Genomic DNA, 57,543 nt, shown 5'->3' on the forward strand with positions numbered 1-57,543 from the left:
TTGAAGTGAATATTTTTCAGGGGCTACACCTCCTTAAATGTGGGTATTTTTAGTACAAAAATAATTTTAGCAGGTGTAGCCCTTTTTTTATATTCTAATTTAACCTACTTTTTACATTGGCCAGGGTCCAACTATTATTATACAAAAAATGAAACAGATAAGTCAAATTAATACAATAATAATTTTGATAAAATATATAAGTGCAAAGGGGTGATTTGCTTGTTATATATTGAATCCGGAAAATTAAAAGGTAGAAAAGTTGAACTAGTTCCAAATGCAAATACAAGATATACACCGGGAAAAGTAAGGTTGGCACTTGTAAGCATGCTTAATTTAAGAGAAAAGACAGTTCTTGAACTTTGTGCAGGTAGTGGAGTGGTGGGATTTGAATTTTTGAGTAATGGAGCAAGCAATGTATTTTTTGTGGATGTTTCAGTAAAATCTATAAAGACAATTGAAAAAAATGCAAAAAATTTAAATGTGAAAGATAAAATAAAAGTAATAAAAAAAGATGCAAGGATATTTTTAAAAAGTGCAAAAGAAAAATTTGATATTGTCTTTATGGATCCGCCTTTTAACCTTGGAATAGTTAATGAATTACTAAACTTTGTTGGTAATGTGCTAAAAGAAGATAGCATTCTTATTGTTGAGCATTCTAAAAAAGAAAAATTAACACCTCCTGATTATTTGGAGGTGCTATCTTCAAAAAAATATGGGGATGTATTGATCGATTTATTTAAGTTAAAAGATGTACTTTAAGTATTTCTTCATTGTTAGACTTATTGCAATTGTTCCAACAAGAAGCAATGTAGATATAGCGTTTATTGTCGGTGAAATTCCAAATCTTATCATCGAATATATTTTAAGAGGTAATGTTGTAGAACCAGGCCCTGCAACAAAGAAAGTTATAACAAAATCGTCAATCGACAAAGTAAAAGACATGAAAAATGCTGCTAGGATTCCAGGGAATGCCACAGGAATTATTACTTTATACAATGCAACACTTTTTGTTGCTCCCAAGTCGTATGCTGCTTCAACGATACTGTATTCAAAGTCTTGAAGTCTCGAATAAACAATCATCATAGCATATGAAAGAGAAAAAGTAGTGTGTGCAATAAAGATTGTAAGCAAACTTAGGCGAATCTTTAACATGACAAAAAATATAAGTAGAGAAACACCTATTATTATATCTGGAATTATTAGAGGAAGATAGGAAATAATCCAAATTGTACTTTTACCTCTAAACTTTTCCCAATAAAGCCCTATTGCAGCTAAAGTTCCAAGCGCTGTTGCTACTAAACTTGAGCTAACAGCAACTAATATAGAGTTAAAAAATGCTCTCCATACATCGTATGAATCAAAGAATAGTTCTTTATACCAGTGCAAACTAAAACCTGTCCATACTGGAGACTTAGAGTTATTAAAAGAAAATAGAATAACAATAAAGATTGGTACATAGAAAAATACAAAAGTAAAAATTGTAATTGTTTTTGATAGTGCCCCAGGTTTCATGTATGCACTTCCTTTTGAGTAGATTTTACAAATAGTAACACACCAATTAGTGTTGCAAGAGTTAGTATAGAAGAGATTGCAGAAGCTGCAGGCCAATTTTTCGCCACAGTAAGTTGCCTTACAATTTCGTTACCTATCATTTTTGAGTTTACTCCTCCAACAAGATCTGGGATAGCATAAGAACCAAGAGCAGGTATGAAAACAAATAAGGTAGCAGTTATAAGTCCACTCTTAATATTAGGAATTAAAACCTTGAAAAAAGCCTTAGTTTTGTTACATCCTAGATCAAAAGCTGCTTCCAATATTGATTTTTCAAGTCTATCTATAGAAGCAAAGAGTGGAATAATTGCATATGGCAAATAAGTATAGACTATAACTAGAATTACTGCATAAGGATTATAAAGAAACTGTATGTAGTCATTTACTAACCCTATTTTTCTTAAAAGTTGATTAATGATACCGTTATTTCCTAAAACAAATATCCATGCATAGATTCTTATTAGTGAATTTGTCCAAAATGGGATTACAACAAGTAAAAGTAATAAGTCTTTTATTTTACTATTTGCAATGTAGTATGCAACAGGTAGTGCTAGTAAAATTGTTAGTAAAGTTGCTACAAGTGAGATCCATATGCTTCGCCATAAAATTTTTAAGTAGCCTATGGAAAAAAGTGATTTATAACCTTCCAAAGAAAAGGAAAATTCTACTCCGCCATATGTGGATTTTTCCATAAAACTAAAGCTGAGTACTATTAAAACGGGAACTATGAAAAAAAGAACTAACCATATACTGTATCCAGAAACGTATTTCACAATTAGTTCACCTCAACAATAAAACTGTCATTAGGATCCCAGCTAACAAATACTTCGTCTTTCCAAGTCAAAATAGGTTCATCGAGAAGATAATTTACATGTTGTTTGTATACTCTTAAAATAAAACCATTGTCAAGTTTTACAAAATATCTTGTTTGATATCCCATGTAAATTTCTTCTTCGATAATTCCGTGAAATACATTTTTACCGGTTAAAGGCTTTTTAGAAATTTTAATCTTTTCAGGCCGCAAGGTGAGAAGTATTTGATTTTTTTTCTTTACTTCTTTATCTTTATAACAATAGAATTCTCCTATGCCAGGTGCTTCGATTTTTAGTAGTTCCTCATTTATTTCCAGAACGGTAGCTTTCATTAAATTTGTTTCCCCAATGAAGGTTGCAACAAACTTATCAGCAGGGCTTTCATAAATTTCATATGGTGTACCATATTGTACTATCTTTCCTTCGTTCATTACAGCTACATGGTCAGAAATACTTATTGCTTCAGCCTGGTCATGGGTTACATATATAAAAGTTATTCCAACTTGATCGTGCAAATTGTCAAGTTCAATTAATAACTCTTGTCTAAGTTTAGCATCAAGGGCACTTACAGGTTCGTCAAGCAAAAGAACTTTAGGTTCATTCGCAAGAGCTCTTGCAATGGCTACTCTTTGCCTTTGCCCACCTGAGAGTTGGTTAGGTTTTTTATATGCATGTTCTTCCAATCTGATTAAGTTTAGTAATTTTTCAACTTTTTCATTTATTTCATTTTCTGAGTATTTTTTTAATCTCAATGAAAAAGCAATATTTTCAAATACGTTTAAATGTGGAAAGAGTGCATAGTTTTGGAAGATTGTATTTACAGGTCTTTTATGAGGAGGTATAGAAAGAATAGAAACATCGTCAAATTTTATATCTCCTTCATCAGCGTTTTCAAGACCTGCTATTATTCTCAAAAGAGTTGTTTTACCACAACCGGAAGGACCAAGAAGGGAGAAAAATTCTCCCTTTTTGATTTCAAGGTTAACATTTTTTAATACTTGAAAATCTCCAAACCATTTATTAATCCCTTTAATTGACACATGACTTCCTATCATTCTTTTTCACCTTTTTACATAATTATTTCTTGCCATGCTTTGTTATATAATTCTATTGCATCGCCTAAATCATTTATAAATTCACAGTTTTTGAGATCTTCTAAAGTATAAATAGGTTTGCTTGTAATATATTTTCTTGCTTCTGTATTTGGTGAAGGAAGTCCTAAAAATTCTGCAATTATTGCAGCATTTTTAGGGTCAAGAATGTGATTTATAAATTTGTATGCAAGATCAACATTTTTTGCATCTTTGAGTATAACCATGTTATCGATCCATAAAGTTCCACCTTCTTTTGGAATAAAGAAATCAAAATTATCTTCTTCGCCTTCTGGAACTCTCTGGAATATATCTTCACCGTATCCATGGACTACCCAGTATTCACCGTTTACTATTCCATTTGCGTATGAGGATGCATCAAATTTTACAATATTTTTTTTCCATTTAAGTATCAATTGTTTTGCTTCTTCTATTTCTTTAGGATTGGTTGTATTAACAGAATATCCTAGATATTTTAGTGCTCCACCAAATACTTCTCTCATATCATCAAGAAGTGTCATTTTTCCTTTCAATCTTTCATCTTCAAATATAGACCATGAGTGTTCATAATCTTTTACATATTTTTTGTTAACAGCAATTCCTGTAGATCCTAGCATGTATGGTATGCTATACTCGTGGTTTGGATCATAAATTGTTTTTGAAAGTATTTCTTTGTCTAGATATTTAAAATTAGGTATTTTTGAAAGATCTAGTTTTAATAGTAAACCCTCTTTTTTCATTATTGATACGTGATCTCCCGATGGGAAAACTATATCGTATCCACCACCACCAGCTTTGATTTTTGCATACATTTCTTCATTTGAAGCAAAAGAATCGTAAACCACTTTACAATTGTATTTTTCTTCAAAGGATTTTATTACTTCTTCTGGAATGTATTCTTCCCAGTTGTATATGTAAAGTACTTTCTTTTTAGGAATAGCAATAAATGTAACAACTACAACAACGGCAATCAATATTAAGGTAATCCAGAATTTTTTCATTTTTTAAGACCTCCTTTGCGATATTTTTTCAATAAAAATGGATGGACAACTTGTCCATCCAAGAGATTATTAAATTAATTTATACATTATAAATTTTCTAATTCCTTTTTTAAGAAAGTTGGTAAGGCAAACGCAGCTTTGTGAATTTCTTCGTTGTAGTATTTTAATTCTTCACCAAAGTTCTTAACTTTTTCAGGATCAAAGTCTTTAATAGGATCAATTCCTTTTGATGCAAATGTGTAACCCCACATACCACTTGGATAAGTTGGCATAAATCCAAGATATAGTTTTGTAACAGGGAATACTTTCTTTATTCTAGAATATGCAAGTCTTAACCAGGCACCATCATACAACCAATCTTCTGATTCGGCAGAAAGTGTACCATTTTCCTTGAGGGCATCAAAACATGCTTTGTAAAAATCTTCAGTAAATAAATGTCCACCTTCACCTGCTGTTGGATCTGTTGAATCAATTATAATTACATCAAATTCATTTTTAAAATTCCTTACAAATTGAGAGCCATCTTCAAAGACAAGTTCTACCCTTGGGTCATCCAATTTTGAAGCTGTGACAGGGAGATATTTTTTTGCTGCTTCGACAACCATTTCGTCAATTTCACACATTATAACTTTTTCTACACTTTTGTGTTTCAATACTTCTCTTACGCTTCCACCGTCACCACCACCAATTACTAATACCTTTTTTGGGTTTGGGTGCATGAACATTGGAACATGAACTAGCATTTCGTGGTAGAAAAAGTCATCCTTTTCTGTAGTCATTGTAATTCCATCTAATGAAAAGACTCTACCAAAGAAGTCTGTTTCAAAAATATCTATTCTTTGATATTTACTTTGCGCACTATAAAGATGTCTATTCATTTTCATGAAAATACCACAATTTCCTGGAGTATAATATTCAAAGTACCAGAGATGTCTATTAGGTACAAAGCCATATTGCATTCCATCGATTATTTTTTCTTCGGACATGCTTACACCTCCATTTTATGTGGGGAATTTTCTGGAATTCCGATTTCGTCGTATTTTCCCCTTAAATGTTCTACAACATGTACTCTCTGAGATTTCAAAACTTCTTTTAGATATGTAAAAGCCTTCCATGGATCTACATCGTCTCCACATGTGAACAAATCTACAGCGGCGTAACCGTATTCAGGCCATGTATGGATTGTTAAATGAGATTCTGATATAACAACTACTCCACTTACTCCGTAAGGGAGGAATCTATGGAATGAGGAGTTAACTAGCGTAGCACCAGTTTCATACGCTGCGTTTTTCATTGATTGCTCGATTTTTTCAACATTATCAAGAATTTCCTTATCACAGTCATAAAATTCTGCTATGATATGTCTTCCTAAGCTCTTCATAACAATCCCTCCCCTTTTAAAGATTTTTATTCTATATCTATCCAGAGAAATTTTACACTCTTTTCATATGGGTTTCTTATTTTATGCTTTCTATCTGAACAGTAGTAAAAACAGTCGCCTTGATTTACTTTATATACTTTTCCATCTAAAATTAATTCTAACTTTCCACTTATTACGTATCCAAATTCATCGCCTTCATGTGGATCTTCTTCTTCTGTTTCAGCACCTGGTGCTAATTCAATAAGTTTCGGGTCAATTGATTTATCTTCGATATTGTCCATGAGTATATATCCTTTTATTCCGTATTCATCCAGGTACATTGGAACTCTTTCACTTGCTTTAAATACTATTTTTTCTTGTCTTTTATCTGTAGAAAAGAAAGTTTTTAAATCGCTGCCTAGAACCCTTAAAATTCTTTCTAAAGTGTCTATCGAAGGTGATACCTGATCATTTTCAAGTTGAGAAATAAAACTTCTTGAAAGATCACATCTGTCTGCTAATTCTTCTTGCGTGTACCCCCTTGCAATGCGTAAAGTCTTTATTTTCTTACCTAATTTCAATATCCCACCCCATGTGATGTCTATAATACTGAACAAAATATGTCTATGATACAGAACATATTATATAACCAAATTGCTATTTTTTGTGTGAAAAAAGGGTAACTTTAATGTAACAAATTTGATATTGATAGCGCACATATAGAAAATTGTTATTTGAAAGTAGTCATGTATAATGTATAATAAATGAATAGAATAGTGAAAGGAGGAGAAGATGGTGATATTGTTTGGTACTGGTGGGATACGTGGAATTATGAGAGAGGGAGAATTTGATGAAAAAACTGTTATGGTTGCAAGTAAGGGTGTTTCAAATTACATGAAAGATAATAATCTTAACAAAGTTATAATAGCATATGATACTCGAAACAATTCAAGAAAATTTGCAGAATTAGCGGCTCAAGTTTTTTCTGCGGATAATCACGAAGTTAAAATTTTTGATAGACCTGTACCAACACCTGTTTTATCGTTTGCAGTTAGATATCTAAAATATGACATGGGACTTGTAATTACAGCAAGTCATAATCCACCAGAATACAATGGATACAAAGTTTATACTTCAAACGGAGTTCAGGCAGTGCCAAGTGTAACTAATGTATTATCAAAGTATGTAGAAAACGCTTGGAATTTACCAATAAATTTATCAGAAAATTATGAATTTGTTGGAGATGATATTTTAAATGTTTATATTGATAAAGTAGTAGAATTAATTTCTACAGATTTGAGTGGTCTTAAGGTAGTTTATACTCCTCTTCATGGTACAGGTGCATTCCCCGTAGTTAAAGTTTTAGAAAAATTGGGGGCAGAAGTCATTAAAGTAGAGGAACAAATGGTTCCAGATGGTAATTTTCCAACGGTTACTACACCAAACCCTGAAGATGACGAGGCGTTGGTGTTGTTGTATAAGTATCAAAAACAGTACAGTGCAGATTTAGCAATAGCCACTGATCCTGATTGTGATAGAGTGGGGGTTGTTTGGAAAGGTAAAAGACTTACGGGAAATCAAGTAGGAGTTTTATTAGCAGATTATTTATTAAAAGATGCAGATGAATCATCCATGATTATAAAAACTATTGTTACCACCAATATGGTAAAGCCAATGTGTGAAGAAAAAGGAGTAAAACTATTTGAGACTCCAACAGGGTTTAAATTTATTGGAGATCTTGCAGAAAAAAGTAGTTATAAATTTTTATTTGGTTTTGAGGAAAGTTGTGGTTATCTTACAGGTGATATAGCAAGGGACAAAGATGCAGTAATAGGTTCTGCTTTAATTGCATCTGTTGCAAAACACTATGATTTAATTGAAAGATTGAATCATTTGTATGAAAAATATGGCTATTATTTTGAAAAATTGTTGAATTTTAAATTTAAAGAACTTTCAATTGCAAAAAAACTGTATAAAAAAATTAAAGAAGGGAATATCCCATATGATGCTAATATACTAGATTATTCAAAGGGATACAAAGATATTGAACCTAATGAAACTATAAAGTTAGAATTTGAAAATGCATCTATTTTTGTTAGACCATCTGGAACTGAACCAAAACTAAAAGCTTATGTTATGGTTCACTCAGATAATAGGGAATATGCTGAAAAAAGGCTTCAAGAACTTTCGGATTCCTTTTCTTCTTTCATTGAGAGTATGATCTGAATAAATCCATCAAAAAGATTACATAGCTCAGGAAAAGTACTGCAAAATATTTCCATTTCAACGTTTACAATATCCACATCTTCTCTGTAAATGGGACCAGTTATAGAGTTTAAGGTCCCATTTTTTTTAACATTTTCAATTGTTGTTTTTAGAAGACTTTCCATAACTTCAAGGAACATTTCATGTGGTAAATTCGCGTTTTTATAAAATTTTTCAGCAAGATATACAAGTGCAAGTGGAAAGTTGCTCATTAAAACAGCAGAAAGATGATAGAGAACTTTTGATTCAGAAGGGATTTCAAAATATTTTCCACCAAGCAACTTTACTATTTCTTTTGCAATTTTTGTATTTCCTTCAATTCCAAATACAATATCTTTAAAACTTGTCATTTTACCTAAAACAGGGCAATTAGGATGTATTGATGCTGGATTCCATTCTTTTGGAAATATCGTTGAGGGATGGAATCCACTAAAATGGATTACAGTGTTACCTTCGGAAACAAAATTTTTAATTAGGTCAACAGAATCTGGTAAAATTGAATCGTTTAAACCTACAAGTACTATATCTTCAAATTTAAAATTGTCATTATATGTTACTGGAATACCTTTTCCAAGTTCATCAGAAAGTTTTTTTGCTTTGTTTAAGTCCCTTGAAACTATGTACCCAATATCTACTTTATCTTTTAAATTGAATGAAATTGCAGTAGTAACTTTTCCAACTCCAACTATGTTTATTTTCATAATTTCCCCCCTAAAATAAGCTAGTTAAAAAACTTAATATTGGTGATATAAAAAGTGCTGGAAGAAAATTTCCAACTTTTGTATCCTTAATATCGAGTATTTTTAATCCTATACCGAGTACCATCACTCCACCTACTGCAACTAAATCATTTAAATATAAAGGATTGGTTAAAAAAGAAAGCTTTGAAGAGAGTAACACTATAGTACCTTGAACCAATAATACCGAAATAGCGGATAACATAACCCCGAGTCCATATATTGATGAAAGAACTATTGAAGAGATTCCATCAAGTAGTGATTTCATATAAATTAATGAGCCATCTTTGGTAAGCCCTGCGGTAATAGAACCAATAATTGTCAGTGGCCCTACTAAAAAAAGAATTGAAGATGCAACAAAACCTGTTGAAAAATCACCTTCTTTAATACTATCACCAATTTTTTTTAATTTACCTTCTATATTTATTAGTTCTCCAATTATTCCACCAATAGCCATAGAACCTAACACTATTAAAAAGTTATTGGCCTTTATTATCATATTTATAGCCATACCAATTGTACTTAGTCCAACTGCAAAAAATAGAATTTTTCTAATGTTTTCCGGAAATCCTTTTTTTAAGATCATTCCAATTAAACTTCCTATAACAATCGCTATTGCGTTTACAACGGGAGTAAGCATATTTTTCACCTCCTAAAGGTATATTACAAATGCTCCTGAAATTAGTAAAATTGTTCCAAATATTCTCACTTTAATTTTTTCTTTAAAGAAAATGTAAGAAAATACTACAGAAACTAATGCTGAAATCATGGATACAGGTTCTGCAATGCTAACATCCATGTATTTGAAAGCCATGAGCAGCGCAAAATAGGCATATGCATTACAAAAACCACCTAATAATAGATATATTATATTTTTCCTTGTATAGTCTATATGTACCTTTACATTTTTATGTGGTAAAAGGCTTACAGTAAAAAAGTATATCGTAATTATTAAATAAACTCCAAGGGAATAGCCAAGTTTGTTAAATGATGTGGTAAGAAATCCATCGACGACTCTACCTATAGCCATAAGTAGAGAAGAAATAATCATGGCGACTGCGCCTTTACTTTTTAAAATATTTTTGTATGAACTTGAGATTGATTTTTCTTTTTTTAGATATGAAACACCGTATATCATTAAAATGCTACCAGCAATTTTTTGTATGGTAATTTTTTCACTTAAAAACAAAAAGCTAATAAAAATTAAAAATATAGCATTTATGTTATAAAGTGGCGCTATAACTGAAACATCTTCATTTGATAGTGCATACATATATAAGAAAAAAGAAAAAGAATATATTGTTCCGCTTATTAAAGATACTTTTATTATATCAAAATTGAGATAATTTAAAAAAGGCAAAAACATTAAAGTTGAAAAACCAAAAAACCCCCATGCAGATATAATTGGGGAAGAATTTTTAGTTAATATTTTTCCAAAAATTCTTTCAAAACCTAGCAAAATAATTCTAATTGTTATCCACATCATACTTTTTTAAGTACTCTTCTTGTTTTTTAAACATTTCTTTTGCATTGGTTGTATCATATTCATGGTCATAGCCTGCAACATGCAATGCTGCGTGTATTAGAACTGTAAGTAATTCCTTTTCAAAGGTATTAGAAAATTTCTCGGCATTTTCTTTTATAACATCTTCACATACGAATATTTCTGCATATAAATCGTCATCACCGTATACAAAAGTTAGTACATCCGTTGGAGCACTTATATTTCTATACTGGTTGTTTAATTTTTCAATTTCATCTTTATCGATAAAGACCAAATTTACATTAACATCTTTACCTATTTCATTTTTTAGAATTTTATCCATATATTTTAAGTATCCTTCTTCAATTTGTTTGTTTGTTGTTATCATTTGCCTGCACCACCTTTTTGATTTCTTCTTTAGGGTACTCTATTCTTGCTTTTGTGATATTTACAATAACTTTTATAAATTCATCTATTATCAATTCCAATTCTTTTAGATTTAACCCGGATTCATCTAATTGCCTTTCATTGTAAATAGATGAAACAATATTTTCTACCAAGTCTTTTATTCTTTGATAATTTGAAGAATTTAAACTCTTTAATGCGGCCTCTACGCTATCAGCAAGCATTATTATTCCAGCTTCTTTGAATTGTGGTTTTGGACCAGGATATCTAAATGAATCTTCAGATACATTTTCTTCAAGTTCTTTTGCTTTATGATAAAAATATTTTTGTACTCTTGTACCGTGGTGTTGCGGTATTATAAATTCTATTGTTAAAGGAAGTCTATATTTTCTTGCTAATTCTATACCTGATTTAACATGATCTTCTAGAATAAGATGACTTAAGAAAGGACTTATGCTATCATGAGGATTTTCTTGATTGTCTGGAATATTTTCTACAAAGAAATAAGGTCTTATCATTTTACCTATGTCATGAAAATATGAAGCAACACGTGCAAAAGTTGAATTAGCACCAATCCTTTCTGCTGCTGCTTCAGCAAGGGTTGCTACCATGATACTGTGATAATATGTTCCAGGTGCTTGAAGAGACAGTCTTTTTAAAAGTGGATGATTCATGTTTGCAAGTTCTGAAAGCCCGATATTCGAGTATATTCTTGTAAAATATTCTATATATGGTAGAGTACCAAGTATTATTATAGTTGAAATGAAAGGATTTAAAACTCCGTAGGAAATGTCGTAGATATTTAAATATAACGGTTTTAGAGGAATTTGATCAAGAAGTAATACAAATGATAGCAAAGAGGTGAAAACGGCAGATTTAGCAATCTCTATTCTTCTGTTTATATTCCTTATCAAATAGTTCATTAATAATATTTGAGATATCATGTATATAGCGCTGTAAAAATCATTTATATGAAAAGCTATTAGAATACTTTGTAGGATTCCTGCAGAAAATCCGGCTATATACGAAGTTAATAGCGTTAGAAGCAAAGAAGATATTAGAAAAGGAGAAAGTGTTAAATCAAAGCGCTTGATTGAAATATAAGTTATAAATACGCCAAAAATAAAAAGGAAATAAAAAGTATTTTTGTATATTTTGTGTAGTCTAAAATAAAAGACTTCTTCAAACACTTTTTCTATTACTAAATACCAAACAATAATTAAAAAAATAAGTTCGTAAATTGCTTTTATAATATTAAAATCAAAGAAGTTTAATAAAGCAACAGTAATGAAAGAAACAATTACACCATCAAAGTTTTTTAACGGTATTTTTTTCACTCTTTTACCCCTTTTTCATAAACTTCATAAGCTTTTATTATTTTTTTTACAAGAGGATGTCTAACAACATCTGCTTCGCTAAGATAGACAAAACCAATACCTTCAATTCCTTTAAGAATTTTTTCTGCCATTACAAGCCCTGAATTTTCTCTAATATCAATCTGTGTTATGTCTCCAGTTATAATCGCCTTTGAATTAAAACCAATTCTTGTAAGAAACATTTTCATTTGTTCGTAAGTTGTATTTTGGGCTTCATCAAGTATTATAAATGCATTATTTAAGGTTCTACCTCTCATATATGCAAGAGGAGCAATTTCTATTATATTTTTTTCTCTATAAGATATAAACTTTTCTAGGGGCAACATATCCATTAATGAATCAAATAATGGCCTTAGATAAGGATCAACTTTTTCAGAAAGATCACCTGGTAAAAAACCAAGCTTTTCCCCTGCTTCGACTGCAGGGCGTGTTAATATTATTCTACTAACTTTCCCGCTTCTTAAATAATCTACAGCAAGTGCAGAGGCAAGGTACGTCTTTCCAGTTCCAGCAGGTCCAATTACAAACACTATATCATTTTTTTCTACTGCATCAATATAGGCCTTTTGTCCCTTTGTTTTTGGTTTTACCCTACCTCGAGCAATGGTTTTTGTAACAACATTTGAAAGAGCTTCTTCTTGAGTTTCCTCTTCTTTTTCAGAAACAAGGTATTCAAATTCATGCTTATCTAACAAATGACCATCACGAGTAATATTAATCATCTCTTTTATTATACTTTCTACAATTTCAATTTTCTTTTCATCATCACCTCGAATAAATATATCATTTCCTCTTAAACTAATTTCAAGTCCGAATTTCTTTTTCAAATATCTCAGTCTATTATCGTATTGCCCAAACACTTCAACGACAAATACGTCTTTTGGTATAGATATCTTTTTTAACACGTAAGCACCTCACTTTAAATTTTGCAAAAGTTGCCTTGCTTCTTCTTTTGCTTCTTCATGTGTAGCATTTAACAGTGGATGAGCATTTGAATTTATAACTATTTCATATTCTTTTTTTGCCTCTTCAATTTTTCCCATTTTTTCATATAATTTTCCAAGTTCTAGGTGTATATTTGGATAATTTGGTAATACTTCCAATGCATCAAGTAAGTATTTTTCTGCTTTTTTATAGCTTCTCAAAGGCCATGGAACGTCTCTAAATCTCATTCCCATTGCAATTAATGCAAGTCCTTTATAAAAGTTATCATCAAGAATTTCAATAGCCTTTTCGATGTAGTTGTCAAAATCATTTAACATAAAAAGACTTTGAACGATTCCTTTATACTGAGCCAATCTTCCAACTATAGCCCCTGCAACATAATATGCTCTACCATTATTTGGATCTTTTTCAATTTCTTTTTTAATAACTTCAAGTGCTTCAGTATACAATTTTTCTTTGTCTTCGGAATCTCCCCATAGTGCATATTCCATCAAAGCTTCTGCGTAAATGACATTATTTTGTTCTTTTTTCGCATCTGATATAACTTCTTTTATTAAGTTAATGTCATGAAAATTTCTTGCTTTTATAAAATTTTCTTCAAGACTATTTGAAAAAAATACACTAGATAAAAGAATCAAAAAAATAAGAGCAACTTTTTTCATAGAAACTCCCCCTATCCCCCGTTTTTAAGCAATTATACCATATTACACAAACTTTTTATTGTTTCCGTTACTAATGATGATACACTCTTGGTTTCTTTGCTATTGATAATATGTTTGACCTTCTTTAAAACTATTGTTTCAGCATGTTTTTTAATCCTTCTATTTAGGCGTTTTTTTAACTCTCCGTTTTTTGAAAAGTTATAAAAACAATCGTTTATACTCTCAACTAATTTATCCACCCCTACTCCAGAAGTTGCAATAGTTTCTATGATAGGCTTTTTAACATTGGAAAATGATAATGTATATTCCAATTGTACTTTTAGCGAATTTGCACCATCTAAATCTGCTTTATTTATAACATAAATATCACCGATTTCCATTATACCAGCCTTTAATAGTTGAATTTCATCACCATTTCCTGGAGATAAAACCAATATTACCACATCCGATGCAAATACAATGTCAATTTCGCTTTGTCCTGCCCCTACCGTTTCTATAAGTATATAATCAAAACCGAATGTATCCATCAATTTTATTACATCAAATATACTCTCATTAAGCCCGCCAAGACTATTACCACTTCCCATACTTCTAATGAAAACTCCATCGTCCAGAAAATGTTTTTTCATTCTTATTCTATCACCTAAGAATGCACCACCAGTGAAAGGACTGGAAGGATCTATTGCAATAATACCGACTGTTTTACCAGCCTCTCTTAACTTTGTAATTATAGCATCAACAAGTGAACTTTTTCCTGCACCAGGACTTCCAGTGATTCCAATAATTTTTGACCCTGAAGATGGCAATTCTTCTATAAAAGATGTATCTTCATTGTTTTCAACATACGTTATAAGTTTTGCCAATGCTTTTTGATCTTTTTGTTTTAATTTTTCAATTAATTCGTTCAATTCTATACCTCCGCAAAAAGTCCTTTTATTTTTTCTACAATTATTGAAAGGGGTGTCCCAGGACCAAAAACTTCTTTTATTCCCATTTTCTTAAGTTCTCTTGCATCATCTTCTGGAATTATTCCACCAACAAATACGGGAATATTTTCTATACCATTTTCTTTCATAAGCTCTAATACTTTTTTGCAAATACTCATATGTGCTCCAGAAAGTATTGAAAGTCCTATAACATCAACATCTTCTTGGATAGCAGCTTTGACTATTTGTTCTGGAGTCTGTCTAAGACCTGTATATATTACTTCCATACCAGCGTCTCTCAATGCTTTTGATACAACTTTAGCTCCTCTATCATGACCATCAAGTCCTGGTTTAGCAATTAGTACTCTTATCTTTTTTTCCATGTTTTCTCCCCCTATTCAAGTTCAATTAATACTTGACCGGTATCTACGTTGTCTCCTTCTTTAACCAATACATTTTTAACAGTTCCGGAAAATTCAGAGATAATTTCATTTTCCATTTTCATAGCTTCCAAAATGGCCACTTTATCGCCTGAATTAATTTTTTGCCCAACTGAAACTAAAACTTTTAATACTATTCCTGACATTGGGGCAACAACTTTTGCTCCAGAAGATGGGGTTGTTACTTCTTGTTTTGGAGCAGGTTTTTCTTCAACATTTGATTGAGGTTGTATTGGCTTTGTTTCATTTTCGACAACTGGCTCAGGATTTGGAGCGCTTTGAATCGATTGAGAGCCACCTAATTCTTCAACTTCTACTGTGTATTCTTTTCCGTTTACTCTAACCTTGAACTTTCTGACCATCCTTTTACACCTCTCCATCCAGTTTTTTTCCAGAAGGTCCATTCTCTTTTTCTGTTTTTCTTTGATACAGATATTATTCTTATATTACTCCCCATTAACGCGTATATAGCAGCCATGACAGCTGCGATTTCTTCTTCACTTTCTTCACTCTCAAGTAGAATATTTTTTTCGTTTGTTACTTCTTGAGAGTGAATTTTTTTAGGTAATTTCATAGAAGCTTTTTTTGAGAAAAATCCAAAAAGCAAGAAAACGAAATATAGAATGAAAAATATTATAAATACTGTTACAAGACCTATAAATGTAATTATAAACATTTGCATTTATTTCACCTCATAATGGTATATTTCCATGCTTTTTCTTTGGCCTTGGTTCAACTTTTGTTTTTCCGTATTCTAGAGATTGAGCAATAAATCTTCTAGTTTGTCTTGGATCTATTACTGCGTCAATATAACCTCTTGAAGCAGCTACATATGGGTTTGAAAATGCATTTTTATATTCTTCAATCTTTTGTTTTCTGGTTTCTTCAGGATTTTCAGAATTTTCAATGTCGCGTTTAAAAATAATATTTGCAGCACCTTCAGGCCCCATAACTGCAATTTCGGCTGTTGGCCAAGCTGCAACAAAGTCTGCACCAAGGTGTTTACTTCCCATTGCTATATATGCTCCACCAAAGGCTTTCCTTAATATTATTGTTATTTTTGGAACAGTTGCTTCACTATATGCATAAAGTAATTTAGCTCCGTGGCGTATTATTCCACCGTGTTCTTGTTTAGTGCCTGGAAGATATCCTGGAGTGTCTACAAATGTGACAATAGGAATATTAAATGCATCTAAGAATCTTATAAATCTTGCAGCTTTGTCTGAAGAATCAATATCAAGAACACCTGCAAATACATTTGGTTGGTTTGCAATTATACCTACTGGATAACCATTTATCCTTGCAAAACCTACTACTATGTTCTTTGCAAAATGTTTGTGAACTTCTAAGAATTCGCCATTATCTACAATTTTCTTAATAACATTTTTAACATCGTATCCTTTTTTAGAATCTGGTGAAACAATATTGAGTATTGAGTCATCAATATCTAAATCTTGTGTAGAAGATGACACGAATGGTTCTTCCATATTATTTTGTGGAATATATGAAAGTAATTTTTTTGCAATATTAATTGCATCTTCATCGCTTTGTGCTACAAAGTGTGCATTACCACTTTTTGAATTGTGAATGAAAGCTCCTCCAAGATCTTCTTTGCTTATTTCTTCACCTGTAACTGCTTTAATTACATTTGGGCCGGTGATAAACATTTGAGCAGTTTTGTCAACCATTATTACAAAATCAGTAATTGCTGGTGAATAGACTGCACCTCCAGCACATGGACCGGCAATAATTGTAATTTGAGGTATTACTCCTGAAGCAAGGGTATTTCTAAAGAATATTTCACCATAACCGTACAAGGCATCAACGCCTTCTTGTATTCTTGCGCCACCTGAATCGTTAATTCCTATAATTGGTATTCCAAGTTTCATTGCAAGATCCATTATTTTAACGATTTTTTTTGCATGCATTTCTCCTAAAGAGCCACCCATTACTGTGAAATCCTGTGAGAATGCTGCGACAGGTCTTCCATTAATTTTTCCAATTCCAACAATTACTCCATCTGCGGGTAATTCTTTTTTATCAAGTCCAAAATTAGTGTTCCTATGTTTTACAAATTTATCAATTTCTTCGAAAGTGCCTTCGTCAAATAAAAGAGCAATCCTTTCTCTTGCAGTTAATTTTCCTGCTTTATGTTGCTTTTCAATCTGTTTTTCTCCTCCACCAGATTCAATTTTTTCTTCTAATTCTTTAAGTTTTTTTATCAATTCTTCCATCATTTTTCCTCCTTTTAGTGATTTCCTTCTACTAATTCTAACAACACGCCGCCAGTTGTTTTTGGATGTAAGAACAGTACCTTAGTTCCTCCAGCACCTTTCTTTGGTTCATCTGAAAGTGGTTTAAAACCAAGATTTTTTGCAAGTTCTACAGCTTCATCAATGCCTGATACATTAATAGCTACATGGTGAATTCCTTCACCTTTTTTCTCTAAAAATGATGAAATTTCAGAATTTTCATTAAGTGGTTCAAGCAATTCGAATCTTGTTTCGCCAATTTTTACAAAGTATACTTTTAATCCTCTTTCTGGTAGTTCTTCTTCTCCGCTAACTTCAAGCCCAAGAAAATCTTTGTAAAGTTTCAATCTTTCTTTGGCATCTTTTACTGCTATGCCAATGTGATCTATTTTATTTGACTTCAAAATCATCACCTCCGCTAAAATTTTAACATTGCTAAGGTAGTTAATCAAATTTAGAAAATTACGATTAAAGCCAGCCAAGCAGCTTCATTGTCCTTTTAGTAAATGATTTAATAGCTTTTTTTTCAACATCGGTGCCACTATATAATTCTTTAAACTCTTCGGGAGTTAATTCGGTTAATTTTACATCTGTATGAGCAATTGCGCTTTCTGTATAATTTTCATTAATTAGTGACTCAATTCCAATAACGTCATTTTTTTCGAGTTTTTCTTCTAATTGACCAAATTTTACTACTACTTCGCCAGACTTTATTAAATAAACTGAATTTGCCTCTTGACCTTCCTCAAATATTTTTTCTCCTTTTTTTATCTCATTTGTTTTCATTTAACATCACCTCAACATGCTTGGCAATTTCCGAATAAGTAAGCCACATTACATTTCCTTCTTCTTTGTAAACAAGTGCTAATAAATTTAGTGCATTGTGGCATAATTCTAAATCATCTGAATAATGTAAAATTATTTTCTTACAAAGTAGTTTTGCTATATATCTATCTCCAAGTGTGGAATAAACTTTCTTTGCAGTGTCCAATATGAGATCTCCGCCAAGTTTTGAGTTTGGGAATTTTTTGAAAAAGCTTTTTATATAATTTACTTTTGTGATCATTTTTGAATCATCTATTGATTCAATTAGATTTATAGCTGCTTCTTCATCGTCGGGTAGATTATCTGAAGTAAGCGACAAAAGTGTTTCTACTTCTTCTATTACATTATCAATATTCTCCTCGTCAATTACGAAGTCTTCTAAAGAAAAATTTTCTTCAGCATTTTTGTTTTTTCTTAATTCAATTAATCTTTTTAAAATGTTTTCAAATTCATCTGATAATTCTACCTCTTCAATTTCCGATTCTTCGATAGCAGAGACATCACCAAAAAGAGGAATTTCTAGTAAATATTCAGCAAGTGCAATATAATCACCAGGGTTTAATATTACAGGGCCAGATTTTTTTAATTCCCGTACTTTTCCACTTTTTAATTTATAAAGTTTTCTTGGTACTTCATTTGTAGTGAAAATAATTCCCTGGATTTTCATTATTTCACCTCTTGACTTTTAATTTCTTTTTTCCTTTCTTTTCTGCAACTCTTCTCTCTTTTCTATTTACAAGTGTAAATTCATCGTGTTGGGTATTTATTTTTTTCAGCTCGTTTTCTGACTCTTTTTCGGCTTCATCAGTTATTTTTCTAATGTTTAGCGTATAAATTATAGTTTGTTCAAATATTTTTGCCATCATCTCATCAAACATTCTAAATGTTTCCTTTTTAAATTCCAAGATTGGATCTTTTTGGCCATACGCTCTAAGGCTTACCGCTTCTTTTACGTGTTCAACTTCTTCAAGGTACTGTCTCCAATTTTCGTCTATTACACGTAACGCTATGAACTTTCCAATTTTTGGAAAATCTTCTCCCAATTCTTCCTTTTTATTTTCAAATTTTTCTATTAAAAGATTTTTTAGATATTCTTTTAGTTCACTTCTAGTATCAGGCAGTTTATCAAGGCTAATATTTAATATTTTTAAAGATTCTTTTATTTCTTCTATATTGCAAACACCTTTTTCACAAAATTCTTCAAGTCTTCTTTCAATAAAATCATCTATTGCATCGTTGAAGTGTTCATCGATATTTCCTGAAAGTAAATATTCTCTATAACTATATATTGCACTTCTTTGTGTGTCCAAAACAGTATCCATTTGAAGTAAATTTTTTCTTATTCCAAAATTTATACTTTCAACCTTTTTTTGAACCCTTTCTATTAATTTTGTAAGCATAGGATGATATATTGGCTCACCTTTTTCAATTTTTACTAGATTCATTATTTTTTCAAGTTTTTCTCCACCAAATATTCTTATAATATCATCTTCTAAGGACAAGAAGAATATAGATTCACCTGGGTCACCTTGTCTTCCAGCTCTACCTCTAAGTTGGTTATCTATTCTTCTACTTTCATGTCTTTCAGTTCCGATTATAAGTAGCCCGCCTAACTCCTTTACACCGGGGCCTAATTTAATGTCTGTACCCCTACCGGCCATATTAGTTGCAATTGTAACTGAACCTTTTTGGCCAGCTAATGCAACGATTTGAGCTTCCTTTTCATGATGTTTTGCATTTAAAACGTTGTGAGGTATTTTTTCTTTGCTTAGCATTTTACTCAATCTTTCACTTTTTTCAATGGATGTTGTACCCACTAAAACAGGTTGTCCTTTTTCATAGCGTTTTTTAATTTCTTTTACGACTGCCTCAAATTTTTCGTCTTCTGTTCTGTAAATTAAATCGTCTTTATCTATTCTGATCATTGGTTTGTGAGTTGGAATAACAACTACTTCCATACCGTATATTTGTTTAAATTCTTCTTCCTCTGTTTTAGCAGTTCCTGTCATACCGGAAAGTTTTTCATACATTCTAAAGTAATTCTGATATGTTATAGTTGCATAAGTAACTGACTCTTCTTTGATTTTAACTCCTTCTTTTGCTTCAATAGCTTGGTGAAGTCCTCCGCTGTATCTTCTTCCTGGAAGAAGCCTACCTGTGAATTCATCTACTATTACAATCTCGCCGTTATGTATAATATAATCTACATCTTTTTTAAACAGGTAATGTGCTTTTAAAGCATTTAGTAAGAAATACATTTTATTAACGTGTTCAGGGTCATAGAGATTTTCTATATTTAAAAGTTTTTCGATATATTCAATACCTTCGTCTGTTAATATTACAGATTTTTTCTGCTCGTCTATAGTAAAATGCTTGTCTTTTACAAGCTTTTTGGCAATTTGATTGAAGCGAATATAATCTGAAGCTTTTGTTTTTGATGGACCACTTATTATTAAAGGAGTTCTTGCCTCGTCTATAAGGATGCTATCTACTTCATCCACTATCGCATAAAAATGTCCTCTTTGAACTCTATCTTCCAGGTCAATTACAAGATTATCTCTTAAGTAATCAAATCCAAACTCTGTATTTGTCCCGTATGTTATATCACATTCATATGCTTCTTTTCTGCTTATTTCTTTCAATTCAACCTGATAAGCTTCCAGTGCTTCTTTATTTTTGGTTTCATCTTCAAGAAATTCTCCATTAAAACCTTGAGGCCAAATACTCAAATTTTCATTTAACGCCTTTTTTGCAAGTTCTTCATTTTTCCAAATAACTTCATATGATTTGTTTTGTGTGTTTATGACGCCGACTCTAAGTCCCAAAGCAAGATATATAGGACCCATCCACATAGCGTCTCTTTTTGCAAGATAATCATTTACAGTTACAAGATGAACTCCTTTTCCAAGTAGTGCATTTAATACAACCGGCATAGTTGCAACTAGAGTTTTTCCTTCACCTGTTTTCATTTCTGCAACTTTCCCCTCATGGAGAACCATTGCACCTATAAGTTGTACATCAAATGGTCTTAATCCAATTACTCGTTTGGATACTTCTCTTACTATTGCAAAAACTTCTGGAAGATATTCGTCAATATTTTCAAGTGTAATATTTTCTTTAATTGTTTTCAAGAAATTAATTAATTCAGTTAATTTTTTACTTTCAAGGTTTATCTTGTTGATTTTATTTACTTTTTTCCAATATTTTTTTATAACCCTTTCATTTTTGTCGAATAATTTCACAATTCTTCCTCCTTTTTAAACTCATCGAAAAATAATTTTCCTCCTTTTTCATAAATAAAGACTGGATTTTTATAATTATTGTTTACCTGATGTTTTACTTCTCCAATTTGAACTAGAGGAGTGTTCATTGAGAGCGCAAGAATATATGAAGGCTTAATCTTAATACCTGCACGTACAATTCCACTACATTGGCCAAAAATTACAATAGAGCCATTTGCAATTATTTCAGATCCAGAATGTACGTTACCTACAATTATTAGATGGCCTGTGTGATTTAGTTTTTGACCTGATCTTATATTTTTAATTATAATTAGAGTTGTTTCTTTATCTTCTTCTCTTTTTATTGGAGTTTCTTTTTCATCATAATGTTCAGTCAATATTCCTTTAACTTTTAGATTATAACTTTCAAATTTTTCAATTATTTTAGGAATATCATTAATTTTTTCCTTAAAATTTTCAATTTTGATCATTATTTTTTCGCTATCATCAAAAAACTGTCTTATATCATGCATTTTATTGTCAATCTCTTTAAATAATGTGTCTAATTTTTCATATTTATCAATGTAAAAAACAATTCCAGATTTAAAGATTTTTAAATTAAACAAGAGAGCTCCCCCCTAACTAAAAAACTATTTCTTCGATTTCGTCAATCCATTGACCGAGATCAATTTCTTTAAATTTTTTCAGAGTCTTTTTTAAGTCGAAAAATACACTTTGGAATAACTTTTCCTTATTTCCAGAAAAAATTTCAAGAGCACATTCAAGCAATGCAGCAAAAAGATCGGCTGTCCTTACTATTTTCCCAGTATCTCCTGAAAATGGATCAGCTGCAAAATCTTCATATTTTTCTAAGTGACTAAGTGGTTTATTTTCTTTAACCCATTCATTAAACATTTGTTTTTCAACTAATGATACAAGAGAATCAAGTTCTGGGGTTTTCTTTTTTGTAGGAGTTATTACATCTCCTGTAAAAGCTTCAGGAAGGTCATGAAGAAGTGCCTTTTTTATTATCTCTTCTTTTTCATCTTTACTAAGGCCAAGTTGTACAGAGATGATATAAGCAATTGTTGTAACCACAAAAGAATGACCTGCAACTGTAGATTTTATGTTTCTGTACATTCTATTCCACCGTGTCATTGAAATCATGTTTAAAGCTATTGAAAATATTAATTTAGGTATATCTGAAACTTCAGAGAAATCCTTTAAATATGGTTGTAGCTTTTCTTCGAGTTCCTTTATTGGCTTGTTAAAATCGAAAACTTTTCCGTTGACCTTTGCTTCAAAAAGACTTGTTGAGATATCAGAAAATTTGTCGATTGGATCAAACTTTTCTGAAGTTATATTTGTTATAGAACTTTTGTCAACTATATTATACAGTTCTATGAAAGCTTTTTCTCTTACTTTTTCCCAGACATCCGGTGATAATCTTTCAATTCTTTCTTTTAATTCAAGGGAAACGTCTGAGAGTACGAGCTTAGGAAGTATCCTATTCAGTCTCCATTTTAAAGAAGGCTCAATATCTAATTTATAGTAATCTCTTAATGCAAATGATATTAGCAACGTAGTGTAGGCATTATCAGCTTCGGAAAATTTTACAATTGCTGGTTTGTTGTTCCACCTTTGAATTGTAAATAAATTACCAAGCATAAAGATGAGTTTTCCGTATCCCAAAGTTAACAACCTCCTTTATATTATCTATTCTAACACACTTTTAATTTAGTTGTAGAATTTCAAAGTCGTTATATAACAGATTAAAAAAGAGAATTTTATTAACCAGTGCATTTTTAAAATCACCTTTAAGAATTTTAATAGCTTCAGAAACTTGAATTGATGCAGTAACAAGAACTGTTGAAGGAAATACCTGTGGAGTTTTTGGAATGTCAAATCCTTCGTATATGTCTAAAAGAGATTTTGTAACTTGAGGTATTATTACCGTAACCTGCCCAGAAAATTCTTGGACAGCTCCATGTATCATTGGTATTTGTAGCTTTTGGCAGATTTTTTCTAAAACTAATCGTCCCTCAATATTGTCCATACAATCAAAAGCAATATCTACCTTTTCGTTAAAGTAGGTGGGAAGAGCTTTATCTATTGCTTTAATATTGCAATTTGGATTTATTTTTTTAAGCTTTCTCAATGCTATAATTGCTTTGTTTTCATATAGATCTTCTTGGTTATAAAGAATTTGTCTGTTTAGGTCTGGAGGATCTATTATTTTAGGATCATAAATAATTATGTTTTCAAAGCCTATTCTTACAAGATTATTAAGGACGGTAGATCCCAATCCTCCAGCACCTGCTACTAATATTTTTATATTTTTAAGATTTAGTCCGCCTATTAATTTTTTATGTCTTGAAATATCAAGCATTATCCACCACCTACCGGTAATATAATTGCTAATTCGCCATTTTCTATTTTGTTTTTTCTCAATATATTTTCACCATTATTCAGTATTACAACAGAAAGTTTTATCGGTTGTGTATCATTTATTATCAAAAAAGTTTTTTTATTTTCCTTGTCTATTTTTATTAGAACTTCTTTGTTGAGCTTTTTACTTATTTTCTTGAATAAATAATTTAAATCATTTTGGCCTTTAAAATCAACTTCTATACTACTTTTACCGAGTAAATATTTTATGCTTCCGACAAATTTTACCAACATCTTTTTCACCACCTTTTGATTATTTTATATATCTATTATATAATTTTTTTGGTGATAAATTATGATAGCAGTTTTTTCTGATATACACGGTTGTTTCTATGAATTTCAGTTGTTATTGGATTATATTAATAAAAACTTCGGAAAATTTAAAATAAGGTATATATTTTTGGGAGACTATATTGATAGAGGTCCTAGTTCAAAAGAGGTTGTTGATAAAGTTATTGAAATTAGGCCTAAAGTTTGTTTGCTGGGAAATCATGAGGATATGATGATTAGATATATAAAGACAGGTAGGTCTAGTTGGTTGTCTGAAAATAACGGAGGCTTTTACACTTTAAAATCATTTTCGAGCATAGAAAAGATTAAAGAGTACTTTTTCTTTTTTGAGAGACTCAAATTTTTACATGTTGAAACTTTATATGGAAAGGTTAGATTCTTATTTTCCCATGCAAATTTACCTTCAAATTATCCTTTAGATGAGGCAATTAGATGGAAAGGTGACTATAGTTCATTTTTACAAGAAAATCAAATTCCACTTTCTGAAAGCAATATTTGGTATAGAATAGTTGAGCCAATTGAAGGTTATGTGCTTGTTCATGGTCATACTCCGACATATGATAGCAAAATCTCTTTTTTAAAGATAAATGGTAAAATAGTGGATATAAATATAGATACTGGTTGTGTTTATGGTGGTCATTTAACTACTTTGCTTATTCCTGAAAACGAGCAGGAATTGAAAGAAACAAGTTATAATTTAATTGCTATTAATGAAAAAATTAATGAGGATAAAATATCAATTTTTGAACTGGGGGGAGATTTATGAAGATAGTTGCTATTGTAAATTTGTTGTTAGTTACATTAATTTGGGGATTAACCTTCCCCATCCAAAAGATGGTTTTAGTTGATATTTCTCCTTTTGCTTACAATGCTATAAGATTTTGGATTGCAACACTTCTTTCATTTTTTGTTTTTGGAAAAGGCAATAAATATGGTTTAATATTAGGAGTAGTACTTGGAGTATCATACGCCGCCCAGACGTGGGGACTCACACTAACAACATCTTCTAAAAGTGGTTTTATTACTGCTTTTTATATAGTATTAATTCCTATTTTTTCCTATTTTATTGAAAAAGAAAAACCAAATAAGGTACAAATATTTTCCTTTTTAATTGCTATGATAGGTGAGTATCTTCTTTCTGGAGGTGTTGATAGTATAAATTTTGGGGATATTTTAACGTTTTTTTGTGCAATTCTTTACGCGTTACATGTTGTTTTGGTTACAGAATTTTCTAAAAAAAGCCCCGAAAAAGATTTACTTACCTCTCAGTTTTTAATGGTTGCAGTATTAAATTCACTCTTTGGTTTGAATCAATCATGGAAAACAGATGTTAAAATATTTAGTGTAGCTTTATTTACGGCGATTTTTGCTACGATTTATGCGTTAATAGCACAGGCAAAGTATCAAAAAGTGGTTGGAAGCAATACTTCTGCACTGATTTTTGTAGGTGAGCCTGTATTTGCAACTATTTTTTCAATTATTTTACTTTCTGAAAGGCTTGATATGTTACAGATTTTTGGTGTAGTTTTAACTATGTTTGCTTTGATATTATCAATAATTCCTGAAAAATATTTTAGGAATTTTTATAGACACGTAGAAAAATAACTATGAAAAGGGGGTAAAGACATGTTCAATTCAAATTTTTCAACTTTGAAAGCGGCAATGGATGTTGCACTTAAAAGGCAGGAAATACACTCTCAAAATATTGCCAATGCTGAGACCCCAAATTACAAAAGAAAGTATATTGTTTTTGAAGAATTGTTAAATGAATCAAAAATGAAGTTGAGTTTGAAAACAACTTCAGGAAAACATATAGAAAGAACTCCAAAAGTTGTAAACCCTATTATTAAGACTCAAAAAAACACTTCATTAACTAACGATGGTAATAACGTAGATATTGATATTGAAATGGTAGAAATGGTAAAAAATGCACTTAGATATCAAACTTTGTCCAGGCTTATGAGCGCTAATATTGATAGATACAACACAGTTATAAGGAATATTAGGTAAGGAGGTAAAATATGAATGAATTTAATATAATGACGATTTCTGCGACAGGAATGTCAGCTCAAAGACTCAGAATAGATGTTATTTCAAATAATTTAGCAAATTCAGAAACAACAAGAACTGAAAATGGTGAGCCATATAGAAGAAAGGTACCAGTGTTCCAGGAACTTTTGAGAAATATCAATGGTAGATTGGAAAATGGTGGAGTAGTTGTGAAAAAAATTTACGAGGATAAATCTCCATTTAGAATAGTTTATGATCCAACACATCCAGATGCTGATGAAAATGGTTATGTTAAACTTCCAAATGTAAATGTTGTAAGGGAAATGGTGGATATGATTAATGCTCAAAGAGCATATGAAGCAAACGTTACTGCATTTAACACTACAAAAGCTATGATAAATAGTGCTCTCCAAATTGGGAGGTGATTTGTGTGATAGATAAGATAAACGGTGTAGGAAATTACGGAAACCTAAAACCTTCAAACGTGAAAAAACAAAATACGGATTTTACGAAAATACTTAATGATGCTCTAAAGAGCGTAAATGAACAGCAAAAAAAAGCGGAACAGATGGCAGATGATTTTGCAACTGGAAAAATTAGCAATATCCACGAAGTTATTGTAGAAGCAGAAAAAGCATCAGTTTCATTGAGACTTACAGTCGAGGTTAGAAATAAGATTGTTGATGCGTATAAGGAAATCATGAGGATGCAATTTTAAATAACTATGTGAAAAAATAAGAAGGCTCCGAATTTTCGGAGCCTTCTTTTATTATTCAACTTGTATATCAATAACTTTTTTGTCTTTTGTTTCTTTCTTTGGAAGTTCAATTGTCAGAACTCCATCGTTGAATTTTGCTTTGATTTTTTCTACGTCAACATATTCTGGAAGTCCAAATGACCTTTCGAAGTATCCTTCTACTCTTTCGATAATTTTGTAATTCTTTCCTTTGTCTTCGCGATTGAATTTCCTTTCTCCTTTGATTGTAAGAACGTTATCTTCAATTGTTATTTTAACGTCATCTTTTTTAAGACCTGGAAGTTCTGCTTCAATAACCACTTCTTTGTCGGTTTCATAAACATCTACTTTTGGGAAGTGAGTGGTATCAAATCTTGATGGTCTTACAAAGTCTTCAAATAATCTGTCAATTTCTTTTTGAAGTTCTACAAATGGGTCAAAGTAATTTCTTCTTGCTAACATACTCTCACCTCCCTTTATATTTTTTATTATTGATTTTCAGCCTGTTGATTTCCACCTTGTTGATTTTGCTTGTATATGTACTCTCCAATTTTTGTTTTTTCTCTGTCAAGTTCATCAAACAACATCTTTATTCTTGGTATGTCATTTTTGTTTATAGCATCTCTTAAATCTTTAACTAGGTTTTCGAGTTTGTCTTTTTCATCTGCTGGGATTTTGTCACCATATTCTTTTAGTGATTTTTCTATGTAGTATGCAAGGTCATCAGCTTTGTTTTTAAGTTCTACTTCTTCTTTTCTTCTCTTATCTTGTTCTTCAAATTTCTTAGCATCTTCAATGATCTTGTTGATATCATCTTCGCTTAATTGATGCCTACCGGATACAACCATCGATTGCTCTTTTCCTGTGCCAAGGTCTTTTGCCGAGACGTGAACAATTCCATCGCTATCAATATCGAATGTGACTTCAATTTGTGGGACACCTCTTGGTGCAGGTGGAATTCCTACAAGTCTAAAGCTTCCAAGTAAAATGTTATCTGCTGCAATTGGTCTTTCGCCTTGGTATACTCTTACTTCTACTTCTGTTTGACCGTCTTCTGCTGTTGTAAAGACTTTACTCTTTTTAATTGGTATAGTTGAGTTTCTTGGGATAATTGGTTCAAACAAACCACCTTTTACTTCAATACCAAGTGTTAATGGTGTGACGTCAACTAATACGATATCTTTTCCTTGTGCTCCTTCTTCCCCTGCAAGAATAGCTGCTTGAATTGCTGCACCAACTGCTACTGCTTCGTCTGGATTGACTCCTCTGTTAGGATCTTTACCAAATATTTCTTTGATGAATTTTTGAACCATTGGAACTCTTGTCATACCACCTACAAGGATTATTTCATCGATATCTTCTGGTTTTAATTTAGCATCTGAAAGTGCTTGTTCAACAGGCTTCCTTGTCATTTCAACAAGATCCCTTGTTAAGGATTCAAACATTGAACGTGTTAGTCTCATTTCAAGATGCAATGGACCTTCTGCTGTAGCTGTTATGTATGGCAAGCTTATATCAGTTTCAAGTTTGCTTGAAAGTTCAATCTTCGCTTTTTCAGCAGCATCTCTCAATCTTTGAAGAGCTTGCTTATCCTCTCTTAAATCGACACCGTGTTGTTTTTTAAATTCTTCTGCAAGCCAATCGATTATTCTTTGGTCAAAATCGTCACCACCAAGGTGGTTATTACCGGAAGTTGCAACAACTTGAATGACTCCATCTCCAATTTCAAGTATTGAAACGTCAAATGTACCTCCACCTAAGTCGTATACGAGAACTTTTTCTTCTTTTCCTTTTTTGTCAAGACCGTATGCAAGTGCTGCTGCAGTTGGTTCATTTATAATTCTTAAGACTTCAAAACCAGCGATTATACCAGCTTCTTTTGTTGCCTGTCTTTGAGCATCATTGAAATATGCAGGACATGTGATGACAGCTTTTTTAACTTCTCCACCCAAGTATTCTTCTGCGTCTCTTTTTAGCTTCTTTAGTATAAATGCACTGATTTCTTGTGGAGTATAATCTTTGTCATCGATTTTTACTTTATAATCGGTTCCCATTTTTCTTTTTATTGATTTAATAGTTCTTTCAGAATTTAATATGAGTTGCCTTTTTGCGGGTTCACCTACAAGGATTTCACCGGTTTTACTGAATGCAACTATTGATGGAGTTGTTCTTGCACCTTCAGCATTTGGTATAACTTCAACTGAAGAGTCTGGTTTCATCCAAGCAATAACACTATTTGTTGTCCCCAGGTCTATACCTACGACATATTCTTTTTTATTTGCCATATCTTTCACCTCCCGATACATATTATATGATATTAGCAGTCTTTTGTCAAGAGTGATAATATAGATAATAAAAATCAAGAATGCCTATAAATAGAGGCATTCTTGGTTGTAATTTAAAATTTACTAAAAATTATAGCAATTGTTACATAAGTTTGTTATTCATTTGACTTTTTAATCTTTACAGCGGTTCCGTAAGCAAGCATTTCTGCGGCACCACTCATTACTGAAGAACTTGAAAATCTTACATTTACCACAGCATCTGCTCCTATTTTTTCTGCTTCGTCTATCATTCTTTCTATTGCTTTGTTTCTTGCTTCTGTCATCATTTCTGTATATGCTTTAATTTCTCCACCAGCAAGGGTTTTAAATGCGGCAGCGATGTCTTTTCCTAAATGTTTTGATTGAACTATATTTCCCATTACAATTCCTAATATTTCAACAATTTCATAATCTGGTATATTTTCTGTTGTAGTTATTATCATTTTAATTCCTCCCTTCTATAAATGATACGATATCCTCGATTACATTTTTACTAACATGATTTTCAATATAATATGAATATGGAGATTTTTCACCTGGAGTAAAAATATGTGTCAGATTAGAATACATTTTAATTTTAATATTTTTCTTTTCTGAAAGTTCTTTTTTGAAAATTTCTAATTCTTTTGTAGGAACTTGATAGTCATTTTCTCCAAAAAGCATTAGTACTGGAATTTTTAATTGTTTTATATATTTTAAAGGATTGTAATTTCTAAGATCATACCAATAACTTGCTGGTGCACCAAGGAATATTTCATTTTTGCTTGCTTTGTTGTTTATTATTTTTTTAACCCCTTCTTTTGCTTTTTTTATTTCTTCTTTATTTTTTCCAGAGTAAAGTTTTTCAAGAAATTCTAATTGATCTAGTGTTATTTCTTCTATATTTCTTGCAGGAGGTGCAAGAAGAATTAACCCATATATATTTTGATTTTTGTAGGCTATGTATGGAGCAAGATATGCTCCAAGGCTGTGACCTAAAAGATATATTTTTTTATATCCTTCTTTTTTTAAAAGTTTAACGGCATTTTCTACATCATCTATTACTTCCTCTTTTACAGTTATATTGTTTGGGTCTTTTAGAAGCTCTGGATGAAAAGTCCTTTTATCATATCTTAATACAGCTATATTATTGCTTGAAAGTCCATAAGCAATATCTTTAAAAATTTTATTTGGGCCAATTGTTTCATCCATATCATTTGGACCTGATCCATGTATTAAAATTACAGCAACATCAGCTGAGTTTTTTGGAATTGTTAGTTTTCCAGGTAAATCTCCTACTTTAATATCTTTTTCAGTAAAGTTATCATTATTTACATAGTCTGGTGTTTTGTACTCAAGGTTTTGTGCAATGTTAAAAAATAAGCCGTCTATTTTTCCTTCTTTATTTACAGTTATTGAGATATTTAGTGCTCCTTTTTGAAATTTTGTTGTGTATATATAAATCACATATGGACTTTTTTCAATTGGAGTGATTTTAATAATGTTTGAAAATGGGCCATAGGTTTGTTCAATACCTTCCCATATTTCTTTTAATTTAGCGACTGGAAGATGTTTTTTCAAGATATCTGAGGAAAGCTCATAGCATTTTTCAAAATTTTTGGAAATTAAACCTTCAAAATATGATTGGGCTACTAATTGGTATTCTATAGGAAAAATAGTTATTGAAACAACAAGTAATACAAAAATAACTTTTTTCATATTTAAACCTCCTTTTCTTTAAAGATTAGATATGAAAAGTAGACAAAGATAAAACTTAGTATAGTAAGTACAATTGTATATGTGAGATCAACCTTTCCTTTTTCAAAGATTGAATATCCAAGAATATATCTATATGTATTAAAAAATTTAAGAGGTTTTAGTAGCCCTAGTGTGGTTGTTAAACCCAATAATACTGCAGAAGAAAGAATTGATTTTACTTGGTCGGTAAAGTATGTCGTGAATACAAGTACAATTGAAAACCAAAAAAATGAACCAATGAGAGAGTGAATATAAAATTTTGAAACAGTAAGAATTGATAACTCTTTTGAGATTATCAAAGAATAAATGTATGGCAAGTAAGAAAAGTAGGTAATTAAAATAAAGAGTACAAAAATACTTAATAAAGTTTTTTGAAGAAAGATAGTTTTTCTATTTTGCCGTGATAATAAAAATGTTATTGTTTCATTTTCATATTCTCTTGAAAAAAGTGGAAACGCAATTATTATAGCTAGTATTGGAACAAATTGGCCAAAGTTTTTTCCAAACCATTGGGAGAGTATATAGTAATCCCAGTTTTTTAATTTTTCAACAAAATTTTCTCCAACAAATTTTTTAATAGCTTCCGAATTTTCATTTAATATGTTTATTGTAAAGTTTTGAAATGGTGCAAGTGAAAAGAAAAGAATTGTAAATAAAATAAAAAGGCTAATGACTCTAACTTTCATTTGTAGCCATTCTCTTTTCATATATTATCTCCTCCTTTGACAAGTGCTTCAAAGATAGTTTCAAAATTTGCAGGTTGAATATCGCCCTTTGCTTCTTCTTTTTTACATAGATAAATATTTTCATCATTTGTTTTTTTATACAAATATCCTTGGATGTGTTCTTTTGTTGAACAGAGAACGTATTTTTCTTTTATTTCATCCAAATATCCCATTTCTACTATATGTCCTTTGCTCATAATTGCAACTTTATCGGCAATTTTTTCTACTTCAGAAAGGATATGACTTGTATAAAATACTGTTTTTCCATCAAAAGCTAATCTTCTTATGGATACAATTACCTTTTTTTGCATTAGAGGGTCAAGACCCCACGTTGGTTCATCTAAAAAGTAAATATCAACATCTTCAGAAAGAATTATTGAGAGATATACCAGTGTTGTCATTCCATGTGAAAGATTTGCTATTTTTTCATCTTTTTCAATATTGAATTCTTTTAAATAATCAAATGCCTTTTCAATGTTAAAATGTTTGGATAATTCTTGAGTTACTTCAAACATCTTTTTTATTGTTAAAGATTTATACAGTTCTTTTTTTTCAGGAAGATATGTAAAGTTTCCGTTTAGTTCTATTTGGCCATCATCTTTTTTTCTTAAACCAATTATGCATTTTAGAGTTGTAGTTTTTCCTGCACCATTGGGGCCAAGAAGTGCAAAAATTTCTCCCTTGTCCACTTTGAAAGAAATTCCATCTACTGCTTTTTTTGATTTATAATATTTTTTAAGATTTACTACTTGTAGTATCATTGGTTTTCCCTCCCGCTGATTTTATTATGTTACAAATATCATCAATTTTCATTCCTGCATTAATACACTTTTTTACTATGATTGTTAATTCATTGATAAGTTCTTCATTAAAATTGTCTAATATGTCTTTTTTTACTACATACCCTTCTCCTCTTATTGGCTCTATTATCCCTTCACTTACAAGTTCTCTGTATGCTCTTGAAACTGTGTTTAAATTTACATCTAACATTTCAGCCATTTTTCTAATAGATGGTAAAAAATTTCCTTTTTTTAATTTTTTATTCATGATTTGTAGTTTTATGTTTTCTATAATTTGCTTATATACAGGTTTGTGTGAAGAAAAGTTTATAGTAAACCACATATTTTACCTCCTTCTACTGTAATATTATAATATTACAGTAGAAATTTGTCAAACAATAAAAAAACCCCAAGCAAATTTTGCTTGGGGATAAAGATTCATATTTAATTTTTATTGAATATTTTCAATAATAACAGCGGTCCCCATACCTCCACCGATGCATAATGTTGCAAGTCCATATTTTAAATTCCTCTTCTTCATCTCATAAAGCAACGTTACTATTATCCTATTACCACTTGCCCCTATTGGATGTCCTAGTGCTATTGCTCCTCCATTTACATTTGTCCTTTCTTTTATCCATTCCTCGCTTACTCCAAATCTTTTACTCCATTCCTTTATTACTGCCAAACTTTGTGCTGCAAATGCTTCGTTTAGTTCTATCAATTCTATGTCTTCCATTTTCATTCCTGCCTTTTGTAATACCTTCTCTGTTGCTGGTACCGGACCAAGGCCCATTTCCATTGGATCTACTCCTGCTTGTGCCCATGCTACTATCCTTGCCAGAGGTTTTAATCCTTTCTTTTCTATGTATTTTTCGCTTGCAAGCAGTATCGCACTTCCTCCATCGTTTATTCCACTTGCATTTCCGGCCGTTACCGTTCCATCTTTTTTGAATGCTGGTTTTAGTTTGGCAAGCTTTTCTAATGTCACGTCGAATCTTGGATGCTCATCTGTATCAAATATTATTGTTCCTTTTTTTGTCTCAATTTCTACTTTTTCTATTTCATCTTTAAATCTTCCACTTTCTATTGCTGCTTTTGCTTTCATTTGACTTTCATATGCAAATTTGTCTTGTTCTTCTCTAGTTATATTGTATTTTTCTGCAAGATTTTCTGCTGTTATTCCCATGTGTACGTTATTAAATACATCTGTTAGACCATCTAATATCATGTGATCAATCATTTCAAAATTTCCAAATTTAAGACCATATCTTGCTTTAGCAGGTAGAAGATAAGGTGATGCTGACATGTTTTCTATACCACCTGTCAAAACGACTTCTGCTTCCTTTTGCATAATGTCAACAGCACCTAACATTGTTGCTTTCATTCCACTGCCACAAAGCATATTTACAGTAAATCCAGGTTTTTCAACTGGAATACCTGAATAAATTCCAACTTGTCTTCCAGGTCCCATGCCTTGCCCAGCTGTAAGAATAGAGCCAATTATAGTTTCGTCAATATCAGATGGTTCAATACCAGCTTGCTTTATAGCTGCCTTTGCAGCAATTGCACCAAGTTTGGGAGCTGGTATGTCTTTTAAACTCCCTGCAAATGTCCCTATTGCTGTTCTTTTTGCACCTATTATGTATACCATATCCCTCCACCCCTTCTTTTTATTTAAAATGTTTTTAAATCATCAGAGATTATTAATTTTGCTTCAGTTAGACTTAAAACTTCGTCTAAAGTAGTTTCTTTGGCTATTTCCTTTAGTAACAAACCTTCATCCGTTGGTTGTATAACTGCTAGTTCAGTAACTATTAAATCAACTCTGCGGATTGATGTTAATGGTAAGGAGCATTTTTTAACTATTTTAGGTGTTCCTTTTGCAGTATGTGTCATGGCAACGATCACTTTTTTTGCCCCGGTTACAAGATCCATAGCACCACCCATGCCTGGGATCATCTTTCCAGGAATCATCCAATTTGCAAGATGCCCTTCTTCGTCAACTTGTAATCCACCAAGTACAGTTACATCTAGGTGTCCACCTCTAATTAGAGCAAATGAAAATGCACTGTCAAAAGTCATTGCACCAGGGAGTGCAGTAACAAATTGTCCACCAGCATTTGTAAGATCTTTATTTTCAAAACCCTCTTCAGGTGCAGGCCCCATTCCTACAATACCATTTTCACTTTGAAAAAATACATGTACATTTTCAGGTATGTAATTTGCAACTAACGTTGGAAGACCTATTCCTAAATTTACAAGCTGTCCTTCTTTCAACTCTTTAGCAACTCTTATTGCAATTTTTTCTTTTGGGTTCATTTTTCCACCCCCACAATGTAATCAACTATAACTCCGGGAATTTTTATTTCATTTGGTGAAAGACTTCCTGTTGGTACAATTTCTTCTACTTCTACAATTACTGTGTCAGCTGAAAGTGCCATCAAGGGGTTAAAATTTTCCGCCGTTAAATTGAAGACGAGGTTTCCAAGATAATCAGCTTTTTTGGCCTTTATTAATGCAATGTCAGCCCTAAGTGGTAGTTCTAATAAGTACTTTTTTCCTTCAATTTCAATAATTTGTTTTCCCTCTTCAACAATTGTTCCAACTCCTGTTGGTGTTAAAATTCCACCTAAGCCAACACTGCCTGCACGAATTCTTTCAGCAAGAGTTCCTTGAGGTACAAGTTCTACTTGTAATGTTCCTTCAATCATTTGTCTTTGGGTTTCTGGATTTGTTCCTATGTGTGAGACTATTACTTTTTTACAGAGTTTATTTCTTACAAGTTTTCCTATTCCCTTATCTTCAAAAGCCGTATCGTTTGCAATCACTGTTAGATTTTTAATTTTGTTTTTAATGATTTCGTCAATGATCTTTTCAGGTGTTCCAACCCCCAAAAATCCACCAATCATTATTGTTGAACCTTCTTTAATCAAATTACTTATTTCTGAAAGGTCAATGATTTTCAACGCTTTTCCCTCCTTTTTTGTCAATAATATACAAATTTATTAAGTTTATAATTTTAATATAAAAAGATGTGTATAAATTCACAATAATTATTATACCTTTTTGTTACTAAAATGTTAAGCTAAGAAATATTTTGATTCTTACTTATTATTGTTTTAAAAAAAGAAAAAAAGCTTAATATAGACTATTTTAAAGAACTTCGTTTAAATGTTGTTTGAATAAAAGTAAAACCCGTTTCTAGTAACTAGAAACGGGCTTTTATATATCGATTATATTAGAAAAAACTTTTTAAAGTTTAATATAAAGCTTGTTTTATTGCACTTGCAGCTTTTTTTCCAGCACCCATAGCAAGAATTACAGTTGCAGAACCTGTTACTATGTCTCCACCTGCAAATACTTTTTTAATAGAGGTTCTTCCAAACTCATCTGCTTTAATATATCCCCATTTATTTAACTCAAGTCCATCAAATTGAGATAACAAAAGTTTGTTTGGATTCGTACCAATTGCTTCGATGGCCACAGATGCTTCAATGATAAAATTGCTGTTTGGAATAGGAATAGGCTTTCTTCTACCACTTTCATCGGGCTCGCCAAGTTCCATTTTTATACATTCAATACCAATTAAATTTCCATTTTCATCTCCAATGTATCTTACAGGTTGAGTTAGAGTTTGAAATTTAATACTTTCTTCTTTTGCATGTTTAATTTCTTCTTTCCTTGCAGGCATTTCATTTTCACTTCTTCTATATACTATTGTAACATCTGCTCCCAATCTTAATGCACTTCTTGCTGCATCCATTGCGGTGTTTCCACCGCCAATTACTACTATTTTTTTACCAATCTTTACCGGAGTATCACTTTGTGGGAATTTATAGGCTTTCATTAAATTTATTCTTGTTAGAAATTCATTTGCTGAATACACTCCATTGAGTTCTGTTCCTTCAATATCCATAAATTTTGGAGTTCCAGCACCTACACCTATAAATAATGCATCGTATTTTTCTAACAATTCTTTTGGGTGAATTGCAAGGCCAACAGGAATATTTGTAAATATATTTACCCCTAGTTTTTTCAAGAGTTGAACTTCTTTTTTTACAATACTTTTTGGAAGTCTAAATTCTGGGATTCCATAAATTAAAACACCACCAACGTCATGAAAAACTTCATACATGTCTACTGAAAAACCAGCTTTTGAAAGTTCTGAGGCTGTTGTTAAACCAGCAGGTCCAGCACCTATTATCGCAATCTTTTTATTAATTCTTTTTTCAGGAATTATATTTTCTTCAATATTGTTATTAATAGCCCAATCGGCAATGAAACGTTCCAATGCGCCTATTGATATTGGCTGACCAACTTTATTTAAAACACAGCTTCCCTCGCATTGAATTTCTTGAGGGCAAACTCTGCCACATATTGCCGGGAGACTATTATACTTTTTTAGTACTTTGTAGGAACCTTCAAAATCTTTTTCGGCAATTTTTTTGATAAAACCTGGGATATCAATTCCTACAGGACAACCTTGTACACAGGTAGGATTTGGACATTGAAGGCATCTTTTTGCTTCTTCAACTGCAAGTTCTTCAGTATATCCAAGATTAACTTCATTAAAATCTTTATTTCTTTCATTTGGGTTCCTTTCAATTGTCTCTATTCTTTGCTTTACAGCCATGTTGGTTCACCAACTTCCTGTATATATCTTGAAAGTGCTATCCTTTCTTCTTCCCTGTATTGATTTAGTCTTTTTTCAAAACTTTCCCAATCAACAAGTCGTCCGTCAAATTCTGGACCATCAACGCAAGTGTATTTTAATTCGCTTCCAATTCTCACCCGACAACCACCGCACATGCCTGTACCATCTACCATTATTGAATTTAATGAAACCCAAATTTTTATGTCATACTTTTTTGCAACTTCAGAACAAGCTTTCATCATTTTTGAAGGACCTATAGCCCATATAATATCATATTTTTTTTCTTTCAATAGTTTTTCCATAAATTGGTGGGGGTATGCTTTTTCTCCAAAGCTGCCATCATCTGTTACTATGAATAAATTGTCTGCATTTTTAAACTCATTTTCGAGAATAATGTATTCTTTACTACGACCCCCGAGAATTACGTCAACATTGTTTTTTTCTTTTATAAGTTCTTTGACAATAGGAGCAATTGCTGCAATTCCAACTCCTCCTCCAATTACTAAAGCATTACCGTAATATTTAACTTCACTTGGCATTCCAAGAGGTCCTACAACATCTAAAATAAAGTCTCCTTTATTTAATCGACAAAGTTCATATGTGCTTTTTCCAATTGCTTTAACTATTACTCTAAATGAGTCTTTATTTACGGCAGAAATTGTTAAAGGGATTCTTTCGCCATTTTCATATAATCTGAATATAACAAATTGCCCAGCTTTTGCATTTTTTGAAACTATAGGATTTTCTATCCAAAATTCGTGGACACCATATGCAAGTTTTCTCTTTTCTAAAATTTTGTTATTCAAAAATACACCCCCTATGTTGAGAAAATACTCTGAATTTTTTCACTTGCAAATTCGATACAAAAATCCAAAGTTTTTTCAATTTCCCAATTGTTTATAGTACCATATATAAATGCAGCCGATACTGCATCGCCAGCACCTGCTGTGTTTATAACTTTCACATTTTTTGCCTTTTTTCTTATTATTGTATCGCCTGCATAAATTATTCCTTCTTTTCCCATTTTTAGTACTATATTTTTTGCAAAGTGTGATAACTTTGCAAGATTTTTTTCAATATTTTCTTCCTTGAATATTTTTATTAGTTCATTTTTGTTCAAAGACACATATTCAACAGAAAAATTTTTTAATATTTCAAATTGTGAAGTTTCAGAAAGTTCAATAAAAGCAGTTTTTGATGATTGTAAAGATTTAATTAAAGTTTCTTGTGGAATACCAGTTTGTATAAATGCAAAATTCATATTATCAGGTATTGCTTGAGGTGATAAAAACTGGTTTGCACCCAGATTGTGAAACATAGTATTTGCTCCAGAATCTTCTACAACGATGCTGGTCAAAGCGGTATTTTCATTTTTGATTATTTGTGGTTTGAATATTAAAATATTTTCTAATTTTTCTTTTATATATCTTCCGAAAATATCATCAGCAATTGCAGAGATTAAAGTGACTTTGAGACCTAAATTTGCAAGATTAATTGCAACATTCGTGGCTTTTCCACCAGGAAAATATGCAAAGTTATTTGCTACATGATTTTCTTCAATTTGAATTTTGTCAATGTAATAAAAGATATCGAGATTAGTTTTTCCAATGCAAAAAACGTCAATTTTCTCTTTGGAGAACAATAGAAGCAGCCCCCAATATGCCCGCGTTTTCAACCAATGGGCTTTGAATTATTTCAAATGTATCTTTAAAGGTTGGCATTACAAGTTCATTAACTCTTTTTCTAAGTGGTTCGAACAAGATATCTCCAGCCCTTGAAACACCACCACCAATAATGACTACTTCAGGGTTAAAGATATGAACAAATCCTGTTATACCAATAGCAAGTGCTTCAACAACTTCATCTCTTAACATTAAAGCAAGTCTATCACCGTCTCGTGCTGCGTCAAAAACTGCTTTAGCTGTAACTTTTTCATTTTTAAATATTATTGAATCTGGAAATTTTTTCTTCCTCTCTGTTGTCATCCTTACGATTGCAGTTGCAGAAGCGTATGCCTCAAGACATCCATAGTTTCCACAACCACAAAGTGGTCCATTTGGATTTATAATAACGTGGCCTAATTCTGCACCTATTCCGGTAGAACCTGTAATTAAAGTTCCATGTGAAATTACTCCACCACCAACACCGGTTCCAAGTGTTAATGCAACAATATGATTTTTTCCTATTCCTGCACCGAACCATTTTTCTCCTAACGCAAATGAATTTGCATCGTTTTCAACGTATACGTTTTTACCCAAAAGTTCTGATAGAAGTGAACCTAAAGGAAAATTATGCCAATCTGGAAAATTAGGAGAGAATCTAACAATTCCGTTTTTTTTGTCTATTGAACCTGGAGAGCCGATACCTACTGCGTGATAATCGGTCCCTTCAGTAAGTTCTAATATTGCATTCGCAATCCTTTTAACAACTTCTTGTCCACCAAGTTCAACTTTCGTTTCAATAGAAGATTTTTTTAATATTTTCCCATTTGTGGAATCAACCAACCCAATTTTTACGTATGTTCCACCAAGGTCTACTCCTACTATATTCATTTTGTATCCTCCTTTGTTTATTTTTACAAAAACGAGCAACAGCCTTTAAAATCGTAATTCTTACTTGCAGAATTTACAAATACATCTGGGCTAATTTTTTCTAAAAGTTCTTTTCTATACTTTCCATGAGGATGCATACAACCAAGTATTACACTTTTAAAATGTTTTTTTGCAAGATTAAATATCTTAGCAACTTCATCAACAGATGGTGGATTACAATCTTTGTATGCCGTGTTTTTTGTTGGAATAAGAATATTTAGAACGATTGTATCGAAGTAATCTTTTAATATTTCTATGCTTTTTTCCTCATGTGTAATTTTACCACACAAAATACCAATAGTTATGTGCGGTACTTTCTTTACTGGAAGTGGTAAAACTGCAGAAAGTATTTCATCTTTTGTTCTTTTAATTGTATAAACTTCTTGCATTACATTTTCATCTGAAAAAAAATCAAAACTTACTACATCAGCAACATCAATTATTTCAAATGGGGGTTCTTTCGGAAATCCTATGTGGAAATTGTATTGTAAATTGTAAGTTCTTTTTAATTCTTTTAATTTGCTTAGATATGGCGAGAAAGGTATAATGCCATCTTTAGACATTCCACCGCTTATCAAAAAAGATTTATATTTATTTACATATCTTTCAATATTATCGATATGTGTCATACTTTTTACGTAAACACCACCACAATGCTTACAATTCATTGGGCAACCTTTTGTAACAGAAATTGGTAGAGTTCCGGAGGGGTTAACAATTACCATTTAAAATTCACCGCCTTAGTGGTTAGTCTATCTTTTTCATCAAGTTGGATCCATCCATTTAAACCAAGAAATTCCATATATTCAACTGCTTCCATATATTCAGCTTTTGTAATTTTTCTGCCTATCAACGGATCATTCTTTGCACCAAAATGGGGTAGGTATTGTGACATTAGCGAGACAGGAATTTTTGGATCGAGTTCTGCTATAAATCTTAAAGCTTTAAAATGTCCTGACACATTATTTGGAAGGACAAGTATTCTAATTATTATACCTCTTTTGCTTTCTTCACTAAATGTACCGACTTGTCTATACATCTCTTTTATAGCTTCTTGAGCAATCTCCCAATAGTTTTTAACTTTAGAGTATTTTTCACCATACATAGAATTGGTATACCTTATATCGGCAAGGTAAATATCTATATATCCTTCAAGCATTTTTAAAGTTTCAACATTTTCATAACTGGAGGTATTATATACGACAGGTAAATTAAATCCTTTATTTTTCGCAATTTTTAACGCTTCAATTACTTGAGGAACGTATTGTGTTGCTGTTACAAGATCTAGAGTTTCTGCACCATTTTCTTGTAATGTTAAAAATGCCTCAGCAAGCTTTTCAATGGAAATTTCCTTTCCAATTCCTTTTTGAGAAAATCCCATATTTTGGCAATAAATACATTTCATAGGGCAGCCTGAAAAAAATATAATTCCTGCACCATTTTTTCCAGAAATGGGAGGTTCTTCGCCTTTGTGGAGTAAAATATTTGAAACTCTAACTTTATAATCAGCACCACATATTCCCTTCTGTTTATACCTGTTGACTCTGCATTTTCTTGGACAAAGAGTGCAAAGATTTAACATATTTTCCTCCTCATTAGATGATTTTTGAATTTTTCATCGCATTTTCAAATTCGTTTACTTGTTCTTTTATGTTATTAATGGCCATTTCAACCTGTTCAAGACCTTCATATAGTTCTTCAACAGCATCATGAGTACTCTTTGAAATTTTTATTAATTTATCTATGTTTTGAACGTTTTCTCTATTTGCAGAATCAATTGATTTCAAAGACTCGTTTACTGTGATGGTTTCTTTTGATGCTTTTTCAGATAATAATATGTTAGAAGTGATTATGTTTTCAATATCAAGTAAGGAGGCCTTTGAATCTTTTACGAGTTTTCTGGTATTGTTTGAAAGTTCCATTATCATTTCGGCTATTCTTGAAAGCCCTTCTCTATCCATAGTCTCTTTACTAGTTTCGATTGAAGCGTTTATTGCGAGAACTGTTATTGTGTCTGAAACATCTGCTATTTGCTCTGTTAGATCTGTTAAAATATCTGTTAATTCATTTAACTTTGAGCTTGAATTGATTATTTCTTGAATAGTAATCGTAAAATCTTTTACTTTTTTTATTGCAGTTTCTATTTCTGCAGAGCTTTCTTGAATATATGCTGCAAATTCTTCAACTGATCTATCTAATTCATTAATAGCATTTTCTGTATTCTCAGCCATTGATTTTATTTCGGAAGTAGAAGATGAGGTTGAAAGAACATTCTCTGATATATTTTGAAATAGAGATTTTATATAGTTGAATTGTTTTAGAGTATCCTTTGAGAGGATTTTTGACATAAAGTATCCTAATGTAATTGTTGCAATGATTATGATTGGAAATCCAATAAAAATAATATTTTTTGCTAAAGTATTATAATTTTCAAATAATTCACTTTCTGTTACAGAATGAGCTACAAATACATTGCCATCGAATGCAAAGGCAGCATATCTCTTTTCATTTTCAAAATTATATTCAACTATCCCTTCTTTTTTTTCTTTCATGGCTTTAAACAATTCTGGTACATAATCTGCAATATTTTTACCAATTTTTGATGTATCAGAGTGATTCAATGTCGTCCCATTTTTTGAGATTATAAAATAATATCCTTTGTGTTGGTAATTGTTAAATAATTTATCATAAGCTTTTGTTTCTGCAACAAGCTTAATTTCTGAAAGGAAAGATTCTAAAATTTCATTTTTAAAAGTTTTTTTTACATGGGGGAGAACAAAAGTAATTGCAAGTAAAAAAATAAATACTAAAAAAATTGCAGAAATAAGAAATCCATATTTAATATCTTTTTTCATTTAAATCCCTCCCTGATAGATTAAATTTAAAAGTTTTGAATTCTTTTTGCTAACCAAGTAAACCCAGTAAAGTTTGTTAATCAAAAATATTTTGCGTAGTTTTTATATTTTCCAATGAGATATATGTAAATTTCATTTGAGCAATTTTTTTGAAAATTTTTAAGATATTTTGATATAAAATTGTATCACGCATCGAGGTTAAAAACTATTGGATTTTATTTGACAAGTTCTCTTCTTCTTTTTTCATTGATTTGTATGATTATATTTTTCATCTCATTTATTGTAAGGTGTAGGTAGTTTTTTAAATTATTTAAAAAACTTCTTGGTAGATAATCAAACAAGGGTTTTTTTTCGATGTAAAATTTTACTCCCTTTTGTTCTAAAGATTGTGCAATGTTAGCACCATCGTTTCCAAGACCACTTAACACGAAAATATGAAAATTTTTATCATTAAGTTTTTCAATTGAGTTGAGTAATATTTCAATCGAAGGATGAGTTTTAGTTTTTTTGTATACTCCAGACATTAAAACCCTATTGGTTTTAAATACTAGATCTTTACCACCTTCAGCTATATATAGTCCAGATTTTAAGGTTTTTGGTCCACTAACTATAAAAATTTCATGCCCTGTTTCTTTTTTTATGCTATTTGCAAAATTTTCTATAGCACTTTTTTCAAAATGAATGCAAAGTAATATTGGAATATTTAATTTTTGATTGATTTTGAGTAATTTGATAACATTATTTGGGCTTCCTGCAGAGCCTGTAATAACAATCTTTTCCATGATTTTTCCTCACTTTGAAAATTTTTCGATTAATCTTAATAAGTTTTCTGGTGGTTCATCTTTTGATATAAATGAATCAGCTCCAGACTCAATAGCTTTATCAAAATTTTTTTGTGAAAGTGTGCTAAAAATTATAACTGGAACGTTATGATTAATTTCTTTTATCTTCCTTGTGATTTCAAACCCATTAATTCTTGGTATTTCAACATCTGAAATTACTATATCAAATTCTTGGTTTTTAAATTTTTCTATACCATCATACCCGTCTTTTGCAGTTACGACGCTATATCCACGATTTTCTAAAAATTTGGAAACCACATTTCTTGTAACTATAGAGTCATCTATGAGTAGTATTTTCTTTTTTTTCTCATTTTTAGATGCTTCTTTCTTTTTTAAAGCATCTGTGTCTAACAGTGGAATAGGACTTGAAAAAATATTTTTAATAAAGCCTTTTATTTCTCTGATTTCTTGAACTATTAATTGACCGTCAAAGGTTCCTATGATGTTATTTACAACTATTGCCTTTTCATTTTTGGTGATTATAACAAACTTTGGTTTTTTTGACTTATAATATATCTCATATAACTTTCCTTCAGAAGCAATTTTATTATCTATTTGCATTTCTTTTTCGTTGTAGTTTACAATTTTTAATATATGAGAAGTTTCTATTGCAAAAATTCTTTCGCTGTCCTCGACTACTAAGACTTTTGTAATAAAGCTTTTAGTTTTGAAAAAAACAATAAATTTTGTTCCTTTTCCTTTTTGAGTTTCTACTTTTACATCCCCACCACGCAAATTTGCAAAGTTTTTAACCATGTCAAGGCCAATACCTCTTCCAGAGAGTTCATCAGCTTTGTCCTTGGAACTAAATCCAGGAAGAAAAATTGCTTCAAGTGGGGTTACATTCAAGTTTTTTTCTTTTACTTTGTTTTCTATCTTTTCAATATCTAGACCTTTTCCATCATCTTCTACCTCTATAAATATATTCCCTTGGTCTACGTATGATCTTATCCATATTTTTCCAACTTCATTTTTTCCTAATTTTTTTCTTTCGTCGGGATTTTCTATTCCATGAGCTATTGAGTTTCTTACAAGGTGGACGAGAATATCAATAATATCTTTTGAGTCTTCTTTTTCGATTTTTACGTTTTCTATTTCTAGTAAAAGTTCAACTTTTTTCCCGTATCTATTTGCTTCTCTTGATACTAATTTTTTTAGGTCTTTTAATATATTCTCTAGCTTTACAAAAACTATTTCATCCAAAGTATTTAAAAGAGATTTTTTCAGATTTCTGATTTCACTCAAAGCAGTTTTTAAATCATTTCTTAAGATACTGTTTTCAATTTCTAGTACTTTAGAAATGTATTCGCTAATTTCAGAAATTTTAAAAATTTCTTTTTCAGATATTACTATATTTTCACTTGCATCCTTTCTACCTTCAAGTATTTCAAGAAAATCTTTGACTTCAGTTTCTGTTAGGTCTGTATTTTTATTAGAAAAATTACTTATTATCGCAATTAAGTTATCTAAAAAAGATTCATCAGGAAGTTTTTCTGATTCAAGGCTTTCCTTAAAATATTGCTCTACTTTGTGCGAAAAATCTCTAAAATTTTCAAGGTTTACAAGACTTGCAGATCCTTTAAGCGTGTGAAATATCCTATAGAGATCTTTTATGTATTTTTTATCTTTTGATTTTTTTAGCTCTTCAATAATATTTATTGATTCAGAAACTTTATCTTTTAATTCGGAGAAAAAAATTTCAGAAAAATCCATACACATCACTCCAAAATTGGGAATTTACCAATATTACTTTCTAATACCTTTTCATCTTCACCCTCTAATACTTTTCCGTTTGCAGTTTGTATATCACCACATTGATAGGCTATATCATTTGTAATTATAACGTATTTTCCTTCTTTTATTTGTTTAACAGGAATTATCTTTTTATAGTCTACAAATCCAATAAATTTTTCTGTTGGATATTTAACTATTTCTTTACTTAATAATATAGTGGAGATATTATTTATTGCAATTGCATATTTTTTATCAACAACTACATAATTAAATTTTTCCTCATCAAATTCATTATTATCATTTTTATCCAAATATCTTACTTTTTGAGCTGGTTTTAATTTTTCAATGTTGTATATAAAGTACTCCTCTTTATCTTTTATCAAACCTGTGTATAGTTCATTTTTAATTATTTCAATTGGAGTGTTTTTGGTTTCTTTAATTAATCTTGTTATTCCAAAAGCAAAATCTTTGAATATAAGAAAGAATTTAAATTTTGGATTTTTAAGATCTGCGTGGGTTAAAATTGGATATAACTTATTTTTGTGGAGTGCAAAATCGCAAGTTTTGGTAGATTTTACTACTTTATCACTTATACCTATTATTTTTCCTTTTGGAAGAGCTATCTTGATTATATCATTGTCATCTTCAATTTCACAAAGATAATACATATTATCACTCCCTATTACTCTTCAATGGCATATTTTAACTGCCAAATTTCCTCGTCTTTATTGTTTAAAATTAAAGCTCTTTTTAACGATTCTTTTGCCTCATTTTTAAGATTGAGCTCTAATTCTATATATGCTTTATATTTCCAGACTATAAATGCGAGAGGGAATTTCTTTGAAAGCTGTTTTACTATTTTGTAGGCTGAGTTAAATTCTTTTTTTTCTATATATTTTTCCAAAATTACTATACTTTCTTCAAGATTTAGTTCTATTTTTTGTTTTTTTATTTCAGATAAAACTTTTTTGTGAATTCGTTTGCTTTCAACTTTTTTAGGATTTTTAACTAGTATAGAACTTGATATTGGAAGAAGCGGAGAAAAATACTTAAACAAATCTGGAAAATATTCACCAAGTCCTATTACTAAATATCCATCATCTTTTAATAATGAGTATATTTTTTCTATAATTTTTTCTGGGTTTGAAATGTAGATCAAGACTCTTCTTAAAAATATTATATCAAATTTTTTGTCTGTATTATTTAAATCTAATATATTTAGATTTTCAAAGTTTACATTTTTTTTGTATTGTTCTTTTACGTAAAAATATCCATCTTTTATTTCAAAATATTTTTCAATTTGGTCCTTATTTAAAAATCTTACACTCCAATTTTTGTATTTTCCTTCCCTTGCTTGCTTAATTCTTTCTTTATTTATATCAATTCCTGTAATTTCCATATTTATGTTTAATTCCTGTGCAATAAACGAAAGGGTATAAACTTCTTCTCCACGAGAACAACCGACACTTAGTATTTTCCAGAGTTTTTTTGTTTTTAAAATATTTTTAAGTTTTTCTAGTATTTCTTTATCTCTAAAAAAGTAAGATTCACCAATAGTTAAATTCATTAGAACAAGATTTTCTAATGTTTTATCATCTATCCCTTCTTCATTTTCAATTATTCTATAGAAATTTTCAATTTGTTTTGGATTTGCCTTTAAGTTATGCTTATTTAAAATTTGAATAATTTTATCTTTCATATTTTTCCTCCTCTTGGTTAATATTATAATATAAAATTGATGTTATAATACACTTTGAGGTGATTAAAATGCCAATTATCAATTTATCGGGGAATTCCGAGTTGAAGAAAGAAGAATATGTAAAGGAGCTGGTAAGTAAGTTTAATGCAGAATATGTGAGAGTATATTCAGATTATACAGATAGACTAGAGATTATAAAAGAAAAAGTATCAAATATAGGTTTATTTTCCAAAAAAACGGTAGTTGATGTAGTTGATTTTGAAAAATTCAAGGCATCAGAAAGAAAAGAAATTTTAGCATTACTTGTTTCAGATGATGTTTATCTTGTTCTAAGGACACAGAAAAAAATAAAAGGTATTTCAGGAGAAGAATTTAAACTCCCCAATGTTTGGGAAGAAGAAAAATGGAAAAATTTAATTTCTGAAATGCTAAAAGAGCATGGTCTTGAGGTAAAAGGAGAAATAATTGACTTTTTATTTGAAAATGTTGGGCCTGATGAATTTGCACTTTACAATGAAATAAAAAAATTAAAAGTTTTTGGAAAAGATTTAAATTTAGATATTTTAAAAGATGTGATTCATAAATATACACTTTCAAAGTTGGATGATTTTTGCTTTGCAATTTCTGAGATGAAAGAAGAATCATTTAGATTGTTAAAAGACGTAATAAAAGACTATGAACCAATCATAATTGTATATACACTTTCATCTCATTTTATTTCTTTATTCAAAATTTTTGCCTATACAGAAAAGAAAACTTCATTTTCCTGGCCAGAGATTTCAAAGCTGTCAAAAGAATTAAAAATTCCTTCTCCGAAAGTTGCAAGATTTTTGGGATTTAAATTTAAAGGTCAAAAAATTGAACCAGTAAATCACCTTTTGATTTATTCAGAAGAGAAATTAAAAGAAATAATTAAAAGATTATACTTTATTGATAGAAGTATAAAATCGGGCGGAGCTGCCGAAGTTGAGATTTTAAATTTAATAAAATTTGTCAAGGAGGGTTAATAAATGGATAAGATAGTAAACTTTTATGAAAAACATAGAAAAAAGCTACTAGTTCTTTTGATTTTAATTAACATTATTTCACTTATTGGTGTATTTAGAATTCGTTTTAATACTGATTTTACATTATTCATGCCTAAAAATTCAAAGTATGAAGATATATTGAACGAAATTGAAAAGGATTTTTCATCAAAAGATCAGCTTAATTTACTGATTGAATTTAATGTTAGTCCATATTCATTAGAAGGAATTAGAAAGATAAGAGAATATGAAAATAAATTAAAGAAAATTGATGGAGTTGTAGAAATTGTATCTCCATTACCAACTCAGATCCCTGTTGGCTTTAGAAAAGTTGATGTGAGTCAGATAAATGAAAGTAATATAGGTTATGTACTAAACTTCTTAAAAAAGATTTCTTCAGAAAATATAATAGAAAAAGATGGTAAATATTATTTAATGTTTTATATTTTTCCCAATAAAAGAGTTGTTTCTAAAATCAATAAAGTAATTGATGCCCCTCATTACTTTGCAGGAACTTCATATTTGCAGGAAAAAATATTTGATTACTTGCTTTTTATAGTTTTGACGATACCACCACTTGCAATATTGACAATCTTTTTTGTTTTTAAATGGAGACTTGGTAGTAGAAAAGCTACATTTTTTTCTGTCTTTCCAGCTGGTATGGGTGCTTTATGGACAATGGGATTTATAGGGTGGTACAAAGGTGAAATATCTGTGCTAAGCATACTAGCACCTATTTTTACAATTGTTATGGGAAGTGCAGATGGACTCCATTTTGTTTCTCACTTTATGGACATAAAAAAAGTTGAAAGTGATAATAAAAAAGCACTTTCAAAAGCCTTGGAAAGCACTGGTATAGCAATGATTTTGACAACAATAACTACTGTAGTAGGATTTTTATCGTTGATATATGTAAATTCAGATTCTCTTGCGGAGGTTGCCTTTTTTAGTTCACTTGGTATTTCCTTTGCAGCAGTTGCAACATGGTTATTTTTACCAATTATTTTATTAAATGCAAAATTAAAGACAAAAGAGGATAAAAGTAAAATAGGTATCTTCCTTGAAAATTTAATTGGAAAAAAATCAATTTTAATTTCAATTTTGATGACATTAATTTTCGTTCCAGGGGCATTTTTGATAAATTCAGAATTTTATATGATAGATATGTATAAGAACACGACTCAGGTAAAGAAAAATATTGATAAAGTAAGTGAAATTGCAGGAATTTCGGTACCTGTTTTTGGATACTTTAAATCAGAAAAAATAGTATCACCAGAAATTGCAAATCAAGTTTTGCAATTTGAAGAAAAAATAAAAGGAAAAGATATAAAAGCGGTTTCGGTTTATGATTTAATGAAAAATATCAACGAAAAAATTCTTGGAAGAGAAGGCTATCCACCAAATATTGTCCAGGCTGGTCTTTTATTGAATTTAATGCCGGATGTTTATTCTAATTTTTTAAATATTAAAACATCTTCAGGGAGAATTTTGATATTCCCCAAGGAGATTTCAAAGCAAACGTTAAACTACATAGAAAAAAGTGCACCGAGCTTTGTAAAAATTACCGGGATACCATATATAATGAAGGAAATGAACGAAATAATAGTTCCTCAGCAGATAGTTTCATTAATTTTGGCAGTAATATTTGTCTTTATAATTGTTTTGATAAGGATAAAAAATTTTAAAGAGGCACTTATTTCAATATTGCCAATATCTTTAACATTAATAGTATTATTTGGCTTTATGGGATATTTCAATGTTAAATTGAGTATAATTACCGCAACTATGGGAAGTATTGTTGTGGGAGTTGGAATCGACTATGCAATCCATTTTATAGAAAGCTATAACTATAACTACAAGAAATTCAAAAATAAAAAGCAAGCTTTAGATGAAGCATTTAGAGTAACTTCAAAACCTATTCTTGCTAATGCATTGGGACTTGCAATAGGATTAAGTGTTTTATTGGTTTCACCATTTAAAATTCATGAATATTTAGTTGGAATCATGTGGGTTTCAATGATTTCAAGTTCTTTATTTAGCTTGACGCTTTTACCAAGTTTATTGTTTCTTGCAAAAGTAGAAAAAAATAGAGTATAATATAAAAAGGTATGGATGGATGGAAGGAAATATCAGAGATTTTAAAAAAAGAGGTAATATCCTCTAATCTTTCTTTATTGGAGTTTTCTAAAAGGGTTGGAATAGATATAAATACCTTCAGAAAATATTATGAAGGAAACTTTTCTGGAGATCCTTCTATTGTAGAAAAGCAACTTAGAAAGATAAAAGAGGTATTTAATTTAAAAGAAGATTTGATAATGTTATATGAATTGGGAAATAGTAAAAGAATCAAAGATTCCAAAATTTCGAAGTCTAATTTGTATATATTTCTAATTTTTACTGTATTTTTATTTATAAGTTCGGTTATTTTATTTTTAAATGTATATGAAACTCCCTTAGTAAGATTAGATTCGATAGGAGATGAGATAAAAGTAAATGGCAAAGTGGCAAAAACTTTTTTTATGAATGAAGGAGAATATATAGTAGAAGGTCCTTCACTTTTGAAAAAGATTAATAAAGAGACTAAAAAGGTGGTTATGGAAAAATACAAGGTGGTGGTTGGATGGGAAAAGTAAGGCGTGTGGATTTAGTAAATTTGGTAATGTTTTTTTTCTCTTCGCAAGTTGAATATTGGTTGTCTGAAGTAGAGGATGAGTTAATAGAAAAATTTGGACCGATAGATTACAAATCTGATATGTTAGATTTTGAAAAATATACTTTATATTACAACAAAGAGATGGGTGAAGGAGTAAAAGGGATATTATTAAGTTTTGAAAGACTTATACATCCTTATCAACTTGCAGATATTAAAAATATGACAAACGAAATTGAACAACGATATGCGGTAAAAGGTAATAGAAGATTTAATATTGATCCAGGATATATTCATCATATGCAATTTGTTCTTGCAACTACAAAGATGTGGCCTCATAGGATATATATAGGAAAAGGGATTTATGCAGAAACCACGTTAATGTATATAAATGGAAGATGGAAGGATTATGATTTTACTTATCCAAATTATAAAGAAGAAGAATATAAAAGAGAATTGGAAAAAATTAGGCTGAAATATTTGGAAAAAAGAAAAAAATTTTTGAGGTGAAAATTATATGAAATTTTATGTTGATGTTTTGGGATGTCCAAAAAATGAAGCAGATTGTGCACTTTTAAAGGCTTATCTAGAAAAGAAAGGCAACAATATTGTAAATACCGTTGAAGATGCAGATGCCGTAGTTATTGATACCTGTGGGTTTATTTTAGAGGCAAAAAAAGAATCTATTGAAGGGATACTTACGTATCTAGAATTAAAAAAAGAAAGAGATCTAAAAGTATACGTTACAGGTTGTTTGGTTCAACGATATGGTGAGGAATTAAAAAAAGAAATACCTGAGGTTGATGGATGGTTTGGGATATTACCACCTGAAAAGATAGCTGAAAATATTGGTAAAGAAAGTATAATACCTAAAAGCCCGGAACCTGTGTATGAATTTGGTGGCAGGGTTGATGAAAAACAGTATGCATATGTTAAAATTTCCGATGGATGTGATAGAGCTTGTAGCTTTTGTACAATTCCACTTTTTAAAGGTAGCTTTAAGAGCAGAGAGATAGATGATATTGTAAACGAAGTAGAATATCTCATTTTATCTGGTAAGAAGGAAATTATTCTTGTTGCTCAGGATACAACTGGATATGGGATCGATTTGTATGGAAAGCAAACGCTTCCTGAACTTTTGAAGAGAATCAATGAGATACCTGGAGATTTTTGGATAAGAGTAATGTACATGCATCCTGATCATATAACAGATGAGATTATTGAAGCCTTTTCATACGACAAGGTTTTAAAATATTTTGATATACCCGTTCAACATGGAAGTGATAAGATACTAAAACTTATGAACAGAACAAAAAAGTCTGAGCAAATATTAAAGTTGGTTGAAAAAATAAGGAAAAGATATGAAGATGCAGTTTTAAGGACTAGTATTATTGTTGGCTTTCCTGGAGAAACAGATGAAGATTTTGAGAAATTATTGGATTTCATCAAAATGGTTAGATTTGAAAGATTAGGAGCATTTATTTATTCAGATGAAGAAGAAGCACCATCTTATCATTTTGAAGGAAAAGTCCCAGAGATAGTAGCTCAAGAAAGGCTTGATATTTTAATGGAAGAACAGTCTAAGATTTCTTTCGAAATAAATGAAAAGATGGTTGGAAAAACTTTAAAGGTACTTTTTGATGAGGAAGAAGAAGGAGTTTTAATTGCAAGAAGCTATATGGATGCCCCAGAAATTGACGGTAATATTTTTGTTCCAGGAAAGTTTGAAGAAGGATTTTTCAATGTAAAAGTAACCTCTGCTGATGTATACGATTTAGAAGGAAAAATTGTTGAGGAGTGAGTTTATGAATGTACCAAATTTTATAACCTGGGCAAGAGTAGTTTTAACGGCTATTATTGTTTTTCTTTTATTAAATGGCTTTTATTTAAGTGCTTTTATTTTATTTTTAATAGCTTCTATTAGTGATTATTTTGATGGTTATTTTGCAAGAAAGTTGAATCAAGTTACTAACTTTGGGAAAATATTTGATCAAATGAGTGACAAAATTCTTATTACTAGTATTTTAATTGTTTTTGTTCAACTTGGATTGGTTCCAGCTTGGATTTTAGTTGTCATAGTTTTCAGGGATACACTTGTAAGTACAGTGAGAATGGCAGCTGCATATGGGAACAAGGTTATTGCTGCAAATTATTTTGGAAAGCTAAAGACTGTTTCACAGATGGTTTGGACTATTGGTATTTTTTTACAGCTTGTAGGTTTAGAAAGTTTGGCAATTTTTAATGTATTACTTTCTTATTTGGTTGTATTTTTAACAGTGGTATCGGGATTGGTTTATATGGTACAAAATAAAGAGATATTAAAGGGGTGATTTTAATTTGCGTACCTTTATTGCTATCGATATAAATTCAGAGGTAAGAAGCATAGCAGAGGAAGTTATTGAAAAACTTAAAAAAATGGGATTTAAAGCTTCATGGACAAGTCCTGAAAATTTACATCTGACATTATTTTTTATGGGGGATTTGAGCGAAGAAAAGGTTGATTTACTTGCCCAACGTTTGCATAAAAGGTTGGCAGGTTTTCCTAGTTTTTCCTATGAAGTTTCTGATTTTGGATTTTTTAGATTTAAACATTTACCGCGTGTATTCTTTTTGAAGGTTACCCAAGATAAAATTTTGCAAACACTTTATCTTGAAATGAGGTCGGAGCTGAAAAAGCTCAGGTTGTCTTTTGATGATAAAGGAAATTTTGTTCCACATATTACACTAGGCAGATTAAAGTTTAGTCCAGAAAATTGGGAAGAGTTAATAAAAGGTATCACTGTTCCTAAAACAATAGTTTCAGTTGACAAGGTGACGATATATTCGTCAACTTTAACCCCAGCTGGCCCTATTTATAAGTGGCTTTATAAGGTAAAATTTGAAGGAGGTTTGGAAAAGAATGAGCAATGATAATGCAAAAAAAAGAGAAGTTTTGAAAAAAGCTATAGGAAAGATTGAAAAAACTTACGGTAAGGGTTCAATAATGTTTTTGGGTGAGGAATCGAGTATACAGAATATTGAGACTATTCCAAGTGGTTCTGTTGCAATTGATATAGCATCTGGTGTTGGTGGATATCCACGCGGGAGGATAATTGAAATATATGGTCCAGAGTCAAGTGGAAAAACTACGATTGCTTTGCATGCTATAGCTTCGGCTCAAAAAAATGGCGGAGTTGCAGCATTTATTGATGCAGAACATGCACTTGATCCAGTATATGCTCAAAATCTTGGGGTTAATGTAAATGATCTATTGATAGCTCAACCCGATTATGGTGAGCAGGCACTTGAAATTGTTGATGAACTTGTAAGAAGTAATGCCGTTGATATTGTTGTGGTTGATTCTGTTGCAGCACTCGTCCCACGGGCAGAAATAGAAGGTTCTATGGGCGATGTCCAGGTTGGTCTTCAGGCTAGATTGATGTCTCAAGCTTTGAGAAAACTTGCGGGTAATATAAATAAATCAAAAACAGTTGTGATATTTATAAACCAGACTCGTATGAAAATAGGAGTAATGTATGGAAATCCAGAAACTACAACTGGTGGGGTTGCATTGAAATTTTATGCTACTATGAGACTTGAAGTTAGAGGAATTGGGAAAATCACCGAGGGAAGTCAAAGCATTGGAAATCAGGTAAGGGTAAAATTTGTAAAGAACAAAGTTGCTCCACCATTTAAAGAAGCAATTGTAGATATTATTTACGGAAAAGGTATCGTAAGAGAAAATGAATTGTTTAATATTGCAGTCGATGAGCAGCTTATAACAAGACGCGGTAGTTGGTTCTCATATGTTGATTTGAAGGGTGTAGAGCATTCTCTTGGACAAGGTAAAAACAATTCAATTGCATACCTTTTAGAGCATCCAGAGTTGTTGGACGAAATAGAAGGTATAATACGAGAAAAGCATGGTTTAGTTAAGAAAGGTGAAGAAAAAGCCGATGAAAAAAAAGAATCCGATAAATGATGCATTGAGACTTTTAAAGTTTAGAATACGTTCTGAAAAAGAGATATATTTAAGATTAAAGGATAAAGGGTATAGTGATGAAGAGATAAAAAAAACAATTGAAGAATTAAAATCGAAAGGTTTCTTAGATGATGAAAAATTTGCATGCCTTTATGCTTATGATTCTTTGACTTTGAAAAAAAAGGGACCATTTTTGATTAAAAGAGAGCTTTTAAACCTTGGAGTTGACGAATACATAATTGATGATGCAATTTCAAAAGTTTTATCTGAAGTTGATATTGAGCAGATAAAAAGAGAATTGGTAAAAGATATGGATGCAAGAAAAGCTAGAGAATACTTATATAGAAGAGGATTTGGAGGTGAATAAAATGTTAATATATATATTAGCATTTGTTGGTGTTTTTGTTGGAGCTTTAGTTGGTTATGTAGTAGCTAAAAGAAAAATTGAAAAAGATTTGTTATTAGCCAAAAAAGACGCAGAACATATTATCAAAGAGGCTGAAAAAGAGGCAAGTGAAATCAAGAAAAAGGCCGTTATTGAATCAAGAGAGGAACTTCACAAACTTAGAGAAGATTGGGAAAAAGAGAAAAAGGCTCGTGAAGAAGAATTAAAATATGCCGAAGAAAGACTTATTAAAAGAGAAGAGATGGTTTCAAAGCGTGAAGAACTTTTGGATAAAAAAGAAAATTATATAGAAGAGTTAAGAAAAGAATTGGAAGAAAAACAAAGAGAGTTAATTGAGAAAGAAAAAGAAATAGAAGAAAGTTTTGAAAAACTTGCAGGTATTACCCCAGAACAGGCAAGAGAAATTGTCTTGAATGAAGCGCGTGAAAAGTATGAATATGAAATTGCAAAAGTTTATTCTCAAATTAAGACAAGGTATGAAGAAGATGCTGAAAAATACGCAAAAAAGGTTATAGCAGATGCTATTCAAAGGTATGCACCAGAGTATTCTGGAGAGGTAACAGTAAGTACGGTGATGCTTCCTAATGATGATATGAAAGGAAGACTCATTGGTAGAGAAGGTAGAAATATAAGGGCATTTGAAAAGGTTACCGGCGTTGATTTGATTATAGATGATACACCAGAAATGGTTACAGTAAGTTGTTTTAATCCATTGAGAAGAGAAATTGCAAGAAGGACAATTGAAAAGTTAGTTGCAGATGGAAGGATACATCCTACAAGAATTGAAGAAATGTATGAAAAAGCCAAAGACGAGGTTGAAAAAATAATTAAAGAAGCTGGTCAAGAGGCAACATTTGTAACAGGTGTTGGAGGATTGCATCCAGAAATAGTAAAGCTTTTGGGTAGATTGAAATTTAGAACAAGTTACGGCCAAAATGTATTGAATCACTCCATAGAAGTTGCACTTATTGCTGGTTTGTTAGCTTCAGAACTTGGTTTGAATGTAGAAATGGCAAAACGTGGAGGATTGTTGCATGACATAGGTAAAGCACTTGATCATGAAGTTGAAGGCTCACATACTATTATTGGTGCCGAAATATTAAAGAGATATGGTGAAAAGAAAGAGGTTATTAATATGATAATGGCTCACCATGGCGAAGAGGAACCGATGACTCCAGAAGCAGTTATTGTTGCAGCTGCAGATGCATTATCTGCTGCAAGACCAGGCGCAAGAAGAGAAGATGTTGAAAATTATATTAAAAGGCTTATTAAACTTGAAGAGATTGCAAAAAGCTTTAAATATGTTGAAAATGCATATGCAATTCAAGCTGGTAGAGAAGTAAGGGTTATAGTACAACCAGATAAAGTTGATGATGTTTTGGCTGATAAATTGTCCCACGACATTGCTATGAAGATCGAAGAGGAGCTGCAATATCCAGGAGTTTTAAAAGTTGTGGTAATTAGAGAAAAACGAAGTGTAGCTTACGCAAAATAATAAAAATATTCCCCCTTCTTTTCATGAAGGGGGAATATTTTTATCTGTTATTATATGCTTCAATTGCCTTTGCCATTATATTAATTGCATCTTTTAGTTTTTCAGATTCAAGTACATATGCGATTCTAATTTCACTTTTTCCAAGTCCATTTGTTGCATAAAATCCAGAAAGAGGCGCAACCATTGTAGTTTTTCCATCCACGTTAAATTCTGAGAGCATCCATTTGATAAATTCTTCTGAATCATCTACAGGAAGTTTGGCGGATAGATAAAATGCACCTTGGGGTTTATGGGCAATAATTCCTGGGATTTTGCTAATTTCTTCGTATGCCACATCTCTTCTTAATCTGTATTCATTCATGGCATTCTTCATATATTCTTCATCAGTGTTTAATAAACCAATTGCACCGTATTGAGTAATTTCAGGTGGACAGAGTCTTGCTTGAGCAAGTTTCAATGCAGCGGCATAAAAATCTTTATTTTTGGTTACAAATGTTCCGATTCTTGCACCACATGCACTATATCTTTTTGATAAACTATCTACAATTATCAAGTTATTTTCTCTTAGTTCTTCAAATTCAAACATTGAAATTGCTTTTGTGTTATCAAAAGTAAATTCTCTATATACTTCATCGGATATAACTACTAAATTGAATTTTTTTGCAATATTTGCAATTATTTCTAGTTCTTCTTTAGTATAAACAACGCCTGTAGGATTCGATGGATTGGAGAATAATATTGCTTTAGTCTTAGGTGAAATTACTTTTTCAAAATCATCCATTGTTGGCATTCTATATCCGTTTTCTGGTTTTGCAGTTACTGGTACAAGTTTAACATTAAGGTATGCGGCAAAACCAGCATAATTTGCATAGAATGGCTCAATAACAATTACTTCATCACCTGGATCACATACAACACCTAATGCAAATAATATTGCTTCACTTCCCCCGTTTGTAACCATGATCTCGTCAGGTTCAACATTTATATTCCATTTTTGATAATATTCTGCAAATTTTTCTCTAAGAGGTTTTATACCTTGAGAGTGAGTATATGCAACTACCTCTGTTTTAAATTTTTGAATATATTCATGCCACTGTTTTGGAGTTTTAATATCAGGTTGGCCTATATTAAGATGATATACATGTGTTCCCTTAGCTTTTGCTGCGTCTGCATAAGGTACAAGCCTTCTTATAGGACTTGCTGGGACATTTTGAGCCCTTTTGGAT

Annotated in this window: 66 protein-coding genes (1 of these 66 only partly in view); 17 read left to right on the plus strand and 49 right to left on the minus strand. The window is 31.0% G+C overall.

Annotation, left to right across the window (positions count from 1 at the left end):
* Positions 1-210 precede the first annotated feature (210 nt).
* Positions 211-759 carry a 16S rRNA (guanine(966)-N(2))-methyltransferase RsmD gene (gene rsmD / locus EO083_RS06400; protein ID WP_241229999.1) on the plus strand — a complete coding sequence of 183 codons (549 nt, stop codon included), beginning with the start codon at positions 211-213 and terminating at the stop codon, positions 757-759.
* On the opposite strand, the gene EO083_RS06405 is transcribed toward rsmD, so the two are convergent.
* The 7 genes from EO083_RS06405 to EO083_RS06435 all read right to left on the minus strand — a co-directional run bounded on the left by EO083_RS06405 (position 742) and on the right by EO083_RS06435 (position 6,396).
* Positions 742-1,512 (minus strand): ABC transporter permease, encoded by a 771-nt coding sequence (locus EO083_RS06405; protein WP_126993341.1) that lies wholly within the window; start codon positions 1,510-1,512, stop codon positions 742-744. The genes rsmD and EO083_RS06405 overlap by 18 nt on opposite strands.
* On the minus strand, positions 1,509-2,324 hold the full coding sequence (locus tag EO083_RS06410) for an ABC transporter permease (protein WP_012580205.1): 816 nt from the start codon (positions 2,322-2,324) through the stop codon (positions 1,509-1,511). The genes EO083_RS06405 and EO083_RS06410 overlap by 4 nt, the downstream gene beginning before the upstream one ends.
* Before the next feature lie 2 nt (positions 2,325-2,326).
* A complete protein-coding gene (locus tag EO083_RS06415; protein ID WP_126993342.1) occupies positions 2,327-3,418 on the minus strand; it encodes an ABC transporter ATP-binding protein in 1,092 nt (363 codons plus the stop codon).
* Between the two features lie 14 nt (positions 3,419-3,432).
* Positions 3,433-4,455 (minus strand): extracellular solute-binding protein, encoded by a 1,023-nt coding sequence (locus EO083_RS06420; protein WP_126993343.1) that lies wholly within the window; start codon positions 4,453-4,455, stop codon positions 3,433-3,435.
* Positions 4,456-4,541: 86 nt separating this feature from the next.
* The gene (gene speE / locus EO083_RS06425) at positions 4,542-5,441 is read right to left on the minus strand and encodes a polyamine aminopropyltransferase (RefSeq protein WP_126993344.1); all 900 of its coding nucleotides are present in this window, start codon (positions 5,439-5,441) and stop codon (positions 4,542-4,544) included.
* A gap of 2 nt (positions 5,442-5,443) precedes the next feature.
* Complete coding sequence (speD, locus tag EO083_RS06430; protein ID WP_004101797.1) at positions 5,444-5,836, minus strand: adenosylmethionine decarboxylase; 393 nt, start codon at positions 5,834-5,836, stop codon at positions 5,444-5,446.
* Positions 5,837-5,862: 26 nt separating this feature from the next.
* Entirely contained in the window at positions 5,863-6,396 is a 534-nt protein-coding gene (locus EO083_RS06435) for a cupin domain-containing protein (RefSeq protein ID WP_004101799.1), read from the minus strand.
* Positions 6,397-6,610: 214 nt separating this feature from the next.
* Here EO083_RS06435 and EO083_RS06440 point away from each other — a divergent pair, with 214 nt between their 5' ends.
* A complete protein-coding gene (locus EO083_RS06440) occupies positions 6,611-8,041 on the plus strand; it encodes a phospho-sugar mutase (protein ID WP_126993345.1) in 1,431 nt (476 codons plus the stop codon).
* Here EO083_RS06440 and EO083_RS06445 read toward each other — a convergent pair.
* The 20 genes from EO083_RS06445 to EO083_RS06540 all read right to left on the minus strand — a co-directional run bounded on the left by EO083_RS06445 (position 7,993) and on the right by EO083_RS06540 (position 24,034).
* A complete protein-coding gene (locus tag EO083_RS06445; RefSeq protein WP_126993346.1) occupies positions 7,993-8,781 on the minus strand; it encodes a Rossmann-like and DUF2520 domain-containing protein in 789 nt (262 codons plus the stop codon). The genes EO083_RS06440 and EO083_RS06445 overlap by 49 nt on opposite strands.
* 10 nt (positions 8,782-8,791) lie before the next feature.
* Entirely contained in the window at positions 8,792-9,457 is a 666-nt protein-coding gene (locus EO083_RS06450; RefSeq protein ID WP_206512279.1) for a DUF554 domain-containing protein, read from the minus strand.
* A 12-nt stretch (positions 9,458-9,469) separates the two neighbouring features.
* The gene (locus EO083_RS06455; RefSeq protein WP_241230000.1) at positions 9,470-10,303 is read right to left on the minus strand and encodes a DMT family transporter; all 834 of its coding nucleotides are present in this window, start codon (positions 10,301-10,303) and stop codon (positions 9,470-9,472) included.
* The gene (gene ybeY, locus EO083_RS06460) at positions 10,284-10,688 is read right to left on the minus strand and encodes an rRNA maturation RNase YbeY (RefSeq protein WP_126993348.1); all 405 of its coding nucleotides are present in this window, start codon (positions 10,686-10,688) and stop codon (positions 10,284-10,286) included. Before ybeY ends, EO083_RS06455 begins: the two co-directional genes overlap by 20 nt.
* Positions 10,663-12,042 (minus strand): HDIG domain-containing metalloprotein, encoded by a 1,380-nt coding sequence (locus tag EO083_RS06465; RefSeq protein ID WP_126993349.1) that lies wholly within the window; start codon positions 12,040-12,042, stop codon positions 10,663-10,665. Before EO083_RS06465 ends, ybeY begins: the two co-directional genes overlap by 26 nt.
* On the minus strand, positions 12,039-12,986 hold the full coding sequence (locus EO083_RS06470) for a PhoH family protein (RefSeq protein ID WP_126993350.1): 948 nt from the start codon (positions 12,984-12,986) through the stop codon (positions 12,039-12,041). The genes EO083_RS06465 and EO083_RS06470 overlap by 4 nt, the downstream gene beginning before the upstream one ends.
* 9 nt (positions 12,987-12,995) lie before the next feature.
* Positions 12,996-13,688, minus strand: coding sequence for a tetratricopeptide repeat protein (locus EO083_RS06475; protein ID WP_126993351.1), 693 nt, complete (start codon positions 13,686-13,688; stop codon positions 12,996-12,998).
* Between the two features lie 32 nt (positions 13,689-13,720).
* The gene (gene meaB, locus EO083_RS06480; RefSeq protein WP_126993352.1) at positions 13,721-14,596 is read right to left on the minus strand and encodes a methylmalonyl Co-A mutase-associated GTPase MeaB; all 876 of its coding nucleotides are present in this window, start codon (positions 14,594-14,596) and stop codon (positions 13,721-13,723) included.
* A 2-nt stretch (positions 14,597-14,598) separates the two neighbouring features.
* Positions 14,599-14,997: a cobalamin B12-binding domain-containing protein gene (locus EO083_RS06485; protein ID WP_126993353.1), complete on the minus strand. Its 399-nt coding sequence runs from the start codon at positions 14,995-14,997 to the stop codon at positions 14,599-14,601.
* A gap of 11 nt (positions 14,998-15,008) precedes the next feature.
* A complete protein-coding gene (locus EO083_RS06490; protein ID WP_126993354.1) occupies positions 15,009-15,416 on the minus strand; it encodes a biotin/lipoyl-containing protein in 408 nt (135 codons plus the stop codon).
* Positions 15,389-15,736 (minus strand): OadG family protein, encoded by a 348-nt coding sequence (locus EO083_RS06495; RefSeq protein WP_126993355.1) that lies wholly within the window; start codon positions 15,734-15,736, stop codon positions 15,389-15,391. Before EO083_RS06495 ends, EO083_RS06490 begins: the two co-directional genes overlap by 28 nt.
* Positions 15,737-15,746: 10 nt before the next feature.
* A complete protein-coding gene (locus EO083_RS06500; protein ID WP_126993356.1) occupies positions 15,747-17,288 on the minus strand; it encodes an acyl-CoA carboxylase subunit beta in 1,542 nt (513 codons plus the stop codon).
* Between the two features lie 14 nt (positions 17,289-17,302).
* Positions 17,303-17,710, minus strand: coding sequence for a methylmalonyl-CoA epimerase (mce, locus tag EO083_RS06505; RefSeq protein ID WP_126993357.1), 408 nt, complete (start codon positions 17,708-17,710; stop codon positions 17,303-17,305).
* 64 nt (positions 17,711-17,774) lie between these two features.
* Positions 17,775-18,092 carry a Crp/Fnr family transcriptional regulator gene (locus tag EO083_RS06510; RefSeq protein WP_012580216.1) on the minus strand — a complete coding sequence of 106 codons (318 nt, stop codon included), beginning with the start codon at positions 18,090-18,092 and terminating at the stop codon, positions 17,775-17,777.
* Positions 18,079-18,798, minus strand: a complete 720-nt coding sequence (locus EO083_RS06515) for a hypothetical protein (protein ID WP_126993358.1) — start codon at positions 18,796-18,798, stop codon at positions 18,079-18,081. The genes EO083_RS06510 and EO083_RS06515 overlap by 14 nt, the downstream gene beginning before the upstream one ends.
* Before the next feature lie 4 nt (positions 18,799-18,802).
* Positions 18,803-21,373, minus strand: coding sequence for a preprotein translocase subunit SecA (gene secA / locus EO083_RS06520; RefSeq protein ID WP_126993359.1), 2,571 nt, complete (start codon positions 21,371-21,373; stop codon positions 18,803-18,805).
* Complete coding sequence (gene minC, locus EO083_RS06525) at positions 21,370-21,978, minus strand: septum site-determining protein MinC (RefSeq protein ID WP_126993360.1); 609 nt, start codon at positions 21,976-21,978, stop codon at positions 21,370-21,372. Before minC ends, secA begins: the two co-directional genes overlap by 4 nt.
* Positions 21,979-21,994: 16 nt before the next feature.
* The gene (locus tag EO083_RS06530; RefSeq protein ID WP_126993361.1) at positions 21,995-23,044 is read right to left on the minus strand and encodes a YfbR-like 5'-deoxynucleotidase; all 1,050 of its coding nucleotides are present in this window, start codon (positions 23,042-23,044) and stop codon (positions 21,995-21,997) included.
* Between the two features lie 40 nt (positions 23,045-23,084).
* Entirely contained in the window at positions 23,085-23,741 is a 657-nt protein-coding gene (locus EO083_RS06535; RefSeq protein ID WP_126993362.1) for a HesA/MoeB/ThiF family protein, read from the minus strand.
* A complete protein-coding gene (locus tag EO083_RS06540) occupies positions 23,741-24,034 on the minus strand; it encodes a hypothetical protein (RefSeq protein WP_126993363.1) in 294 nt (97 codons plus the stop codon). Before EO083_RS06540 ends, EO083_RS06535 begins: the two co-directional genes overlap by 1 nt.
* A gap of 61 nt (positions 24,035-24,095) precedes the next feature.
* Here EO083_RS06540 and EO083_RS06545 point away from each other — a divergent pair, with 61 nt between their 5' ends.
* The 5 genes from EO083_RS06545 to fliE are packed head-to-tail and all read left to right on the plus strand — an operon-like array spanning position 24,096 to position 26,819.
* Complete coding sequence (locus tag EO083_RS06545; RefSeq protein WP_126993364.1) at positions 24,096-24,857, plus strand: metallophosphoesterase; 762 nt, start codon at positions 24,096-24,098, stop codon at positions 24,855-24,857.
* Positions 24,854-25,696: a DMT family transporter gene (locus EO083_RS06550; protein ID WP_126993365.1), complete on the plus strand. Its 843-nt coding sequence runs from the start codon at positions 24,854-24,856 to the stop codon at positions 25,694-25,696. The genes EO083_RS06545 and EO083_RS06550 overlap by 4 nt, the downstream gene beginning before the upstream one ends.
* 21 nt (positions 25,697-25,717) lie before the next feature.
* The gene (flgB, locus tag EO083_RS06555; RefSeq protein ID WP_126993366.1) at positions 25,718-26,101 is read left to right on the plus strand and encodes a flagellar basal body rod protein FlgB; all 384 of its coding nucleotides are present in this window, start codon (positions 25,718-25,720) and stop codon (positions 26,099-26,101) included.
* A gap of 11 nt (positions 26,102-26,112) precedes the next feature.
* Complete coding sequence (gene flgC / locus EO083_RS06560) at positions 26,113-26,526, plus strand: flagellar basal body rod protein FlgC (protein ID WP_004101852.1); 414 nt, start codon at positions 26,113-26,115, stop codon at positions 26,524-26,526.
* 5 nt (positions 26,527-26,531) lie between these two features.
* Complete coding sequence (fliE, locus tag EO083_RS06565) at positions 26,532-26,819, plus strand: flagellar hook-basal body complex protein FliE (protein WP_126993367.1); 288 nt, start codon at positions 26,532-26,534, stop codon at positions 26,817-26,819.
* A 51-nt stretch (positions 26,820-26,870) separates the two neighbouring features.
* On the opposite strand, the gene EO083_RS06570 is transcribed toward fliE, so the two are convergent.
* From EO083_RS06570 to EO083_RS06670, 21 genes are all read right to left on the minus strand, one after another.
* The gene (locus tag EO083_RS06570) at positions 26,871-27,299 is read right to left on the minus strand and encodes an Hsp20/alpha crystallin family protein (RefSeq protein WP_126993368.1); all 429 of its coding nucleotides are present in this window, start codon (positions 27,297-27,299) and stop codon (positions 26,871-26,873) included.
* A gap of 26 nt (positions 27,300-27,325) precedes the next feature.
* Entirely contained in the window at positions 27,326-29,122 is a 1,797-nt protein-coding gene (gene dnaK / locus EO083_RS06575; protein ID WP_004101858.1) for a molecular chaperone DnaK, read from the minus strand.
* A 155-nt stretch (positions 29,123-29,277) separates the two neighbouring features.
* The gene (locus EO083_RS06580) at positions 29,278-29,604 is read right to left on the minus strand and encodes a YbjQ family protein (RefSeq protein WP_126993369.1); all 327 of its coding nucleotides are present in this window, start codon (positions 29,602-29,604) and stop codon (positions 29,278-29,280) included.
* A 1-nt stretch (position 29,605) separates the two neighbouring features.
* The gene (gene estD / locus EO083_RS06585; RefSeq protein WP_126993370.1) at positions 29,606-30,859 is read right to left on the minus strand and encodes an esterase EstD; all 1,254 of its coding nucleotides are present in this window, start codon (positions 30,857-30,859) and stop codon (positions 29,606-29,608) included.
* Between the two features lie 2 nt (positions 30,860-30,861).
* The gene (locus EO083_RS06590) at positions 30,862-31,605 is read right to left on the minus strand and encodes an ABC transporter permease (RefSeq protein WP_126993371.1); all 744 of its coding nucleotides are present in this window, start codon (positions 31,603-31,605) and stop codon (positions 30,862-30,864) included.
* Positions 31,602-32,384, minus strand: coding sequence for an ABC transporter ATP-binding protein (locus EO083_RS06595; protein ID WP_126993372.1), 783 nt, complete (start codon positions 32,382-32,384; stop codon positions 31,602-31,604). Before EO083_RS06595 ends, EO083_RS06590 begins: the two co-directional genes overlap by 4 nt.
* Positions 32,359-32,745, minus strand: a complete 387-nt coding sequence (locus tag EO083_RS06600) for a GntR family transcriptional regulator (RefSeq protein ID WP_126993373.1) — start codon at positions 32,743-32,745, stop codon at positions 32,359-32,361. The genes EO083_RS06595 and EO083_RS06600 overlap by 26 nt, the downstream gene beginning before the upstream one ends.
* A 108-nt stretch (positions 32,746-32,853) precedes the next feature.
* Positions 32,854-34,056, minus strand: a complete 1,203-nt coding sequence (locus tag EO083_RS06605; protein ID WP_126993374.1) for an acetyl-CoA C-acetyltransferase — start codon at positions 34,054-34,056, stop codon at positions 32,854-32,856.
* A 23-nt stretch (positions 34,057-34,079) separates the two neighbouring features.
* Positions 34,080-34,724: a 3-oxoacid CoA-transferase subunit B gene (locus EO083_RS06610; RefSeq protein WP_126993375.1), complete on the minus strand. Its 645-nt coding sequence runs from the start codon at positions 34,722-34,724 to the stop codon at positions 34,080-34,082.
* Positions 34,721-35,371 carry an acetate CoA-transferase subunit alpha gene (gene atoD / locus EO083_RS06615; protein ID WP_126993376.1) on the minus strand — a complete coding sequence of 217 codons (651 nt, stop codon included), beginning with the start codon at positions 35,369-35,371 and terminating at the stop codon, positions 34,721-34,723. Before atoD ends, EO083_RS06610 begins: the two co-directional genes overlap by 4 nt.
* Before the next feature lie 293 nt (positions 35,372-35,664).
* Positions 35,665-37,038 (minus strand): NADPH-dependent glutamate synthase, encoded by a 1,374-nt coding sequence (gene gltA / locus EO083_RS06620; RefSeq protein WP_126993377.1) that lies wholly within the window; start codon positions 37,036-37,038, stop codon positions 35,665-35,667.
* The gene (locus EO083_RS06625) at positions 37,029-37,865 is read right to left on the minus strand and encodes a sulfide/dihydroorotate dehydrogenase-like FAD/NAD-binding protein (protein WP_126993378.1); all 837 of its coding nucleotides are present in this window, start codon (positions 37,863-37,865) and stop codon (positions 37,029-37,031) included. The genes gltA and EO083_RS06625 overlap by 10 nt, the downstream gene beginning before the upstream one ends.
* Positions 37,866-37,876: 11 nt before the next feature.
* The gene (locus EO083_RS06630) at positions 37,877-38,701 is read right to left on the minus strand and encodes a carbohydrate kinase family protein (protein ID WP_126993379.1); all 825 of its coding nucleotides are present in this window, start codon (positions 38,699-38,701) and stop codon (positions 37,877-37,879) included.
* Entirely contained in the window at positions 38,679-39,611 is a 933-nt protein-coding gene (locus tag EO083_RS06635) for an ROK family protein (RefSeq protein WP_126993380.1), read from the minus strand. The genes EO083_RS06630 and EO083_RS06635 overlap by 23 nt, the downstream gene beginning before the upstream one ends.
* A 23-nt stretch (positions 39,612-39,634) precedes the next feature.
* Positions 39,635-40,318, minus strand: coding sequence for a radical SAM protein (locus EO083_RS06640; protein ID WP_241230002.1), 684 nt, complete (start codon positions 40,316-40,318; stop codon positions 39,635-39,637).
* 50 nt (positions 40,319-40,368) lie between these two features.
* Complete coding sequence (locus EO083_RS06645; RefSeq protein ID WP_126993382.1) at positions 40,369-41,232, minus strand: radical SAM protein; 864 nt, start codon at positions 41,230-41,232, stop codon at positions 40,369-40,371.
* A 13-nt stretch (positions 41,233-41,245) separates the two neighbouring features.
* Positions 41,246-42,505, minus strand: a complete 1,260-nt coding sequence (locus tag EO083_RS06650) for a methyl-accepting chemotaxis protein (RefSeq protein ID WP_126993383.1) — start codon at positions 42,503-42,505, stop codon at positions 41,246-41,248.
* A 215-nt stretch (positions 42,506-42,720) separates the two neighbouring features.
* Positions 42,721-43,287 (minus strand): chemotaxis protein CheB, encoded by a 567-nt coding sequence (locus EO083_RS06655; RefSeq protein ID WP_126993384.1) that lies wholly within the window; start codon positions 43,285-43,287, stop codon positions 42,721-42,723.
* A gap of 9 nt (positions 43,288-43,296) precedes the next feature.
* Entirely contained in the window at positions 43,297-45,060 is a 1,764-nt protein-coding gene (locus tag EO083_RS06660; protein ID WP_126993385.1) for an ATP-binding response regulator, read from the minus strand.
* A gap of 5 nt (positions 45,061-45,065) precedes the next feature.
* Positions 45,066-45,749, minus strand: coding sequence for a hypothetical protein (locus tag EO083_RS06665; protein WP_126993386.1), 684 nt, complete (start codon positions 45,747-45,749; stop codon positions 45,066-45,068).
* A 14-nt stretch (positions 45,750-45,763) separates the two neighbouring features.
* Entirely contained in the window at positions 45,764-46,780 is a 1,017-nt protein-coding gene (locus tag EO083_RS06670; protein ID WP_126993387.1) for a CheR family methyltransferase, read from the minus strand.
* Between the two features lie 68 nt (positions 46,781-46,848).
* Here EO083_RS06670 and EO083_RS06675 point away from each other — a divergent pair, with 68 nt between their 5' ends.
* Genes EO083_RS06675 through rny form a run of 10 tightly spaced genes read left to right on the plus strand, consistent with a single transcriptional unit; the run spans position 46,849 to position 56,317 of the window.
* The gene (locus tag EO083_RS06675) at positions 46,849-47,787 is read left to right on the plus strand and encodes a DNA polymerase III subunit delta (RefSeq protein ID WP_126993388.1); all 939 of its coding nucleotides are present in this window, start codon (positions 46,849-46,851) and stop codon (positions 47,785-47,787) included.
* Positions 47,788-47,790: 3 nt separating this feature from the next.
* On the plus strand, positions 47,791-49,902 hold the full coding sequence (locus EO083_RS06680; protein WP_126993389.1) for an efflux RND transporter permease subunit: 2,112 nt from the start codon (positions 47,791-47,793) through the stop codon (positions 49,900-49,902).
* 11 nt (positions 49,903-49,913) lie between these two features.
* Positions 49,914-50,438 carry a hypothetical protein gene (locus tag EO083_RS06685; protein WP_126993390.1) on the plus strand — a complete coding sequence of 175 codons (525 nt, stop codon included), beginning with the start codon at positions 49,914-49,916 and terminating at the stop codon, positions 50,436-50,438.
* Complete coding sequence (locus EO083_RS06690; protein ID WP_126993391.1) at positions 50,426-50,965, plus strand: DUF4416 family protein; 540 nt, start codon at positions 50,426-50,428, stop codon at positions 50,963-50,965. Before EO083_RS06685 ends, EO083_RS06690 begins: the two co-directional genes overlap by 13 nt.
* A 7-nt stretch (positions 50,966-50,972) precedes the next feature.
* A complete protein-coding gene (rimO, locus tag EO083_RS06695; protein WP_126993392.1) occupies positions 50,973-52,256 on the plus strand; it encodes a 30S ribosomal protein S12 methylthiotransferase RimO in 1,284 nt (427 codons plus the stop codon).
* A gap of 4 nt (positions 52,257-52,260) precedes the next feature.
* Positions 52,261-52,785 carry a CDP-diacylglycerol--glycerol-3-phosphate 3-phosphatidyltransferase gene (gene pgsA / locus EO083_RS06700; protein WP_126993393.1) on the plus strand — a complete coding sequence of 175 codons (525 nt, stop codon included), beginning with the start codon at positions 52,261-52,263 and terminating at the stop codon, positions 52,783-52,785.
* A 7-nt stretch (positions 52,786-52,792) separates the two neighbouring features.
* Entirely contained in the window at positions 52,793-53,365 is a 573-nt protein-coding gene (gene thpR, locus EO083_RS06705) for an RNA 2',3'-cyclic phosphodiesterase (RefSeq protein ID WP_004101929.1), read from the plus strand.
* The gene (recA, locus tag EO083_RS06710) at positions 53,355-54,416 is read left to right on the plus strand and encodes a recombinase RecA (protein WP_126993394.1); all 1,062 of its coding nucleotides are present in this window, start codon (positions 53,355-53,357) and stop codon (positions 54,414-54,416) included. Before thpR ends, recA begins: the two co-directional genes overlap by 11 nt.
* Positions 54,391-54,783, plus strand: a complete 393-nt coding sequence (locus tag EO083_RS06715) for a regulatory protein RecX (RefSeq protein WP_126993395.1) — start codon at positions 54,391-54,393, stop codon at positions 54,781-54,783. Before recA ends, EO083_RS06715 begins: the two co-directional genes overlap by 26 nt.
* A 1-nt stretch (position 54,784) precedes the next feature.
* Positions 54,785-56,317 (plus strand): ribonuclease Y, encoded by a 1,533-nt coding sequence (rny, locus tag EO083_RS06720; RefSeq protein ID WP_126993396.1) that lies wholly within the window; start codon positions 54,785-54,787, stop codon positions 56,315-56,317.
* A gap of 40 nt (positions 56,318-56,357) precedes the next feature.
* On the opposite strand, the gene EO083_RS06725 is transcribed toward rny, so the two are convergent.
* Positions 56,358-57,543: the 3' portion of a pyridoxal phosphate-dependent aminotransferase gene (locus EO083_RS06725; protein WP_126993397.1), read on the minus strand. It continues 5 nt past the right edge of the window; 1,186 of the gene's 1,191 nt are visible here — the last part of the coding sequence; its start codon lies beyond the right edge, outside the window; the stop codon is at positions 56,358-56,360.

The organism is Thermosipho globiformans, assembly GCF_003990895.1.
GTDB classification, from domain to species: Bacteria; Thermotogota; Thermotogae; order Thermotogales; family Fervidobacteriaceae; genus Thermosipho; species Thermosipho japonicus.

Excerpts from the sequence above, each read along its gene's own strand:
- speD (WP_004101797.1), bottom strand. The coding sequence starts at position 5,836 with ATGAAGAGCTTAGGAAGACATATCATAGCAGAATTTTATGACTGTGAT.
- EO083_RS06715 (WP_126993395.1), top strand. The coding sequence starts at position 54,391 with ATGAAAAAAAAGAATCCGATAAATGATGCATTGAGACTTTTAAAGTTT.
- flgB (WP_126993366.1), top strand. The coding sequence starts at position 25,718 with ATGTTCAATTCAAATTTTTCAACTTTGAAAGCGGCAATGGATGTTGCA.
- EO083_RS06545 (WP_126993364.1), top strand. The coding sequence starts at position 24,096 with ATGATAGCAGTTTTTTCTGATATACACGGTTGTTTCTATGAATTTCAG.
- recA (WP_126993394.1), top strand. The coding sequence starts at position 53,355 with ATGAGCAATGATAATGCAAAAAAAAGAGAAGTTTTGAAAAAAGCTATA.
- rny (WP_126993396.1), top strand. The coding sequence starts at position 54,785 with ATGTTAATATATATATTAGCATTTGTTGGTGTTTTTGTTGGAGCTTTA.
- EO083_RS06640 (WP_241230002.1), bottom strand. The coding sequence starts at position 40,318 with ATGAATTGTAAGCATTGTGGTGGTGTTTACGTAAAAAGTATGACACAT.
- pgsA (WP_126993393.1), top strand. The coding sequence starts at position 52,261 with ATGAATGTACCAAATTTTATAACCTGGGCAAGAGTAGTTTTAACGGCT.
- EO083_RS06665 (WP_126993386.1), bottom strand. The coding sequence starts at position 45,749 with ATGTATTATCTTTGTGAAATTGAAGATGACAATGATATAATCAAGATA.
- EO083_RS06515 (WP_126993358.1), bottom strand. The coding sequence starts at position 18,798 with ATGAAAATCCAGGGAATTATTTTCACTACAAATGAAGTACCAAGAAAA.
- EO083_RS06490 (WP_126993354.1), bottom strand. The coding sequence starts at position 15,416 with ATGGTCAGAAAGTTCAAGGTTAGAGTAAACGGAAAAGAATACACAGTA.
- EO083_RS06595 (WP_126993372.1), bottom strand. The coding sequence starts at position 32,384 with ATGATACTACAAGTAGTAAATCTTAAAAAATATTATAAATCAAAAAAA.
- EO083_RS06485 (WP_126993353.1), bottom strand. The coding sequence starts at position 14,997 with ATGGAAAAAAAGATAAGAGTACTAATTGCTAAACCAGGACTTGATGGT.
- EO083_RS06540 (WP_126993363.1), bottom strand. The coding sequence starts at position 24,034 with ATGTTGGTAAAATTTGTCGGAAGCATAAAATATTTACTCGGTAAAAGT.
- EO083_RS06420 (WP_126993343.1), bottom strand. The coding sequence starts at position 4,455 with ATGAAAAAATTCTGGATTACCTTAATATTGATTGCCGTTGTTGTAGTT.
- ybeY (WP_126993348.1), bottom strand. The coding sequence starts at position 10,688 with ATGATAACAACAAACAAACAAATTGAAGAAGGATACTTAAAATATATG.
- EO083_RS06675 (WP_126993388.1), top strand. The coding sequence starts at position 46,849 with ATGCCAATTATCAATTTATCGGGGAATTCCGAGTTGAAGAAAGAAGAA.
- estD (WP_126993370.1), bottom strand. The coding sequence starts at position 30,859 with ATGAAAAAAGTTATTTTTGTATTACTTGTTGTTTCAATAACTATTTTT.
- EO083_RS06500 (WP_126993356.1), bottom strand. The coding sequence starts at position 17,288 with ATGGAAGAATTGATAAAAAAACTTAAAGAATTAGAAGAAAAAATTGAA.
- EO083_RS06590 (WP_126993371.1), bottom strand. The coding sequence starts at position 31,605 with ATGAAAAGAGAATGGCTACAAATGAAAGTTAGAGTCATTAGCCTTTTT.
- EO083_RS06535 (WP_126993362.1), bottom strand. The coding sequence starts at position 23,741 with ATGCTTGATATTTCAAGACATAAAAAATTAATAGGCGGACTAAATCTT.
- dnaK (WP_004101858.1), bottom strand. The coding sequence starts at position 29,122 with ATGGCAAATAAAAAAGAATATGTCGTAGGTATAGACCTGGGGACAACA.
- EO083_RS06475 (WP_126993351.1), bottom strand. The coding sequence starts at position 13,688 with ATGAAAAAAGTTGCTCTTATTTTTTTGATTCTTTTATCTAGTGTATTT.
- EO083_RS06670 (WP_126993387.1), bottom strand. The coding sequence starts at position 46,780 with ATGAAAGATAAAATTATTCAAATTTTAAATAAGCATAACTTAAAGGCA.
- EO083_RS06610 (WP_126993375.1), bottom strand. The coding sequence starts at position 34,724 with ATGAACCCAAAAGAAAAAATTGCAATAAGAGTTGCTAAAGAGTTGAAA.
- EO083_RS06580 (WP_126993369.1), bottom strand. The coding sequence starts at position 29,604 with ATGATAATAACTACAACAGAAAATATACCAGATTATGAAATTGTTGAA.
- EO083_RS06660 (WP_126993385.1), bottom strand. The coding sequence starts at position 45,060 with ATGGATTTTTCTGAAATTTTTTTCTCCGAATTAAAAGATAAAGTTTCT.
- EO083_RS06605 (WP_126993374.1), bottom strand. The coding sequence starts at position 34,056 with ATGGTATACATAATAGGTGCAAAAAGAACAGCAATAGGGACATTTGCA.
- EO083_RS06510 (WP_012580216.1), bottom strand. The coding sequence starts at position 18,092 with ATGAAAACAAATGAGATAAAAAAAGGAGAAAAAATATTTGAGGAAGGT.
- EO083_RS06635 (WP_126993380.1), bottom strand. The coding sequence starts at position 39,611 with ATGAATATAGTAGGAGTAGACCTTGGTGGAACATACGTAAAAATTGGG.
- EO083_RS06600 (WP_126993373.1), bottom strand. The coding sequence starts at position 32,745 with ATGTGGTTTACTATAAACTTTTCTTCACACAAACCTGTATATAAGCAA.
- EO083_RS06680 (WP_126993389.1), top strand. The coding sequence starts at position 47,791 with ATGGATAAGATAGTAAACTTTTATGAAAAACATAGAAAAAAGCTACTA.
- EO083_RS06415 (WP_126993342.1), bottom strand. The coding sequence starts at position 3,418 with ATGATAGGAAGTCATGTGTCAATTAAAGGGATTAATAAATGGTTTGGA.
- EO083_RS06405 (WP_126993341.1), bottom strand. The coding sequence starts at position 1,512 with ATGAAACCTGGGGCACTATCAAAAACAATTACAATTTTTACTTTTGTA.
- EO083_RS06650 (WP_126993383.1), bottom strand. The coding sequence starts at position 42,505 with ATGAAAAAAGATATTAAATATGGATTTCTTATTTCTGCAATTTTTTTA.
- rimO (WP_126993392.1), top strand. The coding sequence starts at position 50,973 with ATGAAATTTTATGTTGATGTTTTGGGATGTCCAAAAAATGAAGCAGAT.
- EO083_RS06450 (WP_206512279.1), bottom strand. The coding sequence starts at position 9,457 with ATGCTTACTCCCGTTGTAAACGCAATAGCGATTGTTATAGGAAGTTTA.
- flgC (WP_004101852.1), top strand. The coding sequence starts at position 26,113 with ATGAATGAATTTAATATAATGACGATTTCTGCGACAGGAATGTCAGCT.
- EO083_RS06445 (WP_126993346.1), bottom strand. The coding sequence starts at position 8,781 with ATGAAAATAAACATAGTTGGAGTTGGAAAAGTTACTACTGCAATTTCA.
- speE (WP_126993344.1), bottom strand. The coding sequence starts at position 5,441 with ATGTCCGAAGAAAAAATAATCGATGGAATGCAATATGGCTTTGTACCT.
- gltA (WP_126993377.1), bottom strand. The coding sequence starts at position 37,038 with ATGGCTGTAAAGCAAAGAATAGAGACAATTGAAAGGAACCCAAATGAA.
- EO083_RS06645 (WP_126993382.1), bottom strand. The coding sequence starts at position 41,232 with ATGTTAAATCTTTGCACTCTTTGTCCAAGAAAATGCAGAGTCAACAGG.
- EO083_RS06495 (WP_126993355.1), bottom strand. The coding sequence starts at position 15,736 with ATGCAAATGTTTATAATTACATTTATAGGTCTTGTAACAGTATTTATA.
- EO083_RS06455 (WP_241230000.1), bottom strand. The coding sequence starts at position 10,303 with ATGATGTGGATAACAATTAGAATTATTTTGCTAGGTTTTGAAAGAATT.
- EO083_RS06690 (WP_126993391.1), top strand. The coding sequence starts at position 50,426 with ATGGGAAAAGTAAGGCGTGTGGATTTAGTAAATTTGGTAATGTTTTTT.
- EO083_RS06685 (WP_126993390.1), top strand. The coding sequence starts at position 49,914 with ATGGATGGATGGAAGGAAATATCAGAGATTTTAAAAAAAGAGGTAATA.
- EO083_RS06570 (WP_126993368.1), bottom strand. The coding sequence starts at position 27,299 with ATGTTAGCAAGAAGAAATTACTTTGACCCATTTGTAGAACTTCAAAAA.
- EO083_RS06550 (WP_126993365.1), top strand. The coding sequence starts at position 24,854 with ATGAAGATAGTTGCTATTGTAAATTTGTTGTTAGTTACATTAATTTGG.
- EO083_RS06655 (WP_126993384.1), bottom strand. The coding sequence starts at position 43,287 with ATGGAAAAGATTGTTATTACAGGCTCTGCAGGAAGCCCAAATAATGTT.